General features: G+C 61.5%; 59 protein-coding genes, 1 tRNA gene, 1 pseudogene and 1 riboswitch (2 of these 62 running past the window's edge). Of the genes and pseudogenes, 35 read left to right on the forward strand and 26 right to left on the reverse strand.

What is annotated here, in order from left to right:
• The 4 genes in view from DCO48_RS02685 to DCO48_RS02700 are tightly spaced (at most 9 nt apart) and all read right to left on the reverse strand, a layout consistent with a single transcriptional unit that may run on beyond the window.
• Nucleotides 1-774, reverse strand: the 5' portion of a protein-coding gene (locus DCO48_RS02685; protein ID WP_116549072.1) for a beta-ketoacyl synthase. Its footprint begins 525 nt before the window's first position; the window shows 774 of its 1,299 coding nt (coding positions 1-774); it begins with the start codon at nucleotides 772-774; its stop codon lies beyond the left edge, outside the window.
• Entirely contained in the window at nucleotides 771-1,826 is a 1,056-nt protein-coding gene (locus DCO48_RS02690; RefSeq protein ID WP_116549073.1) for a beta-ketoacyl synthase, read from the reverse strand. The genes DCO48_RS02685 and DCO48_RS02690 overlap by 4 nt, the downstream gene beginning before the upstream one ends.
• Before the next feature lie 3 nt (nucleotides 1,827-1,829).
• On the reverse strand, nucleotides 1,830-3,107 hold the full coding sequence (locus DCO48_RS02695) for a beta-ketoacyl synthase (RefSeq protein WP_116549074.1): 1,278 nt from the start codon (nucleotides 3,105-3,107) through the stop codon (nucleotides 1,830-1,832).
• A 9-nt stretch (nucleotides 3,108-3,116) separates the two neighbouring features.
• The gene (locus tag DCO48_RS02700; protein ID WP_116549075.1) at nucleotides 3,117-3,686 is read right to left on the reverse strand and encodes an acyl carrier protein; all 570 of its coding nucleotides are present in this window, start codon (nucleotides 3,684-3,686) and stop codon (nucleotides 3,117-3,119) included.
• Nucleotides 3,687-3,918: 232 nt separating this feature from the next.
• Between DCO48_RS02700 and DCO48_RS02705 the strand changes: the two genes are divergently transcribed.
• The 3 genes from DCO48_RS02705 (at nucleotide 3,919) to DCO48_RS02715 (ending at nucleotide 6,766) form a co-directional block, all read left to right on the forward strand.
• Complete coding sequence (locus tag DCO48_RS02705; protein WP_116549076.1) at nucleotides 3,919-4,884, forward strand: 2-hydroxyacid dehydrogenase; 966 nt, start codon at nucleotides 3,919-3,921, stop codon at nucleotides 4,882-4,884.
• A 51-nt stretch (nucleotides 4,885-4,935) separates the two neighbouring features.
• Nucleotides 4,936-5,934: a class I SAM-dependent methyltransferase gene (locus tag DCO48_RS02710; RefSeq protein ID WP_116549077.1), complete on the forward strand. Its 999-nt coding sequence runs from the start codon at nucleotides 4,936-4,938 to the stop codon at nucleotides 5,932-5,934.
• 39 nt (nucleotides 5,935-5,973) lie between these two features.
• A riboswitch (yybP-ykoY riboswitch) is annotated at nucleotides 5,974-6,093 on the forward strand.
• A gap of 88 nt (nucleotides 6,094-6,181) precedes the next feature.
• The gene (locus DCO48_RS02715) at nucleotides 6,182-6,766 is read left to right on the forward strand and encodes a TMEM165/GDT1 family protein (protein WP_116549078.1); all 585 of its coding nucleotides are present in this window, start codon (nucleotides 6,182-6,184) and stop codon (nucleotides 6,764-6,766) included.
• A gap of 102 nt (nucleotides 6,767-6,868) precedes the next feature.
• Here the strand turns inward: DCO48_RS02715 and DCO48_RS02720 are convergent, their stop codons facing one another.
• A complete protein-coding gene (locus tag DCO48_RS02720) occupies nucleotides 6,869-7,684 on the reverse strand; it encodes a M48 family metallopeptidase (protein ID WP_116549079.1) in 816 nt (271 codons plus the stop codon).
• Nucleotides 7,685-8,918: 1,234 nt separating this feature from the next.
• On the opposite strand from DCO48_RS02720, the pseudogene DCO48_RS23130 reads away from it, so the two are divergent.
• The 3 genes and pseudogenes from DCO48_RS23130 to DCO48_RS02730 all read left to right on the forward strand — a co-directional run.
• A pseudogene (locus tag DCO48_RS23130) lies at nucleotides 8,919-9,122 on the forward strand (HAMP domain-containing protein); the annotation flags it as partial.
• Nucleotides 9,123-9,233: 111 nt separating this feature from the next.
• Nucleotides 9,234-9,977 carry a methyl-accepting chemotaxis protein gene (locus DCO48_RS23135; protein ID WP_371919479.1) on the forward strand — a complete coding sequence of 248 codons (744 nt, stop codon included), beginning with the start codon at nucleotides 9,234-9,236 and terminating at the stop codon, nucleotides 9,975-9,977.
• 133 nt (nucleotides 9,978-10,110) lie between these two features.
• Nucleotides 10,111-11,157, forward strand: coding sequence for an RHS repeat-associated core domain-containing protein (locus tag DCO48_RS02730; RefSeq protein WP_116549081.1), 1,047 nt, complete (start codon nucleotides 10,111-10,113; stop codon nucleotides 11,155-11,157).
• 18 nt (nucleotides 11,158-11,175) lie between these two features.
• Here DCO48_RS02730 and DCO48_RS02735 read toward each other — a convergent pair whose 3' ends face one another.
• From DCO48_RS02735 to DCO48_RS02745, 3 genes are read right to left on the reverse strand one after another with little or no spacing between them, the layout of a single operon-like run.
• The gene (locus tag DCO48_RS02735; RefSeq protein WP_116549082.1) at nucleotides 11,176-11,796 is read right to left on the reverse strand and encodes an SOS response-associated peptidase; all 621 of its coding nucleotides are present in this window, start codon (nucleotides 11,794-11,796) and stop codon (nucleotides 11,176-11,178) included.
• Between the two features lie 10 nt (nucleotides 11,797-11,806).
• Nucleotides 11,807-12,067 (reverse strand): putative signal transducing protein, encoded by a 261-nt coding sequence (locus DCO48_RS02740; RefSeq protein ID WP_116549083.1) that lies wholly within the window; start codon nucleotides 12,065-12,067, stop codon nucleotides 11,807-11,809.
• Nucleotides 12,067-12,249, reverse strand: a complete 183-nt coding sequence (locus tag DCO48_RS02745; protein WP_116549084.1) for a CPXCG motif-containing cysteine-rich protein — start codon at nucleotides 12,247-12,249, stop codon at nucleotides 12,067-12,069. The genes DCO48_RS02740 and DCO48_RS02745 overlap by 1 nt, the downstream gene beginning before the upstream one ends.
• A 120-nt stretch (nucleotides 12,250-12,369) precedes the next feature.
• Between DCO48_RS02745 and DCO48_RS02750 the strand changes: the two genes are divergently transcribed.
• A complete protein-coding gene (locus DCO48_RS02750) occupies nucleotides 12,370-13,536 on the forward strand; it encodes a 1-acyl-sn-glycerol-3-phosphate acyltransferase (protein ID WP_116549085.1) in 1,167 nt (388 codons plus the stop codon).
• Nucleotides 13,537-13,628: 92 nt separating this feature from the next.
• Here DCO48_RS02750 and DCO48_RS02755 read toward each other — a convergent pair whose 3' ends face one another.
• Nucleotides 13,629-13,889: a hypothetical protein gene (locus DCO48_RS02755; protein ID WP_116549086.1), complete on the reverse strand. Its 261-nt coding sequence runs from the start codon at nucleotides 13,887-13,889 to the stop codon at nucleotides 13,629-13,631.
• 167 nt (nucleotides 13,890-14,056) lie between these two features.
• Here DCO48_RS02755 and DCO48_RS02760 point away from each other — a divergent pair, with 167 nt between their 5' ends.
• On the forward strand, nucleotides 14,057-14,263 hold the full coding sequence (locus DCO48_RS02760; RefSeq protein WP_116549087.1) for a hypothetical protein: 207 nt from the start codon (nucleotides 14,057-14,059) through the stop codon (nucleotides 14,261-14,263).
• 69 nt (nucleotides 14,264-14,332) lie between these two features.
• Here DCO48_RS02760 and DCO48_RS02765 read toward each other — a convergent pair whose 3' ends face one another.
• On the reverse strand, nucleotides 14,333-14,917 hold the full coding sequence (locus DCO48_RS02765; protein WP_116549088.1) for a YajG family lipoprotein: 585 nt from the start codon (nucleotides 14,915-14,917) through the stop codon (nucleotides 14,333-14,335).
• Between the two features lie 151 nt (nucleotides 14,918-15,068).
• Here DCO48_RS02765 and DCO48_RS02770 point away from each other — a divergent pair, with 151 nt between their 5' ends.
• Nucleotides 15,069-15,302, forward strand: coding sequence for a hypothetical protein (locus tag DCO48_RS02770; RefSeq protein WP_116549089.1), 234 nt, complete (start codon nucleotides 15,069-15,071; stop codon nucleotides 15,300-15,302).
• 606 nt (nucleotides 15,303-15,908) lie between these two features.
• A complete protein-coding gene (mqo, locus tag DCO48_RS02775; protein WP_116549090.1) occupies nucleotides 15,909-17,414 on the forward strand; it encodes a malate dehydrogenase (quinone) in 1,506 nt (501 codons plus the stop codon).
• Nucleotides 17,415-17,467: 53 nt separating this feature from the next.
• Here mqo and DCO48_RS02780 read toward each other — a convergent pair whose 3' ends face one another.
• From DCO48_RS02780 to DCO48_RS02795, 4 genes are all read right to left on the reverse strand, one after another.
• Complete coding sequence (locus tag DCO48_RS02780) at nucleotides 17,468-17,755, reverse strand: PA4642 family protein (RefSeq protein ID WP_116549091.1); 288 nt, start codon at nucleotides 17,753-17,755, stop codon at nucleotides 17,468-17,470.
• 71 nt (nucleotides 17,756-17,826) lie between these two features.
• Nucleotides 17,827-18,297, reverse strand: a complete 471-nt coding sequence (locus tag DCO48_RS02785; protein ID WP_116549092.1) for a hypothetical protein — start codon at nucleotides 18,295-18,297, stop codon at nucleotides 17,827-17,829.
• 50 nt (nucleotides 18,298-18,347) lie between these two features.
• Complete coding sequence (locus tag DCO48_RS02790) at nucleotides 18,348-18,821, reverse strand: WbuC family cupin fold metalloprotein (RefSeq protein ID WP_116549093.1); 474 nt, start codon at nucleotides 18,819-18,821, stop codon at nucleotides 18,348-18,350.
• Between the two features lie 6 nt (nucleotides 18,822-18,827).
• On the reverse strand, nucleotides 18,828-19,385 hold the full coding sequence (locus tag DCO48_RS02795; protein WP_116549094.1) for a hypoxanthine-guanine phosphoribosyltransferase: 558 nt from the start codon (nucleotides 19,383-19,385) through the stop codon (nucleotides 18,828-18,830).
• A 164-nt stretch (nucleotides 19,386-19,549) separates the two neighbouring features.
• On the opposite strand from DCO48_RS02795, the gene upp reads away from it, so the two are divergent.
• Complete coding sequence (gene upp, locus DCO48_RS02800; protein WP_116549095.1) at nucleotides 19,550-20,188, forward strand: uracil phosphoribosyltransferase; 639 nt, start codon at nucleotides 19,550-19,552, stop codon at nucleotides 20,186-20,188.
• Between the two features lie 2 nt (nucleotides 20,189-20,190).
• Nucleotides 20,191-21,465, forward strand: a complete 1,275-nt coding sequence (locus DCO48_RS02805; RefSeq protein WP_116549096.1) for a uracil-xanthine permease family protein — start codon at nucleotides 20,191-20,193, stop codon at nucleotides 21,463-21,465.
• A 79-nt stretch (nucleotides 21,466-21,544) separates the two neighbouring features.
• Here DCO48_RS02805 and hemH read toward each other — a convergent pair whose 3' ends face one another.
• Together hemH and DCO48_RS02815 are read right to left on the reverse strand one after the other, a co-directional pair.
• On the reverse strand, nucleotides 21,545-22,558 hold the full coding sequence (hemH, locus tag DCO48_RS02810; protein ID WP_116549097.1) for a ferrochelatase: 1,014 nt from the start codon (nucleotides 22,556-22,558) through the stop codon (nucleotides 21,545-21,547).
• Nucleotides 22,559-22,570: 12 nt separating this feature from the next.
• The gene (locus DCO48_RS02815) at nucleotides 22,571-23,473 is read right to left on the reverse strand and encodes a TIGR01777 family oxidoreductase (RefSeq protein ID WP_116549098.1); all 903 of its coding nucleotides are present in this window, start codon (nucleotides 23,471-23,473) and stop codon (nucleotides 22,571-22,573) included.
• Between the two features lie 185 nt (nucleotides 23,474-23,658).
• Here DCO48_RS02815 and DCO48_RS02820 point away from each other — a divergent pair, with 185 nt between their 5' ends.
• The 5 genes from DCO48_RS02820 to DCO48_RS02840 all read left to right on the forward strand — a co-directional run bounded on the left by DCO48_RS02820 (nucleotide 23,659) and on the right by DCO48_RS02840 (nucleotide 28,725).
• The gene (locus DCO48_RS02820; RefSeq protein ID WP_116549099.1) at nucleotides 23,659-24,645 is read left to right on the forward strand and encodes an NAD(P)/FAD-dependent oxidoreductase; all 987 of its coding nucleotides are present in this window, start codon (nucleotides 23,659-23,661) and stop codon (nucleotides 24,643-24,645) included.
• A 111-nt stretch (nucleotides 24,646-24,756) separates the two neighbouring features.
• Nucleotides 24,757-25,713, forward strand: a complete 957-nt coding sequence (locus DCO48_RS02825) for a DUF523 and DUF1722 domain-containing protein (RefSeq protein ID WP_116549100.1) — start codon at nucleotides 24,757-24,759, stop codon at nucleotides 25,711-25,713.
• A complete protein-coding gene (locus DCO48_RS02830) occupies nucleotides 25,703-26,569 on the forward strand; it encodes a MerR family transcriptional regulator (protein WP_116549101.1) in 867 nt (288 codons plus the stop codon). The genes DCO48_RS02825 and DCO48_RS02830 overlap by 11 nt, the downstream gene beginning before the upstream one ends.
• Before the next feature lie 19 nt (nucleotides 26,570-26,588).
• Nucleotides 26,589-28,040 carry a deoxyribodipyrimidine photo-lyase gene (phrB, locus tag DCO48_RS02835; RefSeq protein ID WP_116549102.1) on the forward strand — a complete coding sequence of 484 codons (1,452 nt, stop codon included), beginning with the start codon at nucleotides 26,589-26,591 and terminating at the stop codon, nucleotides 28,038-28,040.
• Nucleotides 28,021-28,725, forward strand: coding sequence for an SDR family oxidoreductase (locus DCO48_RS02840; RefSeq protein ID WP_116549103.1), 705 nt, complete (start codon nucleotides 28,021-28,023; stop codon nucleotides 28,723-28,725). Before phrB ends, DCO48_RS02840 begins: the two co-directional genes overlap by 20 nt.
• 44 nt (nucleotides 28,726-28,769) lie before the next feature.
• Here DCO48_RS02840 and DCO48_RS02845 read toward each other — a convergent pair whose 3' ends face one another.
• The 6 genes from DCO48_RS02845 to hemA form a co-directional block, all read right to left on the reverse strand.
• Nucleotides 28,770-29,288 (reverse strand): acyloxyacyl hydrolase, encoded by a 519-nt coding sequence (locus DCO48_RS02845; protein WP_116549104.1) that lies wholly within the window; start codon nucleotides 29,286-29,288, stop codon nucleotides 28,770-28,772.
• Nucleotides 29,289-29,402: 114 nt separating this feature from the next.
• Nucleotides 29,403-30,200 carry a glutamate racemase gene (murI, locus tag DCO48_RS02850; protein ID WP_116549105.1) on the reverse strand — a complete coding sequence of 266 codons (798 nt, stop codon included), beginning with the start codon at nucleotides 30,198-30,200 and terminating at the stop codon, nucleotides 29,403-29,405.
• Nucleotides 30,193-30,948, reverse strand: coding sequence for a molybdopterin-synthase adenylyltransferase MoeB (locus tag DCO48_RS02855; RefSeq protein ID WP_116549106.1), 756 nt, complete (start codon nucleotides 30,946-30,948; stop codon nucleotides 30,193-30,195). The genes murI and DCO48_RS02855 overlap by 8 nt, the downstream gene beginning before the upstream one ends.
• Nucleotides 30,942-31,772 (reverse strand): peptide chain release factor N(5)-glutamine methyltransferase, encoded by an 831-nt coding sequence (gene prmC / locus DCO48_RS02860; protein ID WP_116549107.1) that lies wholly within the window; start codon nucleotides 31,770-31,772, stop codon nucleotides 30,942-30,944. The genes DCO48_RS02855 and prmC overlap by 7 nt, the downstream gene beginning before the upstream one ends.
• Nucleotides 31,773-32,855, reverse strand: coding sequence for a peptide chain release factor 1 (gene prfA / locus DCO48_RS02865; RefSeq protein WP_116549108.1), 1,083 nt, complete (start codon nucleotides 32,853-32,855; stop codon nucleotides 31,773-31,775). It lies immediately after the preceding gene.
• Nucleotides 32,852-34,129, reverse strand: coding sequence for a glutamyl-tRNA reductase (hemA, locus tag DCO48_RS02870; RefSeq protein WP_116549109.1), 1,278 nt, complete (start codon nucleotides 34,127-34,129; stop codon nucleotides 32,852-32,854). The genes prfA and hemA overlap by 4 nt, the downstream gene beginning before the upstream one ends.
• A gap of 176 nt (nucleotides 34,130-34,305) precedes the next feature.
• Here hemA and DCO48_RS02875 point away from each other — a divergent pair, with 176 nt between their 5' ends.
• The 17 genes from DCO48_RS02875 (at nucleotide 34,306) to DCO48_RS02955 (ending at nucleotide 49,895) form a co-directional block, all read left to right on the forward strand.
• A complete protein-coding gene (locus DCO48_RS02875; protein WP_116549110.1) occupies nucleotides 34,306-36,033 on the forward strand; it encodes a tetratricopeptide repeat protein in 1,728 nt (575 codons plus the stop codon).
• A gap of 3 nt (nucleotides 36,034-36,036) precedes the next feature.
• Nucleotides 36,037-36,654 (forward strand): lipoprotein insertase outer membrane protein LolB, encoded by a 618-nt coding sequence (lolB, locus tag DCO48_RS02880; protein ID WP_116549111.1) that lies wholly within the window; start codon nucleotides 36,037-36,039, stop codon nucleotides 36,652-36,654.
• A 1-nt stretch (nucleotide 36,655) separates the two neighbouring features.
• Entirely contained in the window at nucleotides 36,656-37,501 is an 846-nt protein-coding gene (gene ispE, locus DCO48_RS02885; protein WP_116549112.1) for a 4-(cytidine 5'-diphospho)-2-C-methyl-D-erythritol kinase, read from the forward strand.
• A gap of 34 nt (nucleotides 37,502-37,535) precedes the next feature.
• Nucleotides 37,536-37,610 (forward strand) — tRNA-Gln (locus DCO48_RS02890).
• Nucleotides 37,611-37,658: 48 nt separating this feature from the next.
• Nucleotides 37,659-38,600 carry a ribose-phosphate pyrophosphokinase gene (locus DCO48_RS02895; RefSeq protein WP_009405962.1) on the forward strand — a complete coding sequence of 314 codons (942 nt, stop codon included), beginning with the start codon at nucleotides 37,659-37,661 and terminating at the stop codon, nucleotides 38,598-38,600.
• 138 nt (nucleotides 38,601-38,738) lie between these two features.
• Nucleotides 38,739-39,338 (forward strand): 50S ribosomal protein L25/general stress protein Ctc, encoded by a 600-nt coding sequence (locus DCO48_RS02900; RefSeq protein WP_116549113.1) that lies wholly within the window; start codon nucleotides 38,739-38,741, stop codon nucleotides 39,336-39,338.
• 78 nt (nucleotides 39,339-39,416) lie between these two features.
• Complete coding sequence (gene pth, locus DCO48_RS02905; protein ID WP_116549114.1) at nucleotides 39,417-40,001, forward strand: aminoacyl-tRNA hydrolase; 585 nt, start codon at nucleotides 39,417-39,419, stop codon at nucleotides 39,999-40,001.
• 21 nt (nucleotides 40,002-40,022) lie between these two features.
• Complete coding sequence (ychF, locus tag DCO48_RS02910; protein WP_116549115.1) at nucleotides 40,023-41,123, forward strand: redox-regulated ATPase YchF; 1,101 nt, start codon at nucleotides 40,023-40,025, stop codon at nucleotides 41,121-41,123.
• 217 nt (nucleotides 41,124-41,340) lie between these two features.
• Complete coding sequence (locus DCO48_RS02915) at nucleotides 41,341-42,522, forward strand: hypothetical protein (RefSeq protein WP_116549116.1); 1,182 nt, start codon at nucleotides 41,341-41,343, stop codon at nucleotides 42,520-42,522.
• Nucleotides 42,523-42,545: 23 nt separating this feature from the next.
• Entirely contained in the window at nucleotides 42,546-43,109 is a 564-nt protein-coding gene (locus DCO48_RS02920; protein ID WP_116549117.1) for an adenylyl-sulfate kinase, read from the forward strand.
• Nucleotides 43,106-43,855 (forward strand): class I SAM-dependent methyltransferase, encoded by a 750-nt coding sequence (locus DCO48_RS02925; protein ID WP_116549118.1) that lies wholly within the window; start codon nucleotides 43,106-43,108, stop codon nucleotides 43,853-43,855. The genes DCO48_RS02920 and DCO48_RS02925 overlap by 4 nt, the downstream gene beginning before the upstream one ends.
• Before the next feature lie 5 nt (nucleotides 43,856-43,860).
• Nucleotides 43,861-46,176 carry a PEP-utilizing enzyme gene (locus DCO48_RS02930; protein WP_116549119.1) on the forward strand — a complete coding sequence of 772 codons (2,316 nt, stop codon included), beginning with the start codon at nucleotides 43,861-43,863 and terminating at the stop codon, nucleotides 46,174-46,176.
• Complete coding sequence (locus DCO48_RS02935; protein WP_116549120.1) at nucleotides 46,173-46,790, forward strand: gamma-glutamyl-gamma-aminobutyrate hydrolase family protein; 618 nt, start codon at nucleotides 46,173-46,175, stop codon at nucleotides 46,788-46,790. Before DCO48_RS02930 ends, DCO48_RS02935 begins: the two co-directional genes overlap by 4 nt.
• A 25-nt stretch (nucleotides 46,791-46,815) precedes the next feature.
• Entirely contained in the window at nucleotides 46,816-47,529 is a 714-nt protein-coding gene (locus DCO48_RS02940; protein ID WP_116549121.1) for a phosphocholine cytidylyltransferase family protein, read from the forward strand.
• A gap of 6 nt (nucleotides 47,530-47,535) precedes the next feature.
• A complete protein-coding gene (locus DCO48_RS02945) occupies nucleotides 47,536-48,573 on the forward strand; it encodes a hypothetical protein (protein ID WP_177410590.1) in 1,038 nt (345 codons plus the stop codon).
• 101 nt (nucleotides 48,574-48,674) lie between these two features.
• Nucleotides 48,675-49,100, forward strand: a complete 426-nt coding sequence (locus DCO48_RS02950; RefSeq protein WP_116549122.1) for a sigma-70 family RNA polymerase sigma factor — start codon at nucleotides 48,675-48,677, stop codon at nucleotides 49,098-49,100.
• A gap of 180 nt (nucleotides 49,101-49,280) precedes the next feature.
• On the forward strand, nucleotides 49,281-49,895 hold the full coding sequence (locus DCO48_RS02955) for a TonB-dependent receptor (RefSeq protein WP_256583954.1): 615 nt from the start codon (nucleotides 49,281-49,283) through the stop codon (nucleotides 49,893-49,895).
• A gap of 170 nt (nucleotides 49,896-50,065) precedes the next feature.
• Here the strand turns inward: DCO48_RS02955 and DCO48_RS02960 are convergent, their stop codons facing one another.
• The 4 genes from DCO48_RS02960 to DCO48_RS02975 are packed head-to-tail and all read right to left on the reverse strand — an operon-like array spanning nucleotide 50,066 to nucleotide 53,494.
• Entirely contained in the window at nucleotides 50,066-51,286 is a 1,221-nt protein-coding gene (locus DCO48_RS02960) for an MFS transporter (protein ID WP_133247580.1), read from the reverse strand.
• Nucleotides 51,286-52,059, reverse strand: coding sequence for a hypothetical protein (locus tag DCO48_RS02965; RefSeq protein WP_116549124.1), 774 nt, complete (start codon nucleotides 52,057-52,059; stop codon nucleotides 51,286-51,288). Before DCO48_RS02965 ends, DCO48_RS02960 begins: the two co-directional genes overlap by 1 nt.
• 1 nt (nucleotide 52,060) lies before the next feature.
• Nucleotides 52,061-52,780: a bifunctional 2-polyprenyl-6-hydroxyphenol methylase/3-demethylubiquinol 3-O-methyltransferase UbiG gene (locus DCO48_RS02970; RefSeq protein ID WP_116549125.1), complete on the reverse strand. Its 720-nt coding sequence runs from the start codon at nucleotides 52,778-52,780 to the stop codon at nucleotides 52,061-52,063.
• Nucleotides 52,781-52,795: 15 nt separating this feature from the next.
• Nucleotides 52,796-53,494 (reverse strand): alpha/beta hydrolase, encoded by a 699-nt coding sequence (locus DCO48_RS02975; RefSeq protein WP_116549126.1) that lies wholly within the window; start codon nucleotides 53,492-53,494, stop codon nucleotides 52,796-52,798.
• 217 nt (nucleotides 53,495-53,711) lie between these two features.
• Here DCO48_RS02975 and DCO48_RS23140 point away from each other — a divergent pair, with 217 nt between their 5' ends.
• Nucleotides 53,712-54,258: the 5' portion of a polyphenol oxidase family protein gene (locus DCO48_RS23140; protein ID WP_116549127.1), read on the forward strand. Its footprint extends 155 nt past the window's final position; the window shows 547 of its 702 coding nt (coding positions 1-547); the start codon lies at nucleotides 53,712-53,714; its stop codon lies beyond the right edge, outside the window.

Below are 54,258 nucleotides of genomic sequence, written 5' to 3' on the forward strand. Positions count from 1 at the left end.
GTCGAGGCGCTCCAGCACCAGGAAGCCGCCGCCTTCGCCGGCCACCAGCCCGCTGCGGTGACGCTCGAACGGCCGGCACAGTTGCTGGCCCCAGCGCTGCTCGCTGCTGGCAGCGCCGAGCAGGTACAGCGCGGTCAGGGTATCGAGGCTCAGCACCGAGTCGGCGCCACCGGCCAGGGCCAGGTCGACCTCGCCCCGGCGGATCATCTGGAAAGCGTTACCGACGGCTTGCGAGGCACCGGCACAGGCGCTACTGATGTTGATCACCGGCCCTTCGCAACCGAGTTGGTCGGCAATCACCCGCACCAGGCGGTCGTTGCTCTGACGCAGCGAACCACAGGCATTGACCTGCGCCTGGCGGTCCATCAGGTAGCGCCAGGCCGGCGCCTCGTCGGGCTGGCCGGCGGCGCACAGGAGCATGTCGCCGAGCATGTGCTGCGGCGCGCCGGAGGCACACAGCACCGCCGCGTCGCGCCACTGCTCGCGGCTCAGGCCACTATCGTCGAGGGCCTGGCTGGCCGCCACCCAGCCATAGCGGCTACGGCGCTCCAGCGGGCGCTGCCAGGCCGGGTGCTCGCGAAGGTAGGCCGGCATCGTTGCCAGGTCGACCGGGGCGGCAAAGCGCACCGGGAACGTCCCGGCCTCGACGCCTTCCGGCTGCCACGGGCGAATGCAATGCTGGCCCTGCAGCAGTGCGTGCCACATTTGCTGCCATTCAAAGCCGAAGCCGGTCACCGCGCCCATGCCGGTGATCACTACACGGTTGCCGCTCATACTGCCTCCTTGGCGGGTGCCGCGAGCAACACCGCGCCCCAATGTCCGGCCTGGCTGCGGTCGAGCAGCAGGGTGTACGCCACGGGCTGCGCCGCGTGTTGCTGGCGGTACAGCGCCAGCGCCGCTTCGCTGAGCAACTGCCCGGCGCCGAGGTCGCCGACGCGCGGCTGCAAGCTGTCGAGCAGCGTCTGCTCGGGGCCAAACAGGCTGACAACAAGTGGGTCGCGGCGGTCGCAGACAACCTGCTGCACATCGCCCAGGGTCAGGCGTTCTGCACGCAGGGCCTGCGCAATCACCCGCCCGGCGACGGCGGCGGCCTGGCTGGCATTGGCGCTGTAGCCACGGGCAATGCCAGCGATGCGCAGGGCATCGGCACTCGCGCGGTGGCTCAGCAGCAACGCTGCCGCGCCTTCGCCATACAGACGCTGGGCCTGGGCCGGCTCGCGCAGGTACAGCGCCGGGCTGATGTTCGGGCTGCTGCCGACCACCAGCGCCGCGTCGCCACGGCCCTCGGCCAGGCTGTGGAAGGCTTCGGCCAGAGCGTCGACGCCGGCATTGCTCTGCGAGCAGAAGCCGCCCATCGCCCCCCGGCAGCCCAGGCCCTGCGCAACGTAGGCCATGACACTGCTGTTGAGCAGGGTCAGCGCGTGCATTGGTGGGGTATGGGCCATGAATTGCACCAGTAGCTGCTCGGGTTGTTCGAGGATCGCCTGCACGGCCTCCCAACTGGTGCTGGGGCCGTCAACCTCGGGGATCGCTGCGGTCAGTACGATGCGCTGGGCCGGCAGTTCCAGCGCCGCCAGCGCTTCGGCCAGCCCGGCCGCGCAGTGCAGGATGCGCAGGCCCTGAGGCTCCAGGCCGCGCAGGATCTTGCGCTCGAAGACTTTGCCGGCCAGCTTCGGCGTGCCCAGGCAGAAGGCTTCGCGGCTGGCGTCGAAGCTCAGCGGTTGCGGCGCGGGCGCCGCGTGCAGCAGGTCGGCGCAGTGATCGCCGGCCGCATTGAGGACCGTCGCGGCGCGCAGGTAGACCGGCCGTTGATTGCTTGCATACATGGACTAAGCCCTCCCCAGGACCAGCGAGCTGTTGATGCCACCGAAGCCGAAGGAATTGGACAGCACCGCCGCAAACGCTTGCTGGCGGGCCTGGGTTGGAATGTTCAACGCCGGAAACTCGGCGTTCTGTGGGTCGTAGTTGAGGGTCGGGAGCACCGTGCCGCGCGCCAGCGACATCAGCGACAACACCGCCTCAAGGGCGCCGCTGCCGGCCAGCGAATGGCCGAGCGCCGACTTGTTCGCGGTGATGCTGACCTGCGCCAGGTGCTCGCCGAACAGCGTCTGCAAGGCCAGCGCCTCGCAGCGGTCGTTGCTCGGCGTCGAGGTGCCGTGGGCATTGACGTGACCGATAGCGGCCGGGGTCAGCCCGGCATCGGCAATCGCCGCCGCCATGCACTCGGCATACAGGCGGCCGTCGCGGCTGCTGGAGGTGATTTTCTGCGCCTCGCAGCAGTTCGCGTAACCCAGCACCCGCCCGCGTACTTGCGCGCCACGCCGCTCGGCGTGGGCACGCGACTCAAGCACCAGCAACGCTGCCCCTTCACTGATCACGAAGCCACAGCGGTCGTTCATGAACGGCCGGCTTTGCGCGGCGGCGGGCCAGTCAGCGCGTGCACACAGCGCGCCGAGGTTGTTGAAGCTGTAGTAGGGAAACTCGCTGGCCATCAGGTCGATGGCGCCACAGACCGCCAGGTCGATATCGCCCCGACGGATCGCCCGGAAGGCGCTGCCAATCGCCGTGGTGCCAGCGGCACAGGCATCGGAATGGGTCGAGGTGTGCTCGCGCACATCGAGTAGCGCGGCCAGGTGGCGGGTCTGCTGGTCGACGCGCCGGCCGAAGCCGGCCCGGCCTTGCTCGCCGGCAGCCAGGTAAGCATCGAGGTCGACACAGGCCTGGTCATCCATGAAGCGGCTGACCTCGGCCAGTTCGGCACCGCTGGCGTTGAACTTGTTCGCCCCCAGGAACACCCCGCTGGCCGCTCGGGCAAACGCCGCCGGCGCCAGCCCGGCATGCACCAGCACGCGCTGCGCCAGGTAATCGATCAGCGCCGATTGCCGCGGCAGCTCGCCGTCGCTGGCCGATACGCCGGCCTGCACGGCCTGCCACTGCTGCTGGTCGAGGTAACCAGCCACCGGGTTGGCGAAGCCCAGGCGTACAAACTCGGGGTGCTCGCGCAGGCTCGACTGACCGTTGGCCAGGCGTGCGAACAATGTGTCGGCATCCATTGCCTGCGGGGCGACCAGCGCGTAGCCGGTCACCACGACATCTTCTTCCCGCATGGTGGACACCTAGGCCACGGCCGCAACGCGCGCGGCGACAAACTGCTCGACCAGCGCCCGCGACACGCTGTCACCGTCCAACGGCGTCAGGCGCGCGCTGCACCCTACGCACACCACTTGCTGGCGGTCGTTCAGACGCGCCTGCTCGCCGGCACACTCCGGGCACTGCGCCGGCAGGTGGTTGAACAGGTTGTGGCACTGCAAGGCCCAGTTGCGCACGGTGGTGGCGGCGAACACATCCGCCGGCTGCATGCCGGCCTTGAGCTGGCCGGGGGCGTAGGCACTGAGGCTCTGCTGCAACAGTTCGACACCATCGTCGGTCAGGCGGCCGGCCTGCAGGAACGCCTCGGCATCGCCGCAGACGGCCACGGTGTGGTCAAGCACGCTGGTCTTGGGCAAGCTGCAAGCGTACTGGCGGCCGAGCTGGAAGCTCAGGTCGACGATGTCCAGCGAGTCGGCGCCCAGCTCTTCGACAATGGCGCTGTCGGCGCTGATTTCGTCCGCGTCCAGCACCAACAGTTGCGCGAGGATGTCGCGCACACTGAGGACCACCTGCTCCAGTTCCAATGGGTTGTTCATTGACCGATTCCTTGATCGTTTGAGGGTTGTTTTCTGCGCGTCGGGCGGGCTCCGCAAAGGGCTGCCGCGGTCATCCGAAGAAGGCTAAACCCTCCCCCTAAGGGGAGAGTCAATGTGCCAGCAATGGCTATTTGATGGACTGCCGTCCCATGTTTTGCGCCGGCGCGGATGTGCAGTAGGATCGCTCAAAGCCCAGCCTTGGCAGTTTGCGCCACCACCTCAGGACCCCTTGATGAACGCCCGATCCCGCGCCGTATTTCTCGACCACAGTTCCCTGGACCTGGGCGACCTCGACCTCGCTAGCCTGCGCGCCGCCTTCGGCGAATTGCAGCTGTACCCGGCCACCGCTGCGGAGCAGGTGGCCGAACGTTTGCAGGGTGCCAGCGTGGCGATCAGCAACAAGGTCATGCTCGACGCCGCCACCCTGGCCGCCTGCCCCGCGCTGAAACTGATCCTGGTGGCCGCCACCGGCACCAACAACGTCGACCTGCACGCCGCTCGCGCCCAGGGCATCGTGGTCAGTAACTGCCAGGGCTACGGCACGCCATCGGTGGCCCAGCACACCCTGGCCCTGCTGCTGGCGCTGGCCACGCGCCTGCCCGATTACCAGCAGGCGGTCGCCGCCGGCCAATGGGCGCAGGCCAAACAGTTCTGCCTGCTGGACTTCCCCATCGTCGAACTCGAAGGCAAGACCCTCGGCCTGCTCGGCCATGGCGAGCTGGGCGGGGCGGTGGCGAAGCTGGCCGAGGCGTTCGGCATGCGCGTGCTGCTTGGCCAACTGCCGGGCCGGCCGGCCCGCGACGACCGCCTGAACCTCGACGAACTGCTGCCGCAGGTGGATGCACTGACCCTGCACTGCCCGCTCAACGACGCCACCCGGCACATGATCGGTGCTCGCGAGCTGGCCCTGCTCAAGCCCGGCGCCTATCTGATCAACACCGCCCGCGGCGGCCTGATCGACGAGCAAGCCCTGGCCGACACCCTGCGCGCCGGGCACCTGGGCGGTGCAGCCACCGATGTGCTGAGCGTCGAGCCGCCGGTGCACGGCAATCCGTTGCTGGCCGCCGACATCCCGCGGTTGATCGTGACCCCGCACAGTGCCTGGGGCGCCCGCGAAGCGCGGCAGCGCATCGTCGGCCAGCTGAGCGAGAACGCCGTGGCGTTTTTTGCCGGCAGCCCGCGGCGGGTGGTCAGCTAAGCCCGGCGCGCTTCTGCTAGAATTCGCCATTTTTTTCAGGAGCCGTCGTCCATGGACCCGCGCAGTGAAGTGTTGCTTCGTCAGGCCGACTTGTTTCAGGGCTCGCTGCTGCTGACCGGGCTGCCCGCCGACGACCTGCTCGGCACGCTCGGCAACGCCCACGGCTGGTGCTGGCACGCCGGCGATCAGGCCGCCCTCGGGGCGCGCTTTGCCGGGCGCAGCCACTTTGGCGTGGAAGCGCCGACGCAGGCATTCGACGCGGCCGTGCTGTTCCTGCCCAAATCCCGCGACCTGGCCAATTACCTGCTCAACGCCCTCGCCTCGCGCCTGGGCGGGCGCGAACTGTTCCTGGTCGGCGAGAAGCGCGGCGGCATCGAGGGCGCGGCCAAGCAGCTGCATGCCTTCGGCAAGCCGCGCAAACTCGACAGCGCGCGGCATTGTCAGCTATGGCAGGTGACGGTCGAACACCCGCCGGTCGCGCAACCACTGCACAGCCTGGCGCAACGCTTCGAGCTGGTGTCGGGTGAGGCGGCGTTGCAGATCGTCAGCCTGCCGGGGGTGTTCAGCCATGGCCGCCTCGACCGCGGCACCGAGCTGCTGCTGGAACACCTGGACGCGCTGCCCGTCGGCAAGGTGCTGGATTTCGGCTGCGGCGCCGGGGTGTTGGGCGCGGCAATCAAGCAACGTTATCCACAAAGCCAGGTGCACATGCTCGATGTCGATGCGTTTGCCGTGGCGGCCAGTCGTCTGACCCTGGCGGCCAATGGCCTGGACGGCGAGGTGATCTGTGGCGACGGCATCGCTGCCGCGCCGCAGGACCTGGACGTGATCCTGAGCAACCCGCCGTTCCATACCGGGGTGCACACCAATTACCAGGCATCGGAAACCTTGCTGAAAAAATCGGCTGATCATCTGCGAAAAGGTGGCGAAATGCGTTTGGTGGCGAACAGCTTCCTGCGTTATCAGCCGCTGATCGAAGGCGCGCTGGGCAACTGCCGGATCCGCGCCGAAGGCAATGGCTTCCGGATTTACCAGGCCACACGCCGTTAAAAACTTCGCTTGCCGAATCAGTTTTGCCTAGGCAGAATCCGCTCCGTCCTAGGGGAGTAGTCTCCCGCGAGCACCCCGCTCGCCCGGTACGCGTCAACATACTTGGTCCTCAGACCATGGCGCGTACGACCCACGGTCCGCATAGACGGACCCAGGGTTTGACAAGACCTATGACACGCACACCTTACCCGGGGCGGGAAGGTCGTACGTGTCATAGCCGTGTCGACCCGCCCCCGTAGGAATCCTGATGCTGGAATCGTTACTCGTCCCCACCGCTATCGTTGCCCTCGCTGAAATCGGCGACAAGACGCAATTGCTCGCACTCATTCTCGCGGCGCGTTTCCGCAAGCCCTGGCCGATCATCGCCGGTATCGTCGCCGCGACCCTGGCCAACCATGCGGCGGCCGGTGCCGTGGGCGCCTGGGTCGGCGGCTTCTTCTCGCAAGCGACCTTGCACTGGATCCTCGCCGCGAGCTTCGCGGCCACCGCGCTGTGGACCCTGGTGCCGGATAAGATGGACGACGACGAGGCCAGCACGGCGCGGCGCTTCGGGCCGTTCCTGACCACGCTGATTGCGTTCTTCATTGCCGAAATCGGCGACAAGACCCAGGTCGCCACGGTGATGCTGGCAGCGCAATATCCGCACCTGATCATGGTGATTATCGGCACCACCCTGGGCATGCTGATTGCCAACGTGCCGGTGGTACTGGCGGGCAACTTTGCCGCGGAGAAACTGCCGCTGACCCTGATTCGTCGCCTGGCGGCGACCGCGTTCGTGGTGCTGGCGCTGGTGGCGGTGTATTCGGCCATGGAGGTGAGTGGCTGGGTGTAGCGCTGAAGCAATCGCGGGACGAGCCCGCTGCCACAGGGAACAGTGGTGCTCTTGTGGGAGCGGGCTCGTCCCGCGAAGGGGCCGCAACGCGGCCCCAGACGCTTACTTCCTGGCCTGCTCGTAAAGCGGCATGACCTTCGGAATCGCCGCTTCCAGCGAAGCGATCCGGCTGCTCGATGCCGGGTGGGTGCTCATGAACTCGGGCTGGCCGCCACCGGAGGCCGCGCTCATCTTGTTCCACAAGGTGATCGCTGCATTCGGGTTGTACCCGGCCCGGGCCGACAGTTCCAGGCCGATCAGGTCGGCTTCGTTCTCGTTGGCCCGGCTGTTGGGCAGCGTGAGGCTGTACTGCACCACGGTATCGGCCAGCGCCAGGCTGTCCTGGCCCAGGCCCAGCAAGGCACCCGCGCCCTGGCGCGCCATCTGCACGCCATAGGCCTTGGACATCGCTTCGCGCCCATGCTCGCGCAAGGCGTGGGCGATTTCATGGCCCATGACTGCCGCCAGCTCGTCGTCGGTGAGCTTGAGCTGATCGATCAGCCCGCTATAAACGAAGATCTTCCCGCCCGGACCACAGTTGGCGTTGAGCTCGTCGCTCTTGAGCAGGTTGACTTCCCATTGCCACTGCGCGGCATCCGGGCGGAACTGCGGGGCCTGGGCGATCAGCCGGGTGGCGATGGCCTGCACACGCCTGGCGTTGGCGCTGGACTTGTCCACCGCGCCCTGGCTCGAGGCTTCGCTCAGCGTCTGCTGATACGACTGCGCATACATCTGGTTGACCTCGTCGGTCGACAACATGCTGAACATGTATTGCTTGCGCTCGACCCCCACCGCACCGCCGCTGGTGGTGTTAACCGCCTGGCATCCTGCCAGCAGTACGCTGGCGCTGAGGGCACCAATAACAAATGACTTACGCATGTGAACACTCCATTCGAACATGCCGCGTATCCTAGGCCGCGCCGAGTGACGACGCCAGATGCAGGCGCGAACATTTCATGTCAGTGCTCATGCTTTTGACGGTCGGCGCCGATAACGCAAAAGGCGACCCTCTTGGCACTCGGAGCCCCTCATGAAGTTCAAGTCGATCCAGTTTTCCGTGGCGGCCCTCGCCGGCGCCATCGTATTGAGCATCGTCGCAGCCCTGGTGATGTACGCAGTGTTTGCCGGCGCACGCACCCAGGCGCTGGTCCAGACCCGCACCCAGCAACAGTTCGAAAGCGTTATCGAGCAACGCCTGACGGCCCTGGCGCAGACCCAGGTCAGCCAGATCCAGCGTGGCCTCGAAGCGCCGTTGCTGATCAGCCGTGGCCTGGCCACCACCAATGCCCTGCTGGGCATGAAAGATGCCGCCGGCAACCCGCAACTGAAGATCGAGCGCGAACAGTTGATCGCCCTGCTCAAGCAGACCGCCGTGGCCAACCCGGCGATCCTCGGCACCTACCTGGGCTGGGAGCCGAACGCCCTGGACCACGACGACAGTCGCTATATCGGCACCGATATCGTCGGCATGGACAAGGCCAGCGGGCGTTTTCTGCCCTGGTGGTTCCGCAATGAAGACGGCAGCCTCGGCCTCGACGAACTGGCCGACGTCAGCGATCAGACCGTCCTGGCCACCGGCGTGCGCGCCAGCGAGTACTACCTGTGCTCGAAAGAGTCGAAACGCGCCTGCGTGATCGACCCGGCACCTTATAAAGTGGGCGACAAGGTGGTCATGCTGGCGTCCTTTATCGAACCGATCATCGTCGACGGCCAGTTCCAGGGCATTGCCGGCGCCGACCTGTCGGTGAACTTCATCCAGGAACTGCTCAAGACCGCCGACAGCCAGCTGTACAACGGCGCCGGCGAGCTGGCCCTGGTGTCCGGCAATGGCCGCCTGGTGGCCTACACCAAAGACCAGAGCAAGTTCGGCGAGAAGGCCAGCGACGTGCTCGACCCGACCGAAGTTGCCGGCCTGGCCAAACTGCAGGGCGAAACCCTGCGTTACGAAACCGACACCGCCAGCGGCACTATCGAGCTGTACCTGCCGTTCAAGATCGGCAACACCGAGGCGCGCTGGACCCTGCTGCTGCAATTGCCGATCAGCGCGGTGATGGCCGATGCCGAGCAATTGCAAAAAGACCTCAGCGAGCAACGACGCACCGATATCACCGGCATGACCGTGGTCGGCCTGGCGATTGCGGCTCTCGGTCTGCTGGTGATCTGGCTGCTGGCCCACGGCATTGCCCGGCCACTGCGGCAGATGGTCAGCATGCTCGACGACATCGCCCAGGGTGAAGGCGACCTCACCCGCCGCCTGAGCAGCGACCGGGCCGACGAACTGGGCTCGATCGCCAGGGGCTTCAATACCTTCCTGGCCAAGCTGCAGGCGATGATCAGCCAGGTGGTGGCCTCGGTACAGAAGGTTAGCGACTCCTCGGAGCACACGGCCGACATCGCCATCCGCACCAACCAGGGCGTGCACAAGCAGATGGCCGAGATCGACCTGGTGGCCACTGCCGTGCACCAGATGACCGCCACCGCCCAGGACGTGGCACGCAACGCCACCCACGCGGCACAGGCTGCGAGCAATGCCGATCAGGCGGCGAACCAGGGCCTGGACATCGTGCGCAACACCTCGCAGTCGATCAGTGCGCTGGCCGAGGAGATCGGCCGTGCGGTGGGCGTGGTGCAGAACCTGGCGCGCGACAGCGAGAACATCAACGCGATCCTGGTGGCGATTCGGGCCATTGCCGAGCAGACCAACCTGCTGGCGCTGAACGCAGCCATCGAGGCGGCGCGGGCCGGCGAACAGGGCCGTGGCTTTGCCGTGGTCGCCGACGAGGTGCGTAACCTGGCGCAGAAGACCCAGCAGGCGACCGAAGAGATCCAGCAGATGATCCAGCAGTTGCAGCAGGGCACCCGCGATGTGGTGCGGGTGATGGAAGACAGCCAGGGCAAGACCGATGTCAGCGTGCAACAGGCGGCCAAGGCGGCCGAAGCACTGGAAAGCATCACCCAGGCGGTGTCGGTGATCAACGACATGAACACCCAGATCGCCAGCGCAGCGGAAGAGCAGAGCGCGGTGGCCGAGGACATCAACCGCAATGTGATCAATATCGGCCAGGTGGCCAATGAGGTGGCCGGCGGTGCCGACGAGTCGAGCAGCGCCAGCGCCGAGCTGACCAAGCTGGCCGAGCAGCAACGACGCTTGATCAATCAGTTCCGGGTGTAATTGCCGCTGTTGAAACCTTGGGAGCCGGCAAGGCCGGCTCCCACCGCTAACAACGACCTGATACTTTTGTCAGGTTACAACTGTCGGAGCCCCGCTCACACTGACACGCTTAGGCAAGACACAGGCAGAGCTCATGATGGAAGGCGACCCGGACACCGCAACCTGCACCTATCAATACGACGCGCTAGATCGACTTGCCCGCACCGCCACGGCGGAACAACCCGCGGTCCTGCGCTTTTATTTGAACAAGCGATTGCTCGGCGAGATCCAGGGCGCCGTCGGACGCACGTTGCTGCAACATGGCGACATCCTCCTGGCGCAGCAGGACATCACGGGGAGCGCCGCCAGCGCCACCTTGTTGGCCAGCGATCGCTACCGCTCTGCTCTGCATGCGCTCAACGGCACTGCCGATCAGGCGCCGCGCTATACACCGTATGGCTTTTGCCAGCCTGCTGCCGAGCCTGCAACAGTGGTCGGCTTCAACGGCGAATGCGCCGACCCATTGACCGGGCACATCCTGCTCGGCAGTTATCGCGTCTACACCCCCCGGGTGATGCGCTTCCACAGCCCGGACAACCTGTCGCCATTCGGCAAAGGCGGAATCAACCCCTATGCGTACTGCCAAGGCGACCCGCTAAACAATACCGACCCCACGGGACATAACCCCCTGAAAGCCATCAGCAAAGCGGCAAGTGCAGTGTTCAAGGGCAAAGACCCTTTGCGCGATGAGGCCGTTGAAGGCATCCAAGAACTATTTCCCAACGTGCACTCTTTCATCACCCGCGGCGAAAAGGGAAAAACCTTGAACATCCATGGCCACGGCATCCTTGACGAGAACGGCGACAGCTTGCTCACGTCACTGGGTAAAAATGGTGAACAGATTTTTCTAGGCGGCGATACGGTCGGAAACAAGGCAATGAAGGCTTATCCGGGCGAAACATTTTCCAAAGCGCGTTTAATTCCGTGCATGAGCCTGGTGGGGCAGCGCTCTTTCGCCGGTGACTTCGCCAGAACCACCGGCCTGAGGACCAAAGGCGCTTTCGGGCTAGTCAGAGCGACCACCATTGAAGGCGTAATGAAGAAAAATCGCTTCAGGCTCAATCGCACAGCGCCAGGCTTCATGCCGGGCGAAATAACGCCAGCAGGCAAGGTCAAAGAAGTCCGCAGGTATCAGGCGTAGTCGCCCAGGCTGCCCTGCTCACGCCGGGGTGAGGCACTCCGGTGCATTCAGCTTGGGATCATTCACGAAATTCGCCAACACTCGCTCGCGCAATGCCGTTTGCGGGCTGGCGAGCAAGGTCTGCAGTTCCGCCAGCGAAGTGTCCGGGTTCAACCAGGCCGCCTGCCCGGCTGCATCCAGAATCAGCGGCCGACGCTGATTCATCGCCGCCTGGGTAACCACCGCGGTACTCAGCCAGACCTGCTCCTGCACCGGGTACGCCTCCCAAATCGCCGCAAAGAACAACGACGACCCCTCCGCCGGCGTCAACCAGTACGGCCGCTTGCGCACCGTGCCGCGCCACTCGTAGAAACCGTTGGCCGGCAGCAAGCAACGGCGCAGGCGGAACGCCTCGCGAAACATCGGTTGCTCGGCCAGGGTTTCGGCCCGCGCATGGGCCGGGGTTTTCGACAGGTCGGTGAGCCAGGCCGGGGTCAGCCCCCAGCGCGCCCGCGCCAGGGTCGGCTCAGCGTGCTCCAGGCGCTGGATCAACACCGAGGCGCCCGGCGAGATATTCCACTGGGCCTGCTGGTCCGCCGGGAACCCCGGCAGTGCCGCAAAACTCGAGTTCCAGCGGAACAGGGCAAAACGTCCACACATCAGGCAACACCTAGCAAATCAGAATTCCCGGAAGACTCTCCGGCTCGTCGCCAGGAAGCGGTTGAGCGGCATTGTACGCGGCGATCAGCGCGCGTGCGTACTCGGCCTGTTCGTCGGCCACCGCCAGCCCCAGCAGGCCCTGCAGCGGCAGTTCGCCGGCAGCACCGACCAGGTCGCGCCCGGCCAGGTGCACCTTGACGCCTTCGCTGCTGAGCATGCCGATCAGCAACTCGGCTTCCAGCAGGTTCTCCGGCTCATAAATACGCTGCATTACTCATCCTCGCGCTTGACGTCGAGCATCCACTCGTCGCCATGCACCTGCAGCACGAACACGATCGGCCGACAGCACACCTGACAGTCTTCGGTGTAGGTCTGATCGCCGCCAGAGAGGTCGAGCGTGGTTTCCACCTCTTCACCACAATAAGGACAATCGTAGATCGCTTGTTCCAGCATCGCGGCCTCCAGAGTGACTTGTGCGTATAATTGCCGGTCTATTTACAGGCCATGTCCGTGTCCGAGCCGTTTTTCGGACCGCAGCCTTACTATTACCCTAGCCGTTTCCAACAAGAGAGCATGATGGGCGAATTCGATGCCATCCGACCGTACGACGACGCTGAGGTCCCTGCCGTTCTGGCACGCCTGCTCAGCGACCCGGCATTCCTCGATATCCTCACCCACTTCCGCTTCCCGCGTATGGCCGGGGCATTCGGCTGGCTGCTGAAGCCGCTGATCGCCCGCCGCCTGCGCAAAGAATTCGCCGGGGTCAGCTGCGTTGCAACCCTGCAGGACAAGGTCGAGTATTACGTCGACCACACCATCGAACGAGCCACCGACGGCGTCACCTACACCGGCGTCGAGCAGTTCAAGTCGGGCAGTGCCTACCTGTTCCTGGCCAACCACCGCGATATCGTGATGGACCCGGCCTTCGTCAACTACGCGGTGTACCACGCCGGGCTGCCGACACCGCGCATCGCGATTGGCGACAACCTGCTGCAGAAGCCGTTCGTCAGCGACATGATGCGCCTGAACAAGAGCTTCATCGTGCACCGTTCGATCAGCGGCCGGCGCGAGAAGCTGGCGGCCTATCAGTTGCTGTCGGCGTACATCAACCACTCGATCCGCACCGATTGCGTGTCGATCTGGATCGCCCAGGCCGAGGGCCGGGCCAAGGACGGCGACGACCGTACCGATTCGGCAATCCTGAAAATGTTCCACATGAGCCGCAAGGACGAGCCGTTCGGTGCGGTGATCCAGTCGCTGAACCTGAGCCCGGTGTCGATCAGCTACGAATACGACCCCTGCGATCAGGCCAAGGCCCGCGAGCTGTACATCCGCGCCAGCACCGGCAGCTACACCAAGGCGCCGGGCGAGGATGACGTCAGCATTGCCCAGGGCATTACCGGCTATAAGGGCCGGGTGCACATCAACTTTGCCGCGCCGGTGACCGCGCACTTCGATGACACCAAGCAGTTGGCGGTGGAAATCGACAAGCAGATTCTCGCTGGCTACCGCTTGTTCCCGGTGCATTACCTGGCGTACGCGCAGTGGGATCAGGCCGATCCGCAGTTGCTGGTGCCAAAGGCGGCCGAGCTGTTCCCGGCCGACGAACTGGCCAAGGCCCAGGCCGAGTGGCAGCGCCGGCTTGAGGCCTGCCCGGCAGAGCACCGGCCGTACCTGGTGTTGCAGTACGCGACGCCGGTGCGCAACCAGTATCGGGTCAAGGCGGGGTTGGGGCTCTAAGACTGCGGCGCCTGCTATCGCGGGACGAGCCCGCTCCTACAAGGGCACTGCGATCCCCTGTGGGAGCGGGCGCGTCCCGCGATGGGCTCACCTCAGATCCAGGTACTGAGCCAGGAAATCAGCAGCGCCATCGCCAGGAACGCAAACCCCAGGATGTAGTAGAAGCGGCTGACCTTCTCGGCCATGCCTCCCGCCACCAGATCCTCCGCCGGCCCACACGCCAGCGCTTGCGCCGCACGACGCCGGGCCGCGTGCAGCAACAACCCGCCAGGGCAGGTGAACAGCAAGGCCAGCAAATTGACCAGCTTGGCCGGGTGGGACGCCAACAGCCCCCAAAGCACGTGCAACGACATCGTCAAACCTCGAAAAACAGCACAAAAAACACTCAACGGCGCGCATTCTACCCAAGCCGCCCGCCCCTGCCCCGCCTTTACGACCAACGACAACTAATTCCCGCCGTCATACGTTCGTCATCCCAGCACGCCACTCTAGCGGCCTTTGATATCCACCGGAGCTTGTCATGCTGCACGCCGAAAACCAGGATCGCCTCTACCGGGTCGTCGAGAACGACGAACAGCAGGCGCTGATCGACGGCCTCGCCTTCAACGTGCAGGACCGCCAATGGCTGGTCTACTGCGCCCTCGGCGGGCACAGCCACGCCGACCTGCCGGAAGTCGACAGCCATACCGGCATCAGCATGCTCGACTTCTACGTCGAAGCGGCCTGACCTGCACGCCACAAAAAAGCCCGATGTCTGCTAGCAGGCATCGGGCTTTTTGCTGCGAAACGGGCGCGGTTATTCGCCCAGCACCTGACCTACGGTCGGGTCCTTGAACAGGCGGGTCAGCGCATCGCTGAGCACATCGCCAACCAGCTTGGTGTTGGTTTCCTGGTTAGGCGCCATGCCGAAGCGCTGGTCCAGCGACGCACCGTAACGGCCGCTGTAACGGCGGTTGGCGTTGGCCACGTCGGCACGGAAGGTCGCACCGATGGTCGCCTCGGTCACGTACATGCCTTCCTTCGGCGACTGGTACTTGAGCTCGGCAAGGGTCACGGTCAGTTGCGGCGCGTTGTAGGCATTCGGCGTCGGGGTGAAGCCGAGCAGGCGCACGGCGGCTTCGGCCTGGGCTTGCAGCTTGGGCACCACGTCATTGCTGGTGACGGTGATGGCGCTGGTTTCCGGGTACAGGCCACCGCGGGTGCCGAGGGTTTGCGAAGCACGGCCATCGACCACCTTGACCACGACCGGCTGGCCACGGCCGACCGGTGCCAGCTGGGCATTGAGTTTAGGTTGCGGGCTCAGTTGTTGCGGGCTGTGGGCGCAGCCCACCAGGGTCAGACTGGTCACCGTGATCAAACCGAACAACAAACGTTGCAACATGCTCATCTCTCCAGGAATAGCAGCAAAGGCCGGCAGTATATATCGCCTGGCCACTCGTGCTATAGACCGGCCGCCCACGCCGTCGTTCGCTGTCACAATCGTTTCATCGTGCGGCGCTAGGCTAGCCTCAATTCCCCACAGGCAGGCCATCATGACCTCGATCTGGAACCTTCTGTTCAAACGCCAACCACAACGCCAGTTCGTTCGCCTCGACGCTCAGGGCCTGTGCCAGGCCTTCAAGCGCTGCGAACAGGCGCCAAGCGGCAGCGGCTGGGTGGAAGTCGGCGAAATTCGCCTGCACTGGCTGAACCGCGCGCTGCCCGCCAACGCCCGTGTTTCGCCGCACGCACGCCTCAAAAGGGTGCACTCGGCGCTGGCCGCCTGACGGACAAGCAAGAAAAACCATTAATAAAGATCGTTTCTTCGCGTTACCTCGCTATAATCTCCCCCCGATTATAAGGACGTCTCCTGATCGGGCCTCGCAGCACCGCCTTTGCCATGCATCGGCCATCCCCGCATTGCCCACAGAGAGCCTTCCACACAGGTCTTGCCAAGCCCGGTGTGCCCGCTTTTTCGGCCCCCTCCAGCTGCGCCAGAACCTGCCGGGCCTGCCCTGCACGGCCCCTTTTGAGGTTCACGACTCCAAAAGAGCGTGAAAAAACGGGTTTTCACAACTTCACGAGAGTGTGGCGAGCAATGAACAGTCTGGCATGTGCAACAGCACCAACAGTGTCCCGAACAGCCCCGTACAGCTGGCAACAGCGCTCATCGTCGATGGGTGCCTAAGGCCGATCCATAACGCACGACGGACACCTTGACCATAAGTCGAATTGCCGCACCGGCTGTAAAATGCGTTCATATGGCAACGCAAAGCCCGGTTGGCGGTGTCCGCTGAAGTTGGAAAAACTGCGAAGTATCGGACATGGCGATCCTGGCCAAGCCAGGAATCCTATGCTGTCAATTTGGTGCTGAAGATTTTGGAGACGCGTTAATGGCGCAGAACGAAACAGTCGATGTGGTACTGGTAGGGGCAGGCATCATGAGTGCCACCCTGGCGGTCCTGCTCAAGGAACTCGACCCGGCCCTGAAGCTGGAAGTCGTCGAGTTGATGGATTCGGGTGCCGCGGAAAGTTCCAACCCGTGGAACAACGCGGGTACCGGCCACGCCGGGCTGTGTGAACTGAACTACACGCCTCAGGCCGCCGACGGCAGCATCGACATCAAGAAAGCGGTGCACATCAACACCCAGTTCGAGGTCTCACGGCAGTTCTGGGCCTACCTGAGCAAAAAAGGCGCTTTCAGCTCGCCACGGGCGTTCATCAACCCCGTGCCGCACCTGAGCTATGTCGAGGGCGACAAGGGTGTGTCCTTCCTGAAGAAGCGCTTCGAACTGCTCAAGCAGCATCACGCCTTCGCCGAGATGGAGTACACCGAAGACAAGACCGTGATGAATCAGTGGATGCCGTTGATGATGCCAGGTCGCCCAGCCGACCAGCAGATCGCCGCCACCCGCGTGATGAAAGGCACCGACGTCAACTTCGGCGCACTGACCAACAAGTTGCTCAAGCACCTGGGCAATACCCAGGATGCACAGGTCAAGTACTGCAAGAAGGTCACCGGCCTGCGCCGTAACGGCAGCGGCTGGACCGTCAGCATCAAGGACGTGAACAGCGGCGGCAGCCGTGAAGTCGACGCCCGCTTCGTGTTCCTCGGCGCCGGTGGCGCGGCCCTGCCGCTGCTGCAACTGTCGGGTATCGAAGAGAGCAAGGGCTTCGGCGGCTTCCCGGTCAGCGGCCAGTGGCTGCGTTGCGACAACCCGGAAGTGGTCAAGCAGCACCAGGCCAAGGTCTACAGCCAGGCAGCGGTTGGCTCGCCACCGATGTCCGTGCCACACCTGGACACCCGTGTCGTCGACGGCAAGACCTCGCTGCTGTTCGGCCCGTACGCCGGCTTCACCACCAAGTTCCTCAAGCACGGCTCGTTCCTCGACCTGCCGCTGTCGGTACGCATGAGCAACATCGGCCCGATGCTGGCCGTCGCCCGCGACAACATGGACCTGACCAAGTACCTGGTCAGCGAAGTGATGCAGTCGATGGAACAGCGCCTGGACTCGCTGCGGCGCTTCTACCCGCAGGCCAAGGCAGAAGACTGGCGCCTGGAAGTGGCCGGTCAGCGCGTGCAGATCATCAAGAAAGACCCGAAAAAAGGCGGCATCCTGCAGTTCGGTACCGAACTGGTTGCAGCCAAGGACGGCAGCCTCGCCGCCCTGCTCGGCGCTTCGCCGGGTGCTTCGGTGACCGTCTCGATCATGCTCGAACTGATCGAGCGCTGCTTCCCCGAGCAGGCCAAGGGCGCCTGGGCGGCCAAGCTCAAGGAAATCTTCCCGGCTCGGGAACAGGTCCTGGCCAGCGACGCCACGCTGTATCACAAGATCAGCGCCTACAACGACGAGGCCCTGGGCCTGGTCGAGAACAGCCCGGCGCAAAGCTACGCGTGATCCGGCAGCCATAAAAAAACGCCCCTCGGGGCGTTTTTTTTGCGCGGGGCAAATCAGCCGCGAGCGTTGGCGATGATCGCGAGGTACTCCGGCGCGTTGCGCTGGTCCTGGATCACCTCGGCGAAGGTCTGGCCGTTCGCATCCTTGCCATCGACGTCATAGCCGGCTTCGACGAAGAAGCCGACAAAGCGCTCGAAGTCGTCGATGCGCAGGCCGCGATAGGCCTTGATCAGTTTGTGCTGGGATGGCGAGGCAGCATCTGCCGGTTCGAACTGCAGGAACGACTTGATGTAGTCGTCGCTGATTTCATCGCCAATCACTTGCTTCTTGTCTTTACGCATTACCGACTCCAGCTGAACCATCACGGACATTTTTCACGGGTCGGCAGTGTACCCCCCGGCAGTGCAGCGGCTCAACGCGCCCGTAGGGTTCCGGTGTGCAGGTCGGCCCAGATATGGCCGTTGGGGTAACTGAGAAACTGCACGTAGAGGGTGTCGTTGCGCAACAGGTCGAGAATGATCCGGTACTGGGCGACCGGGTAGTTCAGGGTCAGGGTACGGGTCTTGCTGTCGAAGGCGGGCTTTTTCAGGCTTTTGCCGGCTTCGCCGTCGAAGTTGATCAACACCCGGCTGATGCTGGCGCCTTTGTTCAGCGGCTTGCCTTTGAGGCGCACGATCAGCGGCGCGGTGATCGGGATTGGCTGCTGATTGGACTGGCGCTGGTTACCGACCACCACCGAATAGTCGGTGACTTGCAGCAATTGCTGGGCTTCGGGGGTTTCCTGACGCAGGCTCTGGTCGTCGGGCGGGAGAAACTGGCTGTGCAGCGGCGCCGCCGAAACCGGCAGGCTGAGCACCAGCAGAAGAGGAAGAATGGCGCGCATGACAGGCTCCTTGGGGGCAGCCTGGCACTCTAGCACGAACGTTGGGGGCTTCAGTCGAACTGCGCGCGCATCCAGGCCTGGTACTCGGCGACACCCGGCTCGCCTTCGCGTGGCGCCCAGCTGGCCAGTTCGCCTTCACCGACAGGCCGGTACGGCCCGGACTTGCACTCGAACATGATGCTGTCCGCTTCCAGCACCACCAGGCCATGGAAGGTGCCCGGTGCCAGATCAACACCCAGGCACTCGCCCCCTGCAACCATCACTCGCTTGTCGATCACTGCACCTTGCTCATCGAAGATCAACAGGCCCAGTGCCCCCCTCAGCACGATCAGGCATTCGGCCTTGTCGTCCGACAGATGACGGTGCGGAGGAATGTAGGTAGTCGGCTGCAACCCAACCGCCATGCGGTGGCACGGCTCTTCCATTTCATGGAAATTGTGATGCTGGCGCCGACGCGGGCTGGCTTCGGCTTTTTGCGCCAACGCGGTAAACAACGATTGATCGAGAAAACCTGGTTGGCGCATTTTAAGTCAGAGTCCTTTGACCGCGAAGATGCCATTGGCATTACGCCAGTAGCCTTTGTAATCCATACCATAACCGAAGATGTAACGATCAACGCACGGCAGGCCAACATAGTTGGCTTTCAGGTCCGGGCTGGCCTTGCGGTCATGGTCCTTGTCGATCAGCACCGCCGTATGCACGGCGCGGGCGCCGGCGTGACGGCAGAAGTCGATGATCGCGCTGAGGGTATGACCCTCGTCAAGAATGTCATCGATGATCAGTACGTCGCGGTCGATGAACGAGACTTCCGGCTTGGCTTTCCAGAACAGGTCGCCACCGCTGGTCTGATTGCGATAACGGGTCGCGTGCAGGTAGGACGCTTCCAGCGGGAACTGCAGATGCGTGAGCAGTTTGCCGGCGAAGATCAGGCCGCCGTTCATCACGCAGAACACCACCGGGTTGCTGTCCGCCAGTGTTTCGCTGATCTGCGCACCGACACGGGCAATGGCCGCTTCGACTTCGGCTTCGGTGTACAGGCAGTCAGCCTCTCGCATGACTTGACGGATGTGCTCGAGATCAGCGGACATGGCGCTCTCCAGGGGGCTGCAAATAAGAAAAGCGGGCAAAGGTACGCATCCGGGCGCCCCAGATCAAGCATTTCTGGACTAACGTCCTGTATGCCTATAGGACACGCACCGCTGAATAGATTAATCTAGCGCGGTTTTTTTGCCCGCTTTCGGAGCCATCCCCTATGCCTACCCGTGAGATCCGCCATCCGCTGATCCGTCACAAGCTCGGCCTCATGCGCCGCGCCGATATCAGCACCAAGAATTTTCGCGAGCTCGCCCAGGAAGTCGGCACGCTCCTGACCTATGAAGCGACCAAAGACCTGCCGCTGGAAAGCTATGAAATCGATGGCTGGTGCGGCAAGGTCCAGGTCGAAAAAATCGCCGGCAAGAAGATTACCGTGGTACCGATCCTGCGTGCCGGCATCGGCATGCTCGAAGGCGTGCTCAGCCTGATTCCGGGCGCCAAGGTCAGCGCCGTGGGCGTTGCCCGCAACGAGGAAACCCTTGAGGCGCACACCTACCTGGAAAAACTCGCCCCGGAAATCGACGAGCGCCTGGCGCTGATCATCGACCCGATGCTGGCCACCGGCGCCTCGATGGTCGCGACCATCGACCTGCTGAAGAAAGCCGGCTGCAAGGACATCCGCGCGATGGTCCTGGTGGCTGCGCCCGAAGGCATCAACGTGGTCCAGAGCGCGCACCCGGACGTGGACATCTACACCGCCTCGATCGACCAGTGCCTGAACGAACACGGCTACATCATCCCGGGCCTGGGCGATGCCGGCGACAAGATCTTCGGCACCAAGCAGAAGGACGCCTGAGCATGCAGGACGAGTTCAACGACCCGCTCTGGCGCCAGGTCGTCTCCGGCGCGCAGATGCTCTTCGTGGCATTCGGCGCGCTGGTACTGATGCCGCTGATTACCGGCCTCGACCCCAACGTTGCGCTGTTCACCGCGGGCCTGGGGACTCTGCTGTTCCAGCTGGTTACCGGGCGGCAGGTGCCGGTATTCCTGGCGTCGAGCTTCGCCTTCATTACCCCGATCATCCTCGCCAAGGGTCAGTTCGGCCTCGCCGAAACCATGGGCGGGGTGATGGCGGCCGGCTTTGTCTATACCTTCCTCGGCCTGGCCGTGAAGATCAAAGGCACCGGCTTCATCGACCGCCTGCTGCCGCCAGTGGTGATCGGCCCGGTGATCATCTCCATCGGCCTGGCCATGGCGCCGATTGCCGCGAACATGGCCATGGGCAAGGCCGGCGATGGCGCTGAGCTGCTGCCGTACAGCACGGCGATGATGATCTCGATGCCGGCGCTGCTGACCACCCTGATCGTGGCGGTGTTCGGCAAGGGCATCTTCCGCCTGGTGCCGATCATTGCCGGGGTGCTGGTCGGCTTTGCCCTGTCGTTCTACTTTGGCGTGGTCGACACCGCCAAGATCGCCGCTGCTCCGTGGCTGGCGCTGCCGCACTTCACCGCGCCGGCATTCAACTGGCAGGCGATCCTGTTCATCGTTCCGGTCGCCCTGGCGCCGGCGATCGAGCATATCGGCGGGGTGATTGCGGTCGGCAGCGTGACCGGTCGCGACTACCTGAAAAAGCCCGGGCTGCACCGCACGCTGCTGGGTGACGGCATCGCCACCACCACCGCCGGCCTGTTCGGCGGCCCGCCCAACACCACCTACGCCGAAGTGACCGGCGCGGTGATGCTGACCAAGAACTACAACCCGAAGATCATGACCTGGGCGGCGGTCTTTGCCATCACCCTGGCCTTCATCGGCAAGTTCGGCGCGTTACTGCAGAGCATTCCGGTGCCGGTAATGGGCGGTATCCTCTGCCTGCTGTTCGGCTCGATTGCGGCGGTGGGCATGAACACCATGATCCGCCACAAGATCGACCTGAGCGAAGCGCGCAACCTGGTGATCGTGTCGGTGACCCTGGTGTTCGGTATTGGTGGCGTGCTGATCGGCACCGGCACTGGCCCGGACGACTGGGGCCTGAAAGGCATCGCGCTGTGCGCGGTGGTAGCGATTGCCCTGAACCTGTTGCTGCCGGGCAATGACGGCTGGAAGAACAAGAAGCTGGACGATCAGTTGCCTTGAACTGAAAGGCACTGATCAGCCCCTGTGGGAGCCGGCATTGCCGGCGCCCACAGGCTCATAAGGTGTTTCTACGGCTGTTTCAGGCCTTCTCGCACAACCTATTCAACGCCCGCACCCATTGCGGATGATCGTTCAGGCACGGCACCAGCACCAGTTCCTCGCCGCCCGCCTCGACAAACTGCTCACGCCCGCGATCGCCGATCTCCTCCAGCGTCTCGATGCAATCGGCAACGAACGCCGGGCACATCACCAGCAGCTTCTTCACCCCGGCCTTGGCCAGCTCGTCGAGCCGCGTTTCGGTGTAGGGTTCGATCCATTTTGCCTTGCCCAGGCGCGACTGGAACGATACCGACCACTTGCCATCGGGAATGCCCATCTGCTGCGCAAACAGCTGCGCCGTGCGCAGGCACTGACCGCGGTAACACCGTGCCTGCATCTCGGGCGAGGCGTCCTTGCAGCAATCGGCCGCCCGGAAATCATGCGTGCCGGCGCGATCGAACTTCTTCAGGTGGCCCTCCGGCAAGCCATGGAAGCTCAGCAGCAAGTGGTCGTAGTCCTGCTGCAGGTACGGCTCGGCACTGGCCACCAGGGCATCGATGTACTCCGGCTGCTGGTAGAACGGCTGCAGCACTGCCAGTTCCAGGGCCAACGCGTGCTCGGCGAGCACCTGGCGGGCCTGCTCGACCACCGTGGTCACCGTGCTGTCGGCAAACTGCGGATACAGCGGCGCCAGGGTTACCTTGCGCACGCCCTGCTGCGCCAGGCGTTGCAGCACGGTCGGCAACGACGGCTCGCCATAGCGCATGGCGATCTCCACCGGGCCATGCACCCATTGCTCGCGCATCGCTGCCTGCAAGCGCTTGGTCAGCACCACCAGCGGCGAGCCGTCCTCCCACCAGATCGAGGCATAAGCATGGGCCGACTGCTGCGGCCGCTGGATCAGGATCAGCGACACCAGCAGCCGCCGTACCGGCCAAGGCAGGTCGATGACGTAAGGGTCCATCAGGAACTGGTTGAGGTAACGACGCACATCGGCGACAGAGGTGGAGGCCGGCGAACCGAGGTTGACCAGCAACAAAGCATGATCGGTCATGCAACATCCTTTTCAGAGGCGTCGGGACAAGTCGTCCAGCGCCGATTGCACATCGTTGAAATGGAACCTGAAACCTGCCGCCAGCGCGCGTACCGGACGCGCCCGCTGGCCGCCCAGCAGCAAGGTCGATAACTCGCCAAGCCCGGCCTTCAACAGCAGTGCCGGCACCGGCAACAACGCCGGACGACGCAAGGTACGGCCCAGGCGCTTGGCAAACTCGCGGTTGCGCACCGGCTCCGGGGCGCAGGCATTATAAGGACCGCTGGCGTCTTCGCGCTGCAAGAGAAAATCGATCAGGGCGACTTCGTCGTCGATATGAATCCATGGCATCCACTGCCGGCCATCGCCCAACGGGCCGCCCAGACCCAGTTTGAATGGCAGGCGCAGGCGCGACAAAAAGCCGCCCTCGCTCGACAACACCAGGCCCGTACGCAGCAGCACGACCCGAATGCCAAGCGCCTGCGCGGCCATCGCGGTTTCTTCCCAAGCGATACACAGCTGACTGGCAAAATCTTCTTTCACCGGCTGCGATGCCTCGCTGAGCTCGCGCTCGCCGCCATCGCCATACCAGCCCACCGCCGAACCGGAGATCAGCACCGCCGGGCGCTGCGTGCGCCGCTCCAGCCACGCCAGCAACTGCTCGGTGAGGGTGATCCGGCTGCCCCACAGCAGCGCCCGGCGCGACGCCGTCCACGGTCGGTCGGCAATCGGCGCACCGGCCAGGTTCACGACGGCGTCCAGTGGCTGCGCGTCGAGCGCTTCCAGCTCCGCCACACCGCGCACGCCAGCTCCGCAAATCCTGCCAACCTGTTCCGGACGTCGACTCCAGACACTCACCTGATGGCCATGGTCAAGCCACAAGCGGCAGAGTTGTTGTCCGATCAAGCCAGTACCGCCTGTCAGCAATATATGCATGGCCGTGTCCTCACTTCGCGCACCCTGGTCTATTTTTAAGAGCAAGGCACTTTTTTGATCGATCACTCTCGGATAAACATAGGCCAACCTTTCTTGGCGAGCGGAATAATCTTATACATAATTTCTGCATTGTACAGGTTTGCCCAGCAGCGTAGGCTGAGTCATCCACGTTCGAAGAGGCCATCATGACAGTACCTATTGCCATCATCGGTGCCGGCATCGCCGGCCTGTCCGCCGCCCAGGCCCTGAAAAATGCAGGCAAGGATGTACGCCTGTTCGACAAGGGCCATGGCAGCGGTGGACGCATGGCCAGCAAACGCAGCGAGGCCGGCGCGCTCGATCTTGGCGCGCAGTATTTCACCGCCCGTGACCGGCGCTTTGTCGAGCAGGTGCAGCACTGGCAGGACGAAGGCTGGGTCGCTGAGTGGAAGCCGCAGCTGTACAACTACCGCGAAGGTCAGCTCAGCCCTTCCCCTGATGAGCAGACCCGCTGGGTAGGTGTGCCGCGCATGAGCGCGATCACCCGCGGCCTGCTCAAGGACGTTACGGTGAACTTCAGTTGCCGGATCGCCGAGGTTTATCGCGGGCAACATTACTGGCACCTGCAGGATACCGACGGTTGCAGCCATGGCCCGTTCAGCCGGGTGATCATCGCTGTGCCGGCGCCGCAAGCCACCCAGTTGCTGGCGGCGGCACCAAAGCTTGCCGCCGCTGCTGCCGGGGTACAGATGGAGCCGACCTGGGCCATCGCCCTGGGCTTTGAGAAAACCCTGGAAACCCCCATGCAGGGCTGCTTCGTGCAGGGCAGTGCACTGGACTGGGTAGCGCGCAACCGCAGCAAACCGGGGCGTGACGAGCACCTCGACACCTGGGTGCTGCACGCCACCTCGCAGTGGAGCAAAACGCACATCGACCTGAGCAAGGAAGCGGTGATCCAAGCCCTGCTCGGCGACTTTGCCGAACTGGTTGGCTGCGCAGTGCCGGCGCCGAGTTTTTCGCTTGCCCATCGCTGGCTGTACGCGCGCCCGGCAGGCAGCCATGAATGGGGCACCCTCGCCGACGCCGACCTGGGCCTGTACGCCTGCGGCGACTGGTGCCTGTCCGGGCGCGTCGAAGGCGCCTGGCTCAGCGGCCAGGAAGCCGCCCGGCGACTGCTCGAACACCTGGAGTAGCCCGGCAACACGAAAAAGTTATACAGACAGTTTGACTTGTACAGCTTGTTCTCTATGATAAACAATGCTGTACAAGGTTCTTTGTTTGTATAGATTTCAGTCGAGCAGCCCATGGCCCATCCCAAACCGCGTATCGCAATCAGCGCCTGCCTCGTCGGCGAAGAAGTCCGCTTCAACGGCGGGCATAAGCTGTCACGTTTGTGCAGCGAGGTACTGGCCGAGCATTTCGAACTGCTCAGCGTTTGCCCCGAAGTGGCTATCGGCCTGGGTATCCCACGGGCGGCCATTCGCCTGGTCGGCGACCCGCAAGCGCCGCGTGCCGTTGGCAGTCGTGACCCCGCGCTGGACGTTTCCACCGCGCTCGGCGACTACGCAACGCAGATGGCCACCGAGTTGCAAGGCATCTGTGGCTACATCTTCATGCAGAAGTCGCCGTCGTGTGGCCTGGAACGGGTCAAGGTCTATCAGGACAACGGTTACCCGGCCCGCGAAGGCGGCCGCGGCCTGTACGCCGCACGCTTCTGTGAACTGCATCCGGACCTGCCGGTGGAAGAAGAAGGGCGGCTGTGTGACCCGGTCCTGCGGGAAAACTTCCTCACCCGCGTATACGCCTACGCCGACTGGCAAAAATTGCGCGCCGGCGGCCTCAGCCGCCATGCCCTGATCGCCTTCCATTCCCGCTACAAATACCAGCTGATGGCGCACAATCCGCATCAGTACAAGGTGCTCGGCAAGCTGCTCGGCAGCCTGCGCCGCGAGGATGACCCGGAAGAAGTCGGCCCGCGCTACTTCAGCCAGTTGATGCAGGCCCTGACCCGCTGCGCCAACCGCGGCACCCACTGCAATGTGCTGCTCCACCTGAGCGGCTACCTGCGCGACCTGCTTTGCCAGCAGGACAAAGAGGAAATTCAGACACTGATCGCACAATACCGGGCCGGTATCGTGCCACTGGTGGTGCCCCTGACCCTGCTCAAGCATCACCTGCGCCATCACCCTGATCCCTACCTGCTGCAGCAGGTTTACCTGCAGCCGCACCCGGAAAACCTGAGCCTGCGCAATGCCATCTGAGCCGCCGCTACTGCCAATCCGCGAAGTCACCCGGCTGACCGGGGTCAACCCGGTCACGCTGCGCGCCTGGGAGCGGCGCTATGGCCTGATCGTGCCGCACCGCACCAGCAAGGGCCATCGGTTGTATGCCAACGAGCATGTGCAGCGCATTCAGCAGATCCTCCACTGGCTCAACCGCGGCGTCGCGGTGGGTCAGGTCAAGCCGCTGCTCGACAGTCCCCCCCCCGTGGCCGACAGCGCCCCCGACGATGACTGGCACGCGCTGCGGCTGCGGCTGATCGAATGCCTCGAGCAGTTGGCCGAGCGCCGCCTGGATCAACTGATTAACCAGGTAATGGCGCTGTACCCGGCCACCACACTATGCGAGCAGCTGTTCCTGCCGCTGCTGAACCAGCTCGACACGCGCTGGCACGGCCACCCGGCCGCGCGCATGGAGCGGGTGTTCTTCCATTCCTGGTTGCGCAGCAAACTCGGCGGGCGCGTGTACCACAACAACCGCCAGCTCAGTGGCGCGCCGGCCCTGCTGCTCAATGGCTCGAACCTGCCGTTCGATGCCCAGTTGTGGCTATGCGCCTGGCTGTTGAGCGATAGCGGCCGCGCGGTGGAAGTCTTCGACTGGCCGATCCCGGCACGCGAGCTGGCCTTTGCCGTCGAGGGGCTGAGCGCCGATGCGGTACTGGTCAGCCTGAATGCCGCCGCCGATAGCGCCGAACTGCAAAGCGGGCTGGCCCTCATCGGTGGACCAAAGTTGGTATTCGGCAGTGCGGTCAGCCTGTACGGCAAGGCGCTGGCCAGCCATGACCTGACGCTGTTCGACTCGCCGCTGTCGGCCGCGCGACACCTGCTGTCCTCATGACTTTCGACGGAACCCAGCCATGCAACTGATCTGGTTGCGCAGCGACCTGCGCATTCACGACAACACCGCCCTCGCCGCCGCCTGCGAACGCGGGCCAACCCTCGCCGTATGGCTGCTCAGCCCGGCCCAATGGCTGCAGCATGACGACTCACCAAACAAGGTCGACTTCTGGCTGCGCAACCTCGACACCCTGTCGCATCAGCTGGCGGCGCTGAACATTCCTCTGCTGATCCGTCGCGCCGAGCACTGGGACGACGCACCGCAGGCACTGCTGCAGCTGTGCCGCGAGCACGGCGTGCAGGCCGTGCACCTGAACGAAGAATACGGCATCAACGAGCAGCAGCGCGACGCCAGGGTACAGGCCGAACTGAACGCTGCCGGCATCGACGTACACAGCTACCTCGACCAGTTGCTGTTCAAACCCGGCAGTATTCTTACCCGCACTGGCGGGTACTTCCAGGTGTTCAGCCAGTTCCGCAAGGTCTGCTACGACCGCCTGCACTACGGTCCGCCGCAACGGGTGCGTGCGCCGACCGTGCAACAGCCGTTGCCGGTGGTGGCGGACCAGGTTCCGCGCACGGTACCCGGCTTCGACACGCCTGCCCAGGCCTTGCGCGATCTCTGGCCGGCCGGCGAAGCCGAAGCCCACGAGCGGCTGACGCGCTTTATCGATGAGGCCGTCGAGGACTATCTGCAGCAGCGCGACCTGCCCGATGTCGCCGGCACCAGCCAACTGTCGCCGTACCTGGCGGCGGGTGTACTGTCACCGCGCCAGTGCCTGCACGCGGCGCTGTTCAGTAACCACGGCGAGTTCGCCAGCGGCAAACCCGGTGTGGTCACCTGGATCAACGAGCTGCTCTGGCGCGAGTTCTACAAGCACATCCTGGTGGGCTATCCACAGGTCTCGCGTCACCGCGCGTTCCGCCCGGAAACCGAAGCACTGCCCTGGCGCGACGCCCCACAAGACCTGCTGGCCTGGCAACAAGGCAAGACGGGCATCCCGATCGTCGACGCAGCCATGCGCCAGTTACTGAGCACCGGCTGGATGCACAACCGCCTGCGCATGGTGGTGGCGATGTTCCTGACCAAGAACCTGCTGATCGACTGGCGTGAGGGCGAACGCTTCTTCATGCGTCACCTGATCGACGGGGATCTGGCCGCCAACAATGGCGGCTGGCAGTGGAGTGCATCGACCGGCACGGACGCGGCACCGTATTTCCGTATTTTCAATCCCGTCAGCCAGTCCGAGCGGTTCGACCGCGATGGGCATTTTCTACGCCGCTGGTTGCCCGAATTAAACGCACTCGATAACAAAGCAATTCACCAGCCAGGTGGGCTATTTACAGTAGACGGCTATCCACGGGCGATCATAGACTTGAGCAGCAGTCGACAGCGCGCAATCGATGCGTTCAAACACTTACCCAAACGCAATCCTTTAGAAGTAGAAACCGTTGAATATCGACGCCCCTAAACGCATTTGGATAACCGGCGCCAGCGAGGGCCTCAGCCTGGCCCTGGCGATCCAACTACTCGAACAGGGTTGCGAAGTGACCTTGAGCGGGCGCGTGCTCCCCAATCACGCGCAATTGATCGAGCAGTACCCGCATCAGTTGCAGTTGCTGACGCAAAACCTTAGCGACAGCGAACAGGCGAGCAGCGCCTGCAGGAGCGTGGAGCAACGCTGGCCCGCGGTCGATTTGCTGATTATCAACGCCGGCAGCGGCGACTACCTGAGCGAGCAGCAGATCAACCAGTCGCTGTTCGAATCGCTGATCGAAAGCAACATCTTCGCCTCGGCGAACTGCCTGAATTGTGCCGCTCACCTGTTGAAGGAAGGTCGGCAACCACGGGTCGTGGCCATCCTCAGCCGCTATACCGCTGTGCAGCTGTACGAGCCAAGCCAACCGCAAAAACCGGCAAACAGCTTGCCGAAGCTGTTTGACGAGGCCCGTAAAACCTTGCAGAGCCTGGGTATCGAGTTGACCCTGGTGGCCCCACAAACGCTGAAGAACCCGATCACCTCGGCCCACGCGCTGCCGCAGGTATGGACTGCCGAGGACGCCGCCCAGGCTATTCTGGCGCGCCTGGCGCAATCACCGCACAACCTGGTGCTGGAAACCCTGGAGCAACAAAGCCTCTGGCCACTGCGCCACTGATCGGCAGCGCGAACCCTGCCTGCGCAGGGCTCGGCCGTTTGGGCTTAAAGCGCCAAGCGATAGTTCAACGAATAGGCTTCAACACCGTCGTTCGGTGTTTGCAGCCCCGCGTTGGAGTAATGGATGGCGCGAATACCGAGCTCATGCCCGCCGCCGAAGCGCAGGCCGAAACCGATTCGGTCTTCGAACTGGAACGAGGAGCCCAGCTTGTTGCTTTCCAGTTCGGTGCTGGAGAAGGCCGCCACCCCAATCCCTGCCTCGATAAAGGGTTTGACCGACTCGCCGGCGAATTCGTAGACGAATACCGGTGCAAACGACAGGCTATTGTTACTCGCGGTCTTGTCACCGTCCCAATAGGTGTAGGCTCCATCCCAATAGCCAGTCAGACGGCCGACGCTGGTTTGCCACCAGCTGGCATCCCAGTTCGATTGCAGGCCCAGGCGGTAGACCATGGTGGAATCACCGGTCTGGCCGACGGAGAAGGAAACATCTGCGGCCTGCGCAGTAAAGGATTGCCCCAGTACGACAGCTGCAAGCGCAGCTAAGCCAAGCAGTTTCTTCATGAGAAACATCCCTTTTCTTACAAATTTTTTGGTTTTTGTCTCATCAGACAAGGTAGTAGAAATCGCTGACAACCGATTGGTTCAGCAAGCTTTTGCGCTTTTTTCACGCTTTTTTCACCTGCCGAAGCTTTGCACACTGTCCGATTTATTCCACAACAAAGGAAGGATATTTCTTAGGTGCTCGGGACTGGCGCTGGTCCAGAACTGCGCCGGTTGCGCCGGGCCCTGTGCCAACAGCCCGCGCTCGGCCAGCAAGCGCTTGAGCTGACGGGCCACTGCAGCGCCGGTATCGATGATGGCAACGCTGGCCGGGACCATTTCGGCGAGTAACGGCTTGAGGAAGGGATAATGCGTGCAGCCCAGAATCAGCGTGTCGCAGCCGGCGGCCAGCAGCGGCTCGACGTAGCCCCGCAGCAGTTGGCGCAGGGCCGGGCTGTCGAGGTCGCCGGCCTCGATCAATTCGACCAGCCCCGGGCACGGCTGGGTAATCACCCGCACATCGTTGGCGAAGCGGTCGAGCAAGGCGGCGAACTTGGCGCTTTGCAGCGTGCCGGTGGTGGCCAGCACACCGACCACGCCACTGCGGGTAGCGGCGGCAGCCGGCTTGACCGCCGGTTCCATGCCCACCAGCGGCCACTCGGGGTACTGCTCACGCAGGTCGGCGACAGCGGCGACGGTTGCCGTGTTGCAGGCCAGGACCATGGCCTTGGCGCCCTGGGCGCGGAAGAATTCGGCGACGATACGGCAGCGCTGGCGGATAAACGCCGGAGTTTTCTCGCCATAGGGGATATGGCCGCAATCGGCCACATACAGCAGCGACTCGCCGGGCAATAGCCGGGCGACTTCCGCCAGCACCGACAGCCCGCCAACCCCCGAATCGAACACGCCGATCGGCGCTGCCGGCTCAGGCATGACGCTGCCCACACACCGTGCAGCCCGGATCGCGCTTGACCCGCAGTTCACGGAAGCGCGTGCTCAGCGCGTCCACCAGCAGCAGTCGGCCAACCAGCGGTTCGCCGAAGCCGGCCAGCAGCTTCAGCGCTTCCAGCGCCTGCAGGCTGCCCACCAGGCCCACCAGCGGGCCGACCACGCCTGCCTCGCTGCAGGTCAGCTCGGCATCGCTGCCATGCCCGTACAGGCAGTGGTAGCACGGGCTGTCCGGGCGTCGCGGGTCGAACACCGACAGCTGCCCTTCGAGGCGGATCGCCGCGCCGCTGACCAATGGCCTGTTGGCCGCCACGCAGGCGGCGTTCACCGCCTCACGGGTGGCGAAGTTGTCCGAGCAGTCGAGCACCACGTCCACTGCGGCAACGGCGGCAGCCAGCGAATCCTCGTCCAGCGCCTGGCGGTGTGCGACCAGGCTGATGTCCGGGTTGATCGCCTGCAACCGCGCCAGCGCCGAGTCGACCTTGCTCAGGCCCAGCGAGGCCGTGTCGTGGATGATCTGGCGCTGCAGGTTGGTCAGGTCGACGGTATCGAAGTCTGCCAGGTGCAACTCGCCAACCCCGGCGGCGGCCAGGTACAGCGCCACCGGCGAGCCGAGCCCGCCCAGACCGATGATCAGCGCGCGGCCTTGCTTGAGGCGCAGTTGCCCATCGATGTCGATCTGCGCCAACAGCACCTGGCGGCTGTAGCGCAGCAGTTCCTGATCGCTCAACACGTCAAGCGCCCCAAGGTGATGCGTTCATGACCGCCAAGGTCAAGGCGGCTTTCGATCTGTTCGAAGTCATGCTGGGCAAGCAGCTCGCGCACCGCAGCCGACTGATCATAGCCGTGTTCGAGCAGCAACCAGCCAGCGGGCACCAGATGCTGGGCGGCCTTGGCGATGATCTGGCGCAGGTCGTCGAGGCCATCGGCACCGGCCACCAGCGCACTGCTTGGCTCGAAGCGCACGTCGCCGGCCACCAGGTGCGGGTCTTCGGCGGCGATGTATGGCGGATTGCTGACGATCAGCTCGAACTGCTGGCCATCCAGCGCACTGAACCAGTGGCTGTTGAGCACGCTGACGTTGTCCAACTGCAAACGCTGGCGATTGCGCTCGGCCAGGGCCACCGCTTCCAGCACGCGATCCACGGCGGTAACACGCCACTCGCGGCGTTCGCTGGCCAGGGCCAGGGCGATGGCGCCGGTGCCGGTGCCGAGGTCGAGCACCCGGGCCGGGGTGCTTGGCAGCAGGGCCAGCGCAGTTTCCACCAGCAGTTCGGTATCCGGGCGCGGGATCAGGGTATGCGGCGCCACTTCCAGGTCGAGGTTCCAGAACCCCTGCTGACCAAGGATGTAGGCCACCGGCTCCCCGGCCAGGCGCCGTTGCAGGTAGCCGGCGAAGGTGTTCGCCGCCTCGCTGGTAACGATGCGCTCGGGCCAGGTGTGCAGGTAACTGCGCGACTTGCCGATGGCCGCAGCCAGCAGCAGTTCGATATCCAGGCGCGCGGTCGGTGAGTCCGGCAGCTGTGCGCCGCGAAGCAGGCTGGCAATAATCGTCATTTACTCACCCAGTGCAGCCAGTTGATCGGCCTGGTACTCGGCCAACAGCGGTTCGATCACCGCGTCGACACCACCGGCCAGCACGTCGTCCAGGGAATACAGGGTCAGGTTGATGCGGTGATCGGTCACCCGCCCCTGTGGATAGTTGTAGGTACGGATCCGCTCCGAGCGGTCGCCCGAACCGACCAGCAGCTTGCGCTCGCTGGCAATCGCGTTCTGTGCGGCGCTGGTCTGCATGTCGTTGAGCTTGGCCGACAGCCAGGACATCGCCCGCGCGCGGTTCTTGTGCTGGGAACGCTCTTCCTGGCACTCGACCACGATGCCGGTGGGCAAGTGGGTGATGCGGATGGCCGAGTCGGTCTTGTTCACGTGCTGACCGCCGGCACCGGAAGCGCGGTAGGTGTCCACGCGCAGGTCGGCCGGGTTGATCTCGATGGCCACCTGCTCGTCCGGCTCGGGCAGCACCGCCACCGTACACGCCGAAGTGTGGATGCGCCCCTGGGATTCGGTTTCCGGCACGCGCTGCACGCGGTGGGCGCCGGATTCGAACTTCAGCTTGCCGTAGACATACTCGCCTTCGACGCGGGCAATGATTTCCTTGTAGCCGCCGTGCTCGCCTTCGTTCTCGGAAAGAATCTCCAGACGCCAGCCGCGCTTCTCGGCGTAGCGCGAGTACATGCGGAACAGGTCGCCGGAGAAGATCGCCGCCTCGTCGCCACCAGTGCCGGCGCGGATTTCGAGGAACACGTTACGGCCGTCGTTGGGGTCTTTGGGCAGCAGCATGCGTTGCAGCTGGTCTTCCAGCGCAGCGATCTGCTCCTTGGCTTCGCGGACTTCTTCCACGGCCATTTCGCGCAGGTCCGGGTCGCTGTCCTTGAGCAGCGCCTGGGCACCTTCAAGATCGTCCTGCACTTTGCGCCACTGCGCATAGGCAACTGCGACCGGTTCCACTTCGGCGTATTCGCGCGAGTAGGCCCGGAAGCGGGTCTGGTCGGAAATGACCTCGGCATCGCCGAGCAGGGCAGTCAGTTCCTCGAAGCGGTCCTGGAGCGTGTCCAGTTTGTTCAGCAGCGACGCTTTCATTGCGGGGATTTATCCGTGGAGCCCTCGTTGAGGGCAAAGAGTTCCTGGGCCATGGCCAGCGCATCGAGGCGGCCTTCGGCAGAGAGCTTTTTCAGTTGCACGCTCGGCGCATGCAGCAGCTTGTTGGTCAGGCCGCGCGCCAGTTGGACCAGCACGTCTTCGGCATTGCCACCGTTGGCCAGCAGACGCTGGGCCTTTTGCAGTTCTTCGTCGCGCAGGCGCTCGCTTTGCTGGCGGTAGGCCTTGAGCACATCCACCGCGGCCAGCTCGCGCAGGCGCAGCATGAAATCTTCGGCGCCGGCGCTGACCAGCTCTTCGGCCGCCTGGGCGGCCCCCTGGCGGCTCTTGAGGTTTTCCGCGACCACATCGTGCAGGTCGTCGACGGTATACAGGTAAACGTCGTCCAGCTCGCCGACCTGCGGCTCGATGTCGCGCGGCACGGCGATGTCGACCATGAAGATCGGCTTGTGCCGGCGCTGCTTCAGCGCACTTTCCACCGCGCCTTTGCCCAGGATCGGCAACTGGCTGGCGGTGGAACTGATGACGATGTCGCTGTTGACCAGCTCCTGCGGAATATCGGCTAGCAGCACGGCATGGGCGCCGAACTGCTCGGCAAGAATGCTTGCCCGCTCCAGCGTCCGGTTGGCCACCACGATGCGCCGTACCCCCTGGTCGTGCAGGTGGCGAGCGACCAGGGTGATGGTCTCGCCGGCGCCAATCAGCAACGCCTGGCTACGCCCCAGGTCGCTGAAGATCTGCTTGGCCAGGCTCACGGCGGCGAAAGCCACCGACACCGGGTTTTCGCCGATGGCCGTGTCGGTGCGCACCTGCTTGGCAGCACTGAAGGTCGCCTGGAACAGGCGCCCGAGCAGTGGCCCGACCGTGCCCGCCTCGCGGGCCACGGCATACGCCGACTTCATCTGGCCGAGGATCTGTGGCTCGCCGAGCACCAGCGAGTCGAGCCCGGAGGCCACTCGCATCATGTGCCGCACGGCCGCGTCGTCTTCGTGGATGTAGGCACTGGCACGCAGTTCATCGAGGCTCAGCCGGTGATAGTCGGCCAGCCAGGCAAGGACCGCATCGGCCGCCAGCTGGTCCTGCTCGATGTACAGTTCGCTGCGGTTGCAGGTCGAAAGGATTGCAGCTTCGCGGCTGGACGTCAGTCGGCAGAGCTGCTGCAAGGCTTCCACCAGCTGCTCAGGGGTAAACGCCACGCGCTCGCGTACGTCTACCGAGGCAGTCTTATGGTTGATACCGAGGGCAAGAAAGGCCATTCAAGGTCGCTGATTGTGACGTGAAGCCGATAATTGTCCTACTTCGCCGGATAGAGAACAACCACCGCTCGTTATTGTCTCTATAGTCTGTATCCAAAAGGCCCATCAACCATGGGTTTGCCATGGCGCTTGTGTCATGATGACCCGACCGCAGGTTAGTCGCTCAAATCCCTTATATGAATAGATCTTCCGCGTTGTTTCTCGCCTTTGCCCTGCTCCAGGGCTGCCAGTCCCTGAGCCCGGACGCCCGTGACCGTACGGCGCCCGCCGATGACGCCCCTGCGGCCGTCGAGGCCAAGCCGATCGTCTACGGTTCGTTCAGTCAGGACACGGTGTACAGCCTGCTGACCGCTGAACTGGCGGGGCAGCGCAATCGCTTCGATATCGCTCTGGACAACTACATGGCCCAGGCGGAAAAAACCCAGGACGCCGGGATCTCCGAACGCGCCTTCCGCATTGCCGAGTACCTGGGCGCCGACCAGGCAGCACTGGAGTCGGCGCTGCTATGGGCCAGAAACGACCCGGAAAGCCTCGACGCACAGCGCGCTTCGGCGATTCAGCTGGCTCGCGCCGGGCGCTATGACGACGCCATGGTGTACATGGAAAAGGTCCTCCAGGGCCAGGGCGACACGCATTTCGACTTCCTCGCGCTGTCGGCGGCAGAAACCGACCAGGAAACCCGTGACGGCCTGCAAAAAAGCTTCGACCGCCTGTTGCTCAAATACCCGGACAACGGTCAGCTGATCTTCGGCAAGGCCCTGCTGCTGCAACAGGACGGCGACTCGGAACAAGCCCTGCGGCTGCTCGAAGAGCATCCGCCGCAAGCCGGCGAGATCGCCCCGGTGCTGCTCCAGGCGCGCCTGCTGCAAACCCTGGAGCGCGGCCCGGAAGCCCTGCCGCTGCTGCGCAAGACCATCGCCCGCTACCCCGACGACAAACGCCTGCGCCTGACCTACGCGCGCATGCTGGTGGAGCAGGACCGCGTCGAAGACGCCAAGACCGTGTTCGCCGAACTGCTCCAGCAGTACCCGGAAGACGACGAACTGCGCTACTCGCTGGCGCTGGTGAGCCTCGAAGCCAAGGCGCTCGACGAGGCCAGCAACTACCTCGAAGAGCTGATCGCCCGCGACAGCCATGTCGATGCCGCGCACCTTAACCTGGGCCGCATCCGCGAAGAGCGCAACGACCCCGAAGGTGCCCTGCGCGAGTACGCCCAGGTCGGCCCGGGCAACGACTACCTGCCGGCGCAACTGCGCCAGGCCGACATCCTGATCGCCAATGGACGGGCCAGCGAAGCCTCCCGACGCCTGGCCGAAGCCCGCGAAAACCAGCCCGACTATGCGATCCAGCTATACCTGATCGAAGCCGAGAGCCTCGGCAATAACGACAAGGACGCCCAGGCCACGCGGGTATTGCAACAGGCAATCAAGCAGTACCCGGACGACCTCAACCTTCTATATACCCGCGCCATGCTCGCCGAGAAGCGCGGCGACCTTGGGCAAATGGAGAAGGACCTGCGCAGCATCCTCAGTCGCGAGCCGGAAAACGCCATGGCCCTGAACGCCCTGGGTTACACCCTCGCCGACCGCACCAGCCGCTATGCCGAAGCCAAGGGGTTCATCGAGAAGGCCCACCAACTGAACCCGGACGACCCGGCCGTGCTCGACAGCCTCGGCTGGGTCAACTATCGCCTGGGCAACCTCGACGAAGCCGAACGCCTGCTGCGCCGGGCCTTCGAGCGCTTCCCCGACCATGAAGTGGGCGCCCATTTCGGCGAAGTGCTCTGGGCCAACGGCAAGCGCCGCGAGGCGCGCCAGGTCTGGGCCAAGTCCTTCGAGAGCCAGCCCGACAGCCCTATCGTGCGCAAGACCCTCCTGCGCCTGACCGGATCCGAGACTCTATAAGCCATGTTTTTGCGCCATTGCATCACCTTTACCCTGATCGCCCTGCTGGCCGGCTGCGCCGGCTTCGGCCAACGTGAAGCCCTCCAGGGCGAAGGCAACCAGCAAGGCTGGCGAGCCCATAAACAGCAGTTGAGCACCCTTGACGGCTGGCAGATCAACGGCAAGGTCGGCATCCGCGCGCCGAGCGACTCGGGCAGCGGCACACTGTTCTGGCTGCAGCGCCAGGACTACTACGACATTCGCCTGTCCGGTCCACTCGGGCGTGGCGCTGCGCGGCTGACCGGGCGCCCGGGCCAGGTGGTACTGGAAGTGGCCAACCAGGGCCGCTTCGAAGCGCAAAACCCCGAGGCCCTGCTGGCCGAGCAACTGGGCTGGGAATTGCCGGTGTCGCACCTGGTCTGGTGGGTGCGCGGCCTGCCGGCCCCGGACAGCAAGAGCCAACTGACCCTGGACAGCGACAGCCGCCTGGCCCAGCTGAAGCAGGATGGCTGGGACGTGCAGTACCTGAGCTACACCGAACAGAACGGCTACTGGCTGCCCGAGCGGATCAAGCTGCATGGGCAAAAGCTCGATGTGACGCTGGTAGTCAAGGACTGGCAACCACGCCAGCTGGGGCACTGAGATGACCCGCCTGACCCTGCCGGCACCGGCCAAACTCAACCTGATGCTGCATATCCTTGGCCGCCGCGCCGACGGCTATCACGAGTTGCAGACACTGTTCCAATTCCTCGAACACGGCGACGAGCTGAGCTTTGCCGTGCGCGAAGACGGCGAGATCCGCCTGCACAGCACGCTGGACAACGTCCCCCACGAGAGCAACCTGATCGTCAAGGCTGCCCGCAAGTTGCAGGCCCTCGGCAGTTGCCCGCTGGGTGCGGACATCTGGCTGAAAAAGGTCCTGCCCATGGGCGGCGGCATTGGCGGCGGCAGCTCCGACGCAGCCACTACCCTGCTCGGCCTCAACCATCTCTGGCAACTGAACTGCAGCGAAGACCAGTTGGCGACACTGGGCTTGAGCTTGGGCGCCGACGTGCCGGTGTTCGTTCGCGGTCACGCCGCCTTCGCCGAGGGTGTGGGCGAGATCCTCACCCCGGTGGATCCGGAAGAACCGTGGTACGTCGTACTGGTGCCGCAAGTGGCTGTCAGCACAGCAGAAATTTTTTCGCACCCAGAGTTGACACGTGATTCCTTGCCCATTAAGATGCGCCCCGTTCCCAAGGGAAACAGTCGTAACGACTGTCAAGCGGTAGTTGAGCAGAGTTACCCAGAAGTACGTAACTCACTGAATTTGCTAAGCAAATATACAGAAGCTAGACTCACCGGCACTGGAAGTTGTGTGTTTGGGGCCTTCCCAAGCAAAGCTGAAGCTGATAAAGTTCTGGCCCTTCTTACAGAGACCCAAACAGGGTTTGTAGCAAAGGGAAGCAACGTTTCGATGTTGCATCGCTCGTTACAAAAACTGCTCTAGGAGCCGAGTACAAGGTGCTCGCAGCAACAGATACAGGGGCGTCGCCAAGCGGTAAGGCAGCAGGTTTTGATCCTGCCATGCGTTGGTTCGAATCCAGCCGCCCCTGCCATTTTCCTTATACTCATCCAGGTATACCCTCAGCCTTCAGGTACTGCGCGTGTCCAAGATGATGGTCTTTACGGGGAACGCTAACCCCGATCTGGCTCGGCGTGTCGTACGTCAGCTGCATATCCCACTGGGTGATGTTTCTGTCGGCAAGTTCTCCGACGGCGAAATCAGCACTGAGATTAATGAAAACGTCCGTGGTAAGGACGTCTTTATCATTCAGCCGACTTGCGCGCCAACCAACGATAATCTGATGGAACTGGTTGTGATGGCCGATGCCTTCCGCCGCTCCTCAGCGTCTCGAATCACTGCCGTGATTCCTTACTTCGGATATGCCCGCCAGGATCGCCGTCCGCGTTCGGCGCGTGTTGCTATCAGCGCCAAAGTGGTTGCTGACATGCTCACCGTCGTTGGTATCGACCGTGTTCTCACCGTCGACCTGCACGCTGACCAGATCCAGGGTTTCTTCGATATTCCGGTAGATAACATCTACGGCTCCCCCGTTCTGGTGGATGACATCGAAGACCAGCGTTTCGAAAACCTCATGATCGTGTCCCCGGACATCGGCGGCGTCGTGCGTGCACGTGCTGTTGCCAAGTCCCTGGGTGTCGATCTGGGTATTATCGACAAACGCCGCGAGAAGGCTAATCACTCCGAAGTGATGCACATCATCGGCGACGTCGAAGGACGTACGTGTATTCTCGTCGACGACATGGTCGACACCGCTGGCACCCTGTGCCACGCGGCCAAGGCCCTGAAAGAACACGGCGCTGCCAAGGTTTACGCCTACTGCACGCACCCTGTCCTTTCGGGTCGGGCGATCGAGAATATCGAAAATTCCGTGCTGGACGAGCTGGTGGTGACCAACACCATTCCGCTGTCCGCTGCCGCACAAGCCTGTGACCGTATCCGTCAACTGGATATCGCACCGGTAGTGGCTGAAGCGGTTCGCCGCATCAGCAACGAAGAATCGATCAGCGCGATGTTCCGCTAAGGGCCCTGCCCCGGCGAGCCTTGAGTTGACGAAAAGCGCCCCGCCCCAACACCCGCTGTTGGGGCGGGGCTTTTTTGCCCACCCCGTATGGCGCTGGTCGCAAACGCCTGCGGGTGCTGGCTATTTTGGAGATACAAAATGACTGATTTCATCCTGAACGCCCAAGCGCGTACCGACCTGGGGAAAGGTGCGAGCCGCCGCCTGCGTCGTCTCGCCGCCCAAGTCCCTGCCGTTGTCTACGGTGGCGACAAAGAGCCTGCATCGATCACCATGCTGGCTAAAGAAGTGGCCAAGCTGTTCGAAAACGAAGCGGCTTTCAGCCACGTTATCGAGCTGAACATCGACGGCGTCAAAGAAAACGTCGTTGTTAAAGCCATGCAGCGTCACCCTGCCAAGCAATTCATCATGCACGCTGACTTCGTGCGCGTTGTTGCTGGCCAGAAACTGACCGCTAAAGTACCGGTTCACTTCATCAACGAAGAAGCGCCGGTCAAGAAAGGCGGCGAGATCTCCCACGTTGTGAACGAGATCGAAGTTTCCTGCGAAGCCAAGGACCTGCCAGAGTTCATCGAAGTTGACCTGGCTAACGCCGAAGTCGGCGCGATCGTTCACCTGTCGGACCTGAAAGCGCCTAAAGGCGTTGAGTTCGTAGCCCTGGCTCACGGTAACGACCTGGCTGTTGCCAACGTTCACGCACCGCGCGTTGCTCCAGAAGCTGCAGAAGGCGCTGCCGAGTAATCCTACTCAGCACGCCGGCGTTGCCCGGGCCACAGTGCACTGCGCTGTGGCCCACAACTCCAAGGAAGAGCCCCTGACGTGACCGCCATCCAACTGATCGTCGGCCTGGGAAACCCCGGCCCCGAATACGAACAGACCCGGCATAACGCAGGGGCTCTTTTCGTAGAACGCATTGCCAGCACCCAGCGCGTCTCCTTGACGGCTGACCGCAAATATTTCGGCCTGACGGCAAAATTCAGCCATCAGGGCAACGATGTTCGTCTGTTGATCCCGACCACCTACATGAACCGTAGCGGCCAGTCCGTGGCGGCTCTGGCGAATTTCTTCCGAATCAAGCCGGAAGCCATTCTGGTGGCCCACGACGAACTCGACCTGCCGCCCGGCGTCGCCAAGCTCAAGCTGGGCGGTGGCCATGGTGGGCACAACGGGCTGCGCGACATCATCGCCCAGCTCGGCAACCAGAATAACTTTCACCGTCTGCGGCTTGGCATTGGCCACCCGGGTGACAGCAGCAAGGTCTCCGGTTTCGTCCTGGGCAAGGCGCCGCGCGCCGAGCAGGAGAAGCTGGACGCCAGTATCGATTTTGCCCTCGGCGTGCTGCCGGACATCCTCGCCGGCGATTGGACGCGTGCGATGAGAGAGCTGCACAGCCAAAAGGCCTGACTCCACGAAGAGGGATTCACCATGGGATTCAATTGCGGCATCGTCGGCCTGCCCAACGTCGGCAAGTCCACCCTGTTCAACGCCTTGACCAAGTCCGGTATCGCAGCGGAGAACTTCCCCTTCTGCACCATCGAGCCGAACAGCGGCATCGTGCCGATGCCTGATCCGCGCCTCGATGCCCTGGCTGCGATCGTCAAGCCGAACAAGATCCTGCCGACCACCATGGAATTCGTCGACATCGCCGGCCTGGTTGCCGGCGCATCGAAAGGCGAAGGCCTGGGCAACAAGTTCCTGGCCAACATCCGTGAAACCGATGCCATCGCCCACGTGGTCCGCTGCTTCGAAGATGAGAACGTGATTCACGTCTCCAACAGCGTCGACCCCAAGCGCGACATCGAGATCATCGACCTGGAGCTGATCTTCGCCGACCTCGACAGCTGCGAGAAGCAACTGCAGAAGGTGGCGCGTAACGCCAAGGGCGGCGACAAGGATGCCCTGGCGCAGAAAGCCATCCTCGAAAAACTGATCCCGCACTTCACCGAAGGCAAGCCAGCGCGCAGCCTGATGAAGCACATGGCCGACGACGAGAAGGCACTGGTGCGTGGCTTCCACCTGCTGACCAGCAAGCCGGTGATGTACATCGCCAACGTTGCCGAAGACGGCTTCGAGAACAACCCTCACCTGGACGTGGTCAAGGCCATTGCCGAGGAAGAAGGTGCGATCGTGGTGCCGGTGTGCAACAAGATCGAGGCCGAGATCGCCGAGCTGGACGACGGCGAAGAGAAGGACATGTTCCTCGAAGCCCTGGGCCTCGAAGAGCCGGGCCTGAACCGGGTGATCCGCGCCGGTTACTCGCTGCTCAACCTGCAAACCTACTTCACTGCCGGTGTGCAGGAAGTGCGCGCCTGGACCGTGCGCGTTGGCGCCACCGCGCCGCAAGCGGCCGGGGTTATCCACACCGACTTCGAGAAAGGCTTCATTCGCGCCGAAGTGGTCGCGTATGACGATTTCATCCAGTACAAGGGTGAAGGCGGTGCCAAGGAAGCCGGTAAATGGCGCCTGGAAGGCAAGGATTACATCGTCAAAGACGGCGACGTGATGCACTTCCGCTTCAACGTCTAAACCGCCCTTCAGCCCCTGCCGGGTGTTGATGAACCTGAAACCCCTTGAGGAGTGCCGCCTCAAGGGGTTTTCTTTTGTCGGTTGCGGCGCGGCCATGCTGCGTGGTAAAAACACCGCAATTTTCGAGTGCCAGGCTCGGTCATTTATTATTTATCGAGCTAAATGACAACGTCAGCTTGGTTACGCCTAGGAAGGCTTTTAACGTGCGATATCTACCATGAAAAGCGTTTACCTTATCAACAACGTGCAAAGTGGCGGTAAAACCTACCTCGAATATTTACTGCCCGCGCTAAACGCTCTTCGGCATGAATATAACTGCATCGTATTGAACACCCGCCTTACCGGCCTAACTAAAGAAGACGCCGAGCAGACGCTGAACTACCCGGTTCAGGACGTCGAACTGGACTACATTGTTCATTTGAAGTCCGAAATTATCATCTCGAATGACGCCTTTATTGGCCGGGCCCTCGACGAATCGAATTTTGCCGTGTTTATCTCGCACGGCAACGTCGGCATGCCGATCAAGGACAAGCATTACGCCGCCTCCTTGATGTCATTTTTCGATGCGATTGTTTCACCCTCCCGCTCGTTCTTTGCCTTGCTGAAGAAAGGGCTACAGCTTTACCGGCAAGAGCGCCATGTGGACTTGGCGTTTTCAATGCAAGCGGTACGCTCGGACCTTCGAAAAACCAGCGTAATCTCCACCTTGCCGGTCAAGATCCCCGATGTATTAAGTGCGCCGCCAGCGTTTAACCGCAGCCCGGATAAGTATGTCGTCGGCATTCTACCGACGCAAAAAGGCATCTGCGCAAGTGGTGCGTCGTTGTTTGAGAACATGATCGATGTTATTAATGCGGTCAAGGCCCAGGTACCTCGCGCGAGCATTCTTCTGCGCCCTTACATGACCGACTTCGAACATCCGTATATTGCCGAGATGTGCGAGAAGCTCGATCAGTACCCGTGGATCACCATCGATAAAACCAGGAGCCGCAGCGAGGTCTTCTACCAGCAGTGCGACACGATCATTACCGATGCGTCCAGCGGTGGTGTTTCGTTTATGCTCAATACTTGCCGGCTGCCGATTTATTATGTGCCGGCCGATAATGCCAGCCACCCGATTGTTAATGCCTGGCTCGAACAAATGGACGGCTATCTGCCCATTGCGAAAAATGGCGATGAGCTTAAAGACTTGTTGCACGGCTTTGAGTTGCTCAGCCCGGAACAACATTACGCGATCTACCGGAAATTCTACGCGGCCGAATTCGGCGGTTTCCAACACCCGGAAAACGTCTTCCTCGACCTGGTCAAAAAGCAGCACGATTCCGAGTTCAGCTACTTTGCGATGGCTGCCAATGGCGACGTCGACAGCCAGCGCGCTGCACCCCGCGTGACCGCATAAACCCACTCCTTTTTAAAGTGCCCATGAATCAGGTCGATACTAACGTTGCAGGCGCCGGACAGGTCGTGTGGATAACCGGGCTGTCCGGGGCGGGAAAGTCCACCCTGGCCCAGGCGTTTGCCGCCGGGCTTCGCGCCCAGGGCCAGTCGGTGGTGGTGCTCGACGGGGATGAACTGCGCGAGGTGTTCGGCAATACCGCCGACCGTGCGCAGAACTACGACAGGGCCGCACGCCTGGCGCTGGCCATGCAATATGCCCATCTGTGCCGGGTGATTGCGGCGCAAGGGCACATCGTGGTGATCGCGACGATTTCGCTGTTTCATGAAGTGCATGCCTGGAACCGCAGCCAGTTGCCTGGCTACTTTGAAGTCTATTTGCAAGTCCCGCTGGAAGAATTGCGCCGCCGCGACCCCAAGGGCATCTATCGGCGATTTGATGCAGGTGAGCTACACAACGTCGCAGGGCTCGATTTGTCGATTGATGAACCGAGCGCGGCAGACTGGGCCGTGGCGTTCGAGCCGCAGCGCACCCTGGCGACGTTGACTGAAGACTTGCTGCACCGTTTTTATAAAAGGAAATTGGTATGAAAACCGAATGGGATTACACCGTCCTGGCTGACGCTTACCTGAAGCGTCCCGATTACGCCGATGCAGCCATCGACGCGATGCTCTCCATTGCCGGCGCCGAACAAGGCGACCGTTTTTGCGATGTCGGCGCAGGCGTTGCGCACCTGACCCTGATGTTGGCCGCTCGCGGCATGCAGGTCATTGCCGTGGAGCCGAACGACGCCATGCGCCACAACGGCGTCCAGCGCACCCACGAGCTGGCCAATGTCAGTTGGTACGAAGGCACTGGCGAAGCCACCGGGCAAGCCGCCCAGGCGTTCGATATGGTCACCTTCGGTAGTTCGTTCAACGTCTGCGACCGCCAGCAGGCGCTTGAGGAAACCGCGCGTATTCTCAAACCTCGTGGCTGGTTCGCCTGCATGTGGAACCATCGTCATCTCGACGATCCGGTTCAAGCACGGATCGAAGCCATCATCAAGGAGCGGGTGCCGGGCTACGGCTATGGTACGCGTCGTGAAGACCAGACTGCGGTCATCGATGCCAGCGGGCTGTTCGGCCCTGTTGTGCACCTGGATGCACGTGTCACCCACCAACAGAGCGTCGCCGAGTGCCTGGAAGCGTGGCGCTCTCACGCGACCCTGGAACGTCAGGCCGGGGCGAAATTCCATGACGTGATCAGCGCCATCGAGGACTACCTGAACAGCCTCGACGCGGCCTCGATCCAGATTCCGTACTCGACCAATATTTGGGTTGCCCAGCTGAGATAACGCCGATGGCGCTGCACTTCTCTACCAAGGCTGGCACATTGATCAGCCTGCAGGAGCGACTCACCTCGGCGCGCATCGCGCCCTTGCTGGCATTCAGCGTTGGCGACTGGCAACGGGGCCGTCACGCCTGTTTCCGGGACATCCGCGGGCGGTTGGGAAACGGGCCGTGGATCGTGCGCTCCAGCTGTCGGCGTGAAGACAGTGCACAAGCATCCGCTGCCGGGGCGTTTCTCTCGCTGCCTGAGGTCGATGAAGCCGAGCTGGAATCGGCAATCGACCGGGTGATCGCCAGTTATGGCGACGTGCACCTGGCAGACGAGGTGTTGATCCAGCCGATGCTGGGTAATGTGCTGCGTTCCGGCGTCGCCTTCTCCCATGACCCGAATACCTGCGCGCCCTATCGCGTGGTGAACTGGTCGGAAGGCAGCGACACCGCATCGGTCACCGGTGGCATGGGCGGTCGGTTGTGGCAGCAGGCCGCACTCAGCGAAGTAGCGCCTGCACCAGCCCTCGCGCCGGTGATCGCGTTACTCGACGAGTTACTGGCGCTGTTCGATGGCACGCCCATCGATTGCGAGTTCGCGGTCACCCGTGAAGCTGAAGGCGAGGTGCTGTGGCTGTTGCAAGCCCGGCCATTGATCTTGTCGGGCCCAGCGCAATGCGCCTCGGAGCAGGCCGCTCGGCTGGAAACCATTCAGCGCAAAGTGGCGCGGGGCATGCAGCCGCAGCCGTTCCTGATGGGTCAGCGCACTGTTTATGGGGTAATGCCGGACTGGAACCCCGCCGAAATAATCGGCGTGCGCCCCAAGCCGCTGGCACTCTCGCTGTATCGGGATCTGGTCACCGACTCCATCTGGGCTTACCAGCGACACAACTACGGTTACCGCAACCTGCGCAGCTTCCCGCTGATGCCGCATTTTTCCGGGTTGCCGTATATCGACGTGCGCCTGTCGTTCAACTCGTTCATTCCAGCGGACCTCGATGAGGGGCTGGCCGGGCGCTTGGTCGATCACTACATCGATCGGCTGCTGGCCGAGCCGACCCTGCACGACAAGGTCGAGTTCGAGATTGTCTTCTCGTGTTACACCCTGGATTTGTCACAGCGCCTGGAGCGCCTGGCCAGTGCCGGTTTCCTGGAACACGAGCGGGAGGCTATCAGCAGCAGCCTGCGCAAACTGACCAATCGCATCGTTCATCCCAAAGAGGGTTTATGGCGCGCCGATGCCAATAAGCTCGACATGCTCCGCGTGCGCCGCGAAGCGTTGCTGGCCTCCGATGCCGATCCGCTGGCACGCATCTACTGGCTGCTGGAGGATGCCAAACGCTACGGCACCCTACCCTTCGCCGGTCTGGCCCGGGCGGGCTTCGTCGCCGTACAGATGCTCAAGTCGCTGGTCACGGTGGGCGTGTTCTCCCAGGCTGACTACGACAGTTTCATGGGCGGCATTTCCACCGTCAGTGGCCAGCTGGCCCGGGACCGGGCGACGCTCGACAAGGCCACCTTCCTCGCCCGCTACGGCCACTTGCGACCGGGCACCTACGATATCCTTTCACCGCGTTACGACGAGGCGCCGGAACTCTATTTCGACTGGAGTCAGCGGCCTGCGGTGCCGGAGCCAGTCAAGCCGTTTTCGCTGACCCTGCCGCAGATGCGCGAAATCGTCAAACAGCTGGAAGAGCATGGTTTGCAGCCCGATCCGGTCGGCTTGCTGGACTTCATGCAAGCCGGCATCGAACTGCGCGAGACGGCCAAGTTCCATTTCACCCGCAACCTCTCGGATGCGTTGGCATTGATTGCCGAAGTGGGCGCTCAGCACGGTTTGAGCCGCGAGGACATGGCCTATTGCGACATCAATGTGTTCAAGGAACTGCACGTTGCGGCAACCGATCCGAAGGATTTGCTGTCACGCAGCATCGAGCAAGGCAAGGCCCGCTACGCGCAGACCCTGAAACTCTCGCTGCCGCCGGTGATCACCCGGCCGGAGGATGTCTGGTCCTTCGAATGGCCGGAAGCGGCTCCCAATTTCATCACCCAGAAGCAGGTGACGGCACCGGTGGTGAGCAGCGAGGACCGTGACAAGCTCGCCGGGGCGATTGTCTGCATTCCCAACGCCGACCCGGGGTTTGACTGGCTGTTCGCCTACCCGATTGCCGGCTTGATTACCGCCTGGGGTGGCGCCAACTCGCACATGGCCATTCGCGCGGGCGAACTGGGTTTGCCCGCGGTTATCGGTGCTGGCGAGGTGCTCTATCGGCGCTGGTCGGCGGCCAAGCGCTTGCACCTGGACTGCCCTGGGCGCTGGGTGGAGTTGTTGGCATGAAGATCGTTGCCGTCAGTCAGCGGGTGGCGCGGGTCGCAGAGCACGACGAATGCCGCGATGCGCTCGACCAGCGACTGATCGACTTTCTCCTCGCCGGCGGCTTTTTGCCGGTGCCGGTGCCCAATACCTTGTGCCTGCACACACACGAGACCGGGGCGGACCAGGACGCCATGCACGGCTGGCTGACCAGGCTGTCGCCGCAGGCCATTGTGCTGTCGGGCGGCAACGATATCGGCGAGCAGCCAGCGCGTGACACCACTGAAGCACGTCTACTTGACCATGCACGCTCGCGGCGCCTGCCGGTACTCGGTATTTGCCGGGGGATGCAGATGCTCGCGCACGCGGCGGGTGGCCAGTTGAAGCCGGTTACCGGCCATGTGCGAACCCGGCATCGTTTGTCGGGCCAGATCGGTGCCGAGGTGAACAGCTATCACGCTTTCGCCCTGGCCTCGTGCCCGCCGGCTTTTACTGTGCTGGCGCGCAGCGAAGACGGCGAAATCGAAGCGATTCGGCACCTGAGCCTACCCTGGGAAGGCTGGATGTGGCACCCGGAGCGCGAGGAGGTTTTTGCCGCACACGACCTCTGTCGCTTGAAGACATTGTTCGGTGAATGAACGAATTTCATAAGGTGGAACGGTTGTGAAAGCCATTATTCTGGCTGCCGGGCGCGGCAGCCGCATGAAAAGCCTGACGGACGAGCGGCCGAAGTGCCTGGTCGAGGTGCGCGGTAAGACCCTGCTGGCGTGGCAGTTGGCGGCGCTGCGCGCAGCAGGCATCGAGCAGATCGCCATCGTCACCGGCTACAAGCGCGAGCTGCTGGCCAGCCAGGGGCTGGTCGAGTTCCATAATCCGCGCTGGGCGCAGACCAACATGGTTGCCTCATTGGCGTGTGCCGAGTCCTGGTTGCAGGACGAACCGTGCATCGTCAGTTACGCCGATATCTTCTACAGCGCCGCGGCCGTCCAGTCGTTGATGGCCTGCCCGGCCTCGCTGGCGGTTACCTATGACCCGAACTGGCTGACGCTGTGGACCGAGCGGTTTGGCGACCCATTGCTGGACGCCGAAACCTTCCGCCTCACCGGCGCAGGCACCTTGGCCGAAATCGGCAACACGCCCAAGGCCGTAGACGAAGTCCAGGGCCAGTACATGGGGCTGCTGCGCTTCACCCCGGAAGGCTGGGCAGAGGTCGTGCGGCTACGCGCTGCGTTGACGGCGGAACGCCGTGACAACATACACATGACCCACACACTGCAGCAGGTGATCGAGGCCGGGCGGGTGCCAATCCAGGCCTGCGCCTATACCGGCGAATGGGGCGAGGTGGACTCGTCTGAGGATCTGCTTGCGTATCAGTAAATGGAAATGACGAATCGTTTGCTGCCGCTTGCCTGCCACGTGCTGGCATGGTCCCTGGCATTCATCGGGCAGTGCCTGGCGGCGCCCGAGCAGGTTATCCAGATCGGCACCGACGGCCAGCGCTATCCCTTCCTGGTGTTTGCCAACCAGCCGCTGCAGATCACCCAGGATGAGCGCATCGAGCAGGCCGTGGTGATCCTCCACGGAGTAAGGCGCAACGCCGACCATTACTTTGCCATCGGCCAGACACTGCTTGAACGTGCGCAGTTGCCAAGTCGCCAGACGCTGCTGCTGGCGCCCAACTTCCTCGTGCCAACCGACAACCGTGCGCGCAACGACCTGCCGCTGTGGCGCAACGACAGCTGGATGCACGGCGAGCCGGCGGGCTTTGGTCGGGTTGGGGTCAGTGCCTTTCAGGCACTCGACGACATTGTCGGTTACCTTGCCGACCGGGAACATTTCCCGGCGCTCAAGCGCATCACGCTGATCGGCCATTCAGCCGGCGCCCAACTGATGCAGCGCTATGCCATGCTCAACCCGCAGGATGAACGGCTTCGCCAGGCCGGTGTGGCGGTGCGTTATGTGATCTCCAGCCCGTCGAGCTATCTCTACCTCGATGCCAGCCGGCCGCAGCCGCAGGGTTTCGCGCCGCTCACAGCACCCAAGTGCCCAACCTACAACCACTACCGCTATGGCCTGATCGGCTCGCCGGCCTACCTGCTGCGCCAGCGCCTGAACGGCAAGCAGCTGTTCCAGCGCTACGCCGCCCGCGACGTCACCTACCTGGTCGGCTCGGACGACAACGACCCGGCCAACCGACGTCTCGACACGTCCTGCGGCGCGGAACTGCAAGGCAGCAATCGGCTTGAACGGCAGCTTAATTACCGCGCTTACGAGCAGTACCTGGGAGAGCGCTGGGGTGTTCGGGTGAATCACCGGCAGTTTCAGGTGTCGGGCGTCGGGCATAGCGCCACTGGTTTGTATGGCTCGCCGCTGACCGTGCGTAAGCTGTTTCCCGGAGGCAAGACACAACCGTCTGACTGAATGGTTTCACTGAGGATTGCCTCAGCCTTGGCATACCACATAGAATAAGAACGATTAACAATTAACACCTCTTCTATGCGTAGGCATGATCAACGATACAGATGGGTGACACGCTGAAGCCGGCCGAGGTCGCCCAGGACACCTTCGTCCGCCTGCTGCGAGCGCGTCAGGCGCAGCCGCTCAAGGAGCCCCGCGCCTACCTGAGCAGCATCACCCGCGGGCTGATGATCGACCAGTTACGCCGTCGCGCGCTGGAGCAGGCCTACCTGGAGAGCCTCGCGCTGCTTCCCGAGCACGAAGTGCCATCAGAAGAACAGCGCCTGCTGATTCTCGATACCCTCGAACGTCTCGACCAGTTGCTCGACCAGCTCAACCCGCGAGTCCGCCAGGTATTCCTGCTGGCCCAGCTCGACGACATGAGCTGCCCGCAGATTGCCGCGCACTTCGGCGTTTCCCACGCGACCGTCGAGCGCGATCTGGCCAAGGCCCTGGCCGCCTGCTATCGGCTGCGCTATGCCGACGCCTGACGCCCCACTTGGTGCGCAAACGACGACCCGCGATTTCCAGGCCTCGGGCACGGTCACCTACGGTTCCTGGGACGCGCAGCGCTACGTCGCCGATATCTCCGGCCCGCTGACCGACAGCGGCAATGTGCGCGGGCGGATGATCGCCGTGCACGATGACAAGGACTTCTTCCAGGACCCCGCATGGAGCGCAAGGAAGTGTTCTACGGCGTGCTCTCGGCCGACCTCAGCGACAGCACCACGCTCACCGGCGGCCTGGAATACACCAAGCTCGACCCAGTGACCGGCGAAGCCTACGAAATGGGTATCAAGGGCGAGTTCTACGAGGGCCGGCTGAACACCTCGTTCGCGGTGTTCCGCATCAACCAGGTCGGCAACGCCCTGGACGATACCGCCAGCCCCAACCCGTGCTTGCCCAACTACACCACCGGCTACTGCAAGGTGGCCGCCGGCAAGAACCGCAACGATGGCTTCGAGATCAAGGTGTCCGGCGAGGTGCTGCCGGGCTGGCAGATCAGCGGTGGCTATACCTGCACCACCACCGAGTACCTGAAGGACACCGTCGGCAACACCGGCGCGCCGATCCGCACCACCGACCCGAAGCGTCAGCTCAAACTGTTCACCAGCTATCGCCTGCCGGGCGAGTTCAACGCCTGGACCATCGGCGGTGGCGTACAGGCGCAAAGCGACATCTACTCGCTGCAACTCAACGCCAACAATAAGATAGGCGCCACCCCGACCGCCTATTACTGGGGTGACCCGCGCCCTATGTCGGTGACCCTACGCGGTACGTTCTAAGCGTCCGCCGACGAGTGCTGGCTCCAGCCCTCGTCGGCGACGTTGTGAGTTCGCAGCTGGCAGCGGACAACTTGTTAAAACGCTGGAACACGTGTGGAAAAGTTTGGCGAATAGGTCATTGTTACTAATTTTACGCGGAGATTTTTCTGAAAAACCCAATAGTAAAAATCTTATAGCCGATAAAATTTTGCCATCAAAAAAACAACAATTATAGCAAGCGTAATAACCACAAAAACCGCCAACACTTCAAATACCCGACGTAGTTCCTCAACACTAGAAAACTGAGTACACATAAAAAACGTTAAAACCCCAAAACAACCAGTTATAGTATTAAACAAACCAAACACTTTACCTTGAAGATCCGGGGAAATAGCACTCTGAGCACGAGCAAGGCATATAATTGAAGACTGACACCCTATCCCAACGCCGAAAAAGGAGAAAAACACTTCATAAAATGATTCTGCTCGCGAAAAACCCGACAAGGACAATGCCAAGCACAATACGTTAAACACTATAATTTTTCCCGCCCCGTAACGTGAAACTAACCTTGACATCAATAACCCGCCTATAATAGCTCCTACAGAATAGGCAGAATCGATGAGACCATAGGCCTTGGCAGAAAGCCCCAAAACATTTTGAACAAAGGGTGCCAGCAAAGCATTGGACAAATATAAAACATTAGTATTAACAAGAACCAATGCGTACCCACCCAACACAACTGGGCTACGGAAAGCACTAAACATCAGCTTAGCTGTACTTACCAATGTACCCTGCCCCAAAATTAGCTTTGCGGGCCTTATACTAAAAATATCTTCAGTAGAAACAAGCAACCTGGTGAAAACCATAGTTATCAGAAAAGCAAAACTTGCTAGGAATACGATAACGGCACTGCCAAAATAAAAGTAGAGTACTCCTCCACCCATTGCACCAACCACTACCCCAGACTGGCCACAAATCACAGATAATGAGTTTATGGCAAGTCCTCTAACGACAGGCAGGTTCCCTATAATCACTCGCCAAGAAATCAGCTGCGTTTCCGCCAAGCAAGCCATTAAAAAACTTACCAAATAAGCATAAAACTCACTTACACCACCAAAAACAAATGCCCCAGCGTATAAAAACAACGTTAGAAATCTAAAAAACTCTGTATAAATCAATATCTTTACTGGGCGAAATCGATCTGCAAAACTTCCAAGGATCATGGAAAAAAATATACTTGGCACGACGGCAACAAGTAAACTGATCGCCGAACCTGAGGGACTTCCCGAAAGATCCGTAACAACCCAAGTATTTATAAAAAAAAACAACCCAGCGCCTAGCCTAGAGAAAAACATAACTGCCGCATAAAACCCTGAAGAACACATACATAAAGCCTCAAGATCAAAACTCACTAAATATATTTTACCTCTTGACCAAAGCGTTCAAAGTCGAATCCATCCGCATAAAAATCTCTCAAGTAATCTTCTGCCTCCAGCAAATGACCATCAGAATTTCTGCATAACAAATATTCGAGCTCATCAATATTTCTCGACCACCTAAATCCATTATAAAACTCAAACCCCTTAAACTTTGACTTATATATAAATCGCTTCTCACAACAGGTTCCTAGATACACATGAGAATAGTTAAGAGCTTTAAAATAATTGATCACGGCCGTCATCATGAACGTCCCAAGCGACTTCTGGGGTTTATCTATATCGTAAAAAGCAAACCCATATTTAACTATCTTCCTCACACAACTGACAGCGACAACGCCTACAACCTCACTTTCAATTGAAAATACCATGACGTGAGAAGCATTATCTTTATTAAAAATTCTATGCAGCCGATCATTATCGACTACACCCTCTCCGAACCTAAGCGCGGCGCACAGCAAACACATTTTATTTATTGCATTAGTCAGCACAAAATCGTCAATATTAAAAAGTGACATCTTGACATCTTGGCATACTTTAATTGTGCGGCGCGACCTATAGCCAAGTTCAAAATCCCCCAGAACCACTCGTGTACTCCTGGCCAGATAAAAAATAGGCTTACGCGAAGGTAGGAATCCTCGGCTATACAATTCTACTATCTCATCAACCGATTCAGGCATGGCCCATACGACATATGGAAACACATAGCCCTTGTAGTCCTGCTTAACTTCCGAGAAAAAAAATTTCACTTTACCCCATCCCTACCAATATCATCCTTTTGCTGTCTAAGCAGAATGCTTCCCCTGTAATACCATATGATGAGACCTCCTTAAATCCACTCATCTCCAGCCACCCCTTAAGTTCCGTCAAGGCAAAAAGCCGTATACTGTACGGCGCCTCCAAGACTCGACCATCACAATTAAATTCACGAGCAATATTTAACCTCCCACTTCTCACATCATAGTCAAAATAGTCAACCATTAAATTTCCATCCCTCTCCTCTACATTTGCAGCAGGCCTGTTAGCCAAATATCGATCTCGATTAATATGATCTATTAAAAAAACACCCCCTTCCTTTAACATTGATTTGATTTTTGATAGTTGCTCTTGACTCTCCTTATCACCTGCATAGCCAAACGATGTATACCAACTGATCACACAATCAAACTGCCCATCCCAAGTAGCAGACAGAAAATTTTTACTTTGATAATCGACTTCAACGCCACTATTCAGCGAATCATTTACGGCCACTTCTAGAGCGCGCTCACACCAATCCACACCCGTTACACGATATCCACGACGGGCTAACTCATTGGATATACGGCCATGACCACACCCCAAATCAAGGACATGATCATTTTTATTTAACCTACAAAGGCCCTCAATCAAATCGCACTCCCGACTTGTTCGGTCTTTGGTCAAGTACACTTCAGAAAAATAAACGTACAACTCATCGAAGGTATTTATCATAAACGCCTCTAACTATCACCTTAGCCACCTTAGAATACTTTTCAAGACCAGCTTCCTACTTTCAGGGTACTCGCCAAAGTGAGCGCCTAAGTCATGACCTGACCCGCGCACACAGTGATGTTCAGCATCAATGCAGCTCCTTGCTTTTTCTATTAGTTTGCAAGGGATTTCTGCGGGTATCACTAAGTCCGCCTCAGCGGAAATCACCAATAATTTGCCTTTGAATTTCTCAATAATTGAAAAGCACTGACTATCCTCCCAACTTCTATAACGACGAATACAAGAAGAAAAGAACGGGCCAAATGCTACACCCTCTGCACGCTCAGAATATACTGCAGGTATTGCTAAACCTATCCGAGCCACCGATATTTGCGCCGCTATTTTCAACGCATTATGAGCCCCCATGCTAAAGCCTATAACATTGAGATTCCTCTCCAACTTAAATTTCTGCACCACTTTTAATGCCTGCTCTGTTCTTCGCTCCAAACTTGATTCCTGCACGCATCCCCCGGTCCTTCCATGCCCTAGAAAATCAAAAGAAATACTGTCTATATGATGGTCACACAAATGTCTCTGAAGACTATGGAACCCTCTGCTGCTTGAGTTACCAGCGCCGTGCATAATTAGAACTGTCTTTCTGGCCTGCTCGCTTACCCAATGCTGCCCAATTAATACCTCATTTTGATATGAGACTTCAAAATTATCTATCTTCACTTATGGCCTCCTACATGACCGGCGCAAGCGAGGTATTTATAACCATATTAAAGCCTGACCTCACCTACCAAATCTTGTAGCGACTACGGTATGCTTTTTGCGTGCTTAAAAAATTCACTACTGAATCGCTCAACCCATAGGCAGCCAGAATCATTCATTGAAAAAAACATAGCCATACGATATAAGATGAAAACCATATGTATAAGGCAGCAATACAATGGGCTTTCATGCAGCCAATCTAAATTCAGTCGCCGGCGTCGCCCACAATTTTGGAACCGTCAATGAAGTCGGCAGACCTAGCGACCTTTTCTATTGCTCACAGCAAAACAGCTCAACAGTAATTGAAATAGGCAAGACGCATCCTACAGGCATTATCGTAGGGGACGCCGTGTTCACCCGAACAACACGTCCAATTGGAATTATTACAGCCGATTGCTTACCTATTCTTTTGACATCGAGCTCAGAACCTTTTGTCGCTGTAATACATGCCGGCTGGAAGGGCCTATTTAGCGGAATAATCAGAAACTCTGTAGAGGCTTATCGAGGCGCAGGAGTTACACTCCGTGATCTGAAGCTTGCTATAGGTCCATCCATAGGACCATGCTGTTATGAGGTTCGCCCGCCATTGATTGAAGCCATCGAAGATAAGGATGGAAACCTGTGGCGAGGTAAAAAGGCGCCTTGGGCTCCTCATAGCAATGAATTACCTCACCCCCTCAATAAGGATAGCATGTGTCTTGATCTTAAACTTTACTGCTGCTACC

This window comes from Pseudomonas sp. SDI (genome assembly GCF_003105155.1).
In the GTDB taxonomy this organism is placed as follows: domain Bacteria; phylum Pseudomonadota; class Gammaproteobacteria; order Pseudomonadales; family Pseudomonadaceae; genus Aquipseudomonas.

Bases quoted from the DNA above. Each gene is read 5' to 3' on its own strand.
- lolB (WP_116549111.1), top strand. From the start codon at position 36,037: ATGTTTTTGCGCCATTGCATCACCTTTACCCTGATCGCCCTGCTGGCC.
- DCO48_RS23135 (WP_371919479.1), top strand. From the start codon at position 9,234: ATGGCCGAGATCGACCTGGTGGCCACTGCCGTGCACCAGATGACCGCC.
- DCO48_RS02805 (WP_116549096.1), top strand. From the start codon at position 20,191: ATGCAGGACGAGTTCAACGACCCGCTCTGGCGCCAGGTCGTCTCCGGC.
- DCO48_RS02750 (WP_116549085.1), top strand. From the start codon at position 12,370: ATGATGGGCGAATTCGATGCCATCCGACCGTACGACGACGCTGAGGTC.
- hemA (WP_116549109.1), bottom strand. From the start codon at position 34,129: ATGGCCTTTCTTGCCCTCGGTATCAACCATAAGACTGCCTCGGTAGAC.
- phrB (WP_116549102.1), top strand. From the start codon at position 26,589: ATGCAACTGATCTGGTTGCGCAGCGACCTGCGCATTCACGACAACACC.
- DCO48_RS02795 (WP_116549094.1), bottom strand. From the start codon at position 19,385: ATGTCCGCTGATCTCGAGCACATCCGTCAAGTCATGCGAGAGGCTGAC.
- DCO48_RS02915 (WP_116549116.1), top strand. From the start codon at position 41,341: ATGAAAAGCGTTTACCTTATCAACAACGTGCAAAGTGGCGGTAAAACC.
- DCO48_RS02950 (WP_116549122.1), top strand. From the start codon at position 48,675: ATGGGTGACACGCTGAAGCCGGCCGAGGTCGCCCAGGACACCTTCGTC.
- DCO48_RS02780 (WP_116549091.1), bottom strand. From the start codon at position 17,755: ATGCGTAAAGACAAGAAGCAAGTGATTGGCGATGAAATCAGCGACGAC.
- DCO48_RS02695 (WP_116549074.1), bottom strand. From the start codon at position 3,107: ATGCGGGAAGAAGATGTCGTGGTGACCGGCTACGCGCTGGTCGCCCCG.
- DCO48_RS02745 (WP_116549084.1), bottom strand. From the start codon at position 12,249: ATGCTGGAACAAGCGATCTACGATTGTCCTTATTGTGGTGAAGAGGTG.
- DCO48_RS02730 (WP_116549081.1), top strand. From the start codon at position 10,111: ATGATGGAAGGCGACCCGGACACCGCAACCTGCACCTATCAATACGAC.
- DCO48_RS02900 (WP_116549113.1), top strand. From the start codon at position 38,739: ATGACTGATTTCATCCTGAACGCCCAAGCGCGTACCGACCTGGGGAAA.
- DCO48_RS02935 (WP_116549120.1), top strand. From the start codon at position 46,173: ATGAAGATCGTTGCCGTCAGTCAGCGGGTGGCGCGGGTCGCAGAGCAC.
- upp (WP_116549095.1), top strand. From the start codon at position 19,550: ATGCCTACCCGTGAGATCCGCCATCCGCTGATCCGTCACAAGCTCGGC.
- DCO48_RS02875 (WP_116549110.1), top strand. From the start codon at position 34,306: ATGAATAGATCTTCCGCGTTGTTTCTCGCCTTTGCCCTGCTCCAGGGC.
- DCO48_RS02790 (WP_116549093.1), bottom strand. From the start codon at position 18,821: ATGCGCCAACCAGGTTTTCTCGATCAATCGTTGTTTACCGCGTTGGCG.
- mqo (WP_116549090.1), top strand. From the start codon at position 15,909: ATGGCGCAGAACGAAACAGTCGATGTGGTACTGGTAGGGGCAGGCATC.
- DCO48_RS02740 (WP_116549083.1), bottom strand. From the start codon at position 12,067: ATGCAGCGTATTTATGAGCCGGAGAACCTGCTGGAAGCCGAGTTGCTG.
- murI (WP_116549105.1), bottom strand. From the start codon at position 30,200: ATGCCTGAGCCGGCAGCGCCGATCGGCGTGTTCGATTCGGGGGTTGGC.
- ychF (WP_116549115.1), top strand. From the start codon at position 40,023: ATGGGATTCAATTGCGGCATCGTCGGCCTGCCCAACGTCGGCAAGTCC.
- DCO48_RS02785 (WP_116549092.1), bottom strand. From the start codon at position 18,297: ATGCGCGCCATTCTTCCTCTTCTGCTGGTGCTCAGCCTGCCGGTTTCG.
- hemH (WP_116549097.1), bottom strand. From the start codon at position 22,558: ATGACCGATCATGCTTTGTTGCTGGTCAACCTCGGTTCGCCGGCCTCC.
- DCO48_RS02925 (WP_116549118.1), top strand. From the start codon at position 43,106: ATGAAAACCGAATGGGATTACACCGTCCTGGCTGACGCTTACCTGAAG.
- DCO48_RS02715 (WP_116549078.1), top strand. From the start codon at position 6,182: ATGCTGGAATCGTTACTCGTCCCCACCGCTATCGTTGCCCTCGCTGAA.
- DCO48_RS02830 (WP_116549101.1), top strand. From the start codon at position 25,703: ATGCCATCTGAGCCGCCGCTACTGCCAATCCGCGAAGTCACCCGGCTG.
- DCO48_RS02755 (WP_116549086.1), bottom strand. From the start codon at position 13,889: ATGTCGTTGCACGTGCTTTGGGGGCTGTTGGCGTCCCACCCGGCCAAG.
- prmC (WP_116549107.1), bottom strand. From the start codon at position 31,772: ATGACGATTATTGCCAGCCTGCTTCGCGGCGCACAGCTGCCGGACTCA.
- DCO48_RS02735 (WP_116549082.1), bottom strand. From the start codon at position 11,796: ATGTGTGGACGTTTTGCCCTGTTCCGCTGGAACTCGAGTTTTGCGGCA.
- DCO48_RS02920 (WP_116549117.1), top strand. From the start codon at position 42,546: ATGAATCAGGTCGATACTAACGTTGCAGGCGCCGGACAGGTCGTGTGG.
- DCO48_RS02820 (WP_116549099.1), top strand. From the start codon at position 23,659: ATGACAGTACCTATTGCCATCATCGGTGCCGGCATCGCCGGCCTGTCC.
- DCO48_RS02690 (WP_116549073.1), bottom strand. From the start codon at position 1,826: ATGTATGCAAGCAATCAACGGCCGGTCTACCTGCGCGCCGCGACGGTC.
- DCO48_RS02700 (WP_116549075.1), bottom strand. From the start codon at position 3,686: ATGAACAACCCATTGGAACTGGAGCAGGTGGTCCTCAGTGTGCGCGAC.
- DCO48_RS02970 (WP_116549125.1), bottom strand. From the start codon at position 52,780: ATGATAAATACCTTCGATGAGTTGTACGTTTATTTTTCTGAAGTGTAC.
- DCO48_RS02815 (WP_116549098.1), bottom strand. From the start codon at position 23,473: ATGCATATATTGCTGACAGGCGGTACTGGCTTGATCGGACAACAACTC.
- DCO48_RS02760 (WP_116549087.1), top strand. From the start codon at position 14,057: ATGCTGCACGCCGAAAACCAGGATCGCCTCTACCGGGTCGTCGAGAAC.
- DCO48_RS02770 (WP_116549089.1), top strand. From the start codon at position 15,069: ATGACCTCGATCTGGAACCTTCTGTTCAAACGCCAACCACAACGCCAG.
- DCO48_RS02765 (WP_116549088.1), bottom strand. From the start codon at position 14,917: ATGTTGCAACGTTTGTTGTTCGGTTTGATCACGGTGACCAGTCTGACC.
- DCO48_RS02720 (WP_116549079.1), bottom strand. From the start codon at position 7,684: ATGCGTAAGTCATTTGTTATTGGTGCCCTCAGCGCCAGCGTACTGCTG.
- DCO48_RS02945 (WP_177410590.1), top strand. From the start codon at position 47,536: ATGACGAATCGTTTGCTGCCGCTTGCCTGCCACGTGCTGGCATGGTCC.
- ispE (WP_116549112.1), top strand. From the start codon at position 36,656: ATGACCCGCCTGACCCTGCCGGCACCGGCCAAACTCAACCTGATGCTG.
- prfA (WP_116549108.1), bottom strand. From the start codon at position 32,855: ATGAAAGCGTCGCTGCTGAACAAACTGGACACGCTCCAGGACCGCTTC.
- DCO48_RS02710 (WP_116549077.1), top strand. From the start codon at position 4,936: ATGGACCCGCGCAGTGAAGTGTTGCTTCGTCAGGCCGACTTGTTTCAG.
- DCO48_RS02845 (WP_116549104.1), bottom strand. From the start codon at position 29,288: ATGAAGAAACTGCTTGGCTTAGCTGCGCTTGCAGCTGTCGTACTGGGG.
- DCO48_RS02825 (WP_116549100.1), top strand. From the start codon at position 24,757: ATGGCCCATCCCAAACCGCGTATCGCAATCAGCGCCTGCCTCGTCGGC.
- DCO48_RS02705 (WP_116549076.1), top strand. From the start codon at position 3,919: ATGAACGCCCGATCCCGCGCCGTATTTCTCGACCACAGTTCCCTGGAC.
- DCO48_RS02930 (WP_116549119.1), top strand. From the start codon at position 43,861: ATGGCGCTGCACTTCTCTACCAAGGCTGGCACATTGATCAGCCTGCAG.
- DCO48_RS02955 (WP_256583954.1), top strand. From the start codon at position 49,281: ATGGAGCGCAAGGAAGTGTTCTACGGCGTGCTCTCGGCCGACCTCAGC.